The sequence below is a fragment of the Exiguobacterium sp. SL-10 genome (assembly GCF_004337025.1).
Classification (GTDB): domain Bacteria; phylum Bacillota; class Bacilli; order Exiguobacteriales; family Exiguobacteriaceae; genus Exiguobacterium.
In genome coordinates this window covers 170,693-228,363 of sequence record NZ_SJUP01000004.1, presented here as the reverse complement: position 1 = coordinate 228,363, position 57,671 = coordinate 170,693, and the positions used below count along the sequence as shown (strand labels likewise).

General features: G+C 52.0%; 59 protein-coding genes (2 of these 59 running past the window's edge). 44 read left to right on the top strand and 15 right to left on the bottom strand.

The window, feature by feature from the left end:
- The 4 genes in view from EVJ33_RS07040 to EVJ33_RS07025 are tightly spaced (at most 2 nt apart) and all read right to left on the bottom strand, a layout consistent with a single transcriptional unit that may run on beyond the window.
- Positions 1-1,191, bottom strand: partial view of a glycosyltransferase family 2 protein gene (locus tag EVJ33_RS07040; protein ID WP_131435735.1) — the 5' portion only. The gene continues 57 nt to the left of window position 1, outside the view; 1,191 of the gene's 1,248 nt are visible here — the first part of the coding sequence; the start codon lies at positions 1,189-1,191; its stop codon lies beyond the left edge, outside the window.
- A 2-nt stretch (positions 1,192-1,193) separates the two neighbouring features.
- Complete coding sequence (locus tag EVJ33_RS07035; RefSeq protein WP_131435733.1) at positions 1,194-2,885, bottom strand: DUF2334 domain-containing protein; 1,692 nt, start codon at positions 2,883-2,885, stop codon at positions 1,194-1,196.
- Complete coding sequence (locus EVJ33_RS07030) at positions 2,875-3,732, bottom strand: GGDEF domain-containing protein (RefSeq protein ID WP_131435731.1); 858 nt, start codon at positions 3,730-3,732, stop codon at positions 2,875-2,877. The genes EVJ33_RS07035 and EVJ33_RS07030 overlap by 11 nt, the downstream gene beginning before the upstream one ends.
- Positions 3,713-4,654, bottom strand: a complete 942-nt coding sequence (locus EVJ33_RS07025) for a hypothetical protein (RefSeq protein ID WP_131435729.1) — start codon at positions 4,652-4,654, stop codon at positions 3,713-3,715. The genes EVJ33_RS07030 and EVJ33_RS07025 overlap by 20 nt, the downstream gene beginning before the upstream one ends.
- A gap of 374 nt (positions 4,655-5,028) precedes the next feature.
- Between EVJ33_RS07025 and EVJ33_RS07020 the strand changes: the two genes are divergently transcribed.
- The gene (locus EVJ33_RS07020) at positions 5,029-5,484 is read left to right on the top strand and encodes a hypothetical protein (protein WP_131435727.1); all 456 of its coding nucleotides are present in this window, start codon (positions 5,029-5,031) and stop codon (positions 5,482-5,484) included.
- Positions 5,485-5,526: 42 nt separating this feature from the next.
- On the opposite strand, the gene EVJ33_RS07015 is transcribed toward EVJ33_RS07020, so the two are convergent.
- Entirely contained in the window at positions 5,527-6,174 is a 648-nt protein-coding gene (locus EVJ33_RS07015) for an acetyltransferase (RefSeq protein ID WP_131435725.1), read from the bottom strand.
- A gap of 282 nt (positions 6,175-6,456) precedes the next feature.
- Here EVJ33_RS07015 and EVJ33_RS07010 point away from each other — a divergent pair, with 282 nt between their 5' ends.
- The 20 genes from EVJ33_RS07010 (at position 6,457) to EVJ33_RS06915 (ending at position 26,840) form a co-directional block, all read left to right on the top strand.
- Positions 6,457-7,302, top strand: coding sequence for an aldolase/citrate lyase family protein (locus tag EVJ33_RS07010; RefSeq protein ID WP_131435723.1), 846 nt, complete (start codon positions 6,457-6,459; stop codon positions 7,300-7,302).
- Positions 7,299-8,204 carry an NAD(P)-dependent oxidoreductase gene (locus tag EVJ33_RS07005; protein WP_131435721.1) on the top strand — a complete coding sequence of 302 codons (906 nt, stop codon included), beginning with the start codon at positions 7,299-7,301 and terminating at the stop codon, positions 8,202-8,204. Before EVJ33_RS07010 ends, EVJ33_RS07005 begins: the two co-directional genes overlap by 4 nt.
- A 175-nt stretch (positions 8,205-8,379) precedes the next feature.
- Positions 8,380-9,432, top strand: a complete 1,053-nt coding sequence (locus EVJ33_RS07000) for a glycosyltransferase family 2 protein (protein WP_131435719.1) — start codon at positions 8,380-8,382, stop codon at positions 9,430-9,432.
- A gap of 12 nt (positions 9,433-9,444) precedes the next feature.
- Positions 9,445-10,602: a glycosyltransferase family 4 protein gene (locus tag EVJ33_RS06995; RefSeq protein WP_131435718.1), complete on the top strand. Its 1,158-nt coding sequence runs from the start codon at positions 9,445-9,447 to the stop codon at positions 10,600-10,602.
- Between the two features lie 134 nt (positions 10,603-10,736).
- A complete protein-coding gene (locus EVJ33_RS06990) occupies positions 10,737-11,513 on the top strand; it encodes a YveK family protein (protein WP_131435716.1) in 777 nt (258 codons plus the stop codon).
- Entirely contained in the window at positions 11,476-12,180 is a 705-nt protein-coding gene (locus EVJ33_RS06985; RefSeq protein ID WP_201739674.1) for a CpsD/CapB family tyrosine-protein kinase, read from the top strand. Before EVJ33_RS06990 ends, EVJ33_RS06985 begins: the two co-directional genes overlap by 38 nt.
- Before the next feature lie 12 nt (positions 12,181-12,192).
- Positions 12,193-13,464 (top strand): glycosyltransferase, encoded by a 1,272-nt coding sequence (locus tag EVJ33_RS06980; protein WP_131435714.1) that lies wholly within the window; start codon positions 12,193-12,195, stop codon positions 13,462-13,464.
- Positions 13,407-14,342, top strand: coding sequence for a glycosyltransferase family 2 protein (locus EVJ33_RS06975; protein WP_131435712.1), 936 nt, complete (start codon positions 13,407-13,409; stop codon positions 14,340-14,342). The genes EVJ33_RS06980 and EVJ33_RS06975 overlap by 58 nt, the downstream gene beginning before the upstream one ends.
- A gap of 21 nt (positions 14,343-14,363) precedes the next feature.
- On the top strand, positions 14,364-15,428 hold the full coding sequence (locus EVJ33_RS06970; protein WP_131435710.1) for an EpsG family protein: 1,065 nt from the start codon (positions 14,364-14,366) through the stop codon (positions 15,426-15,428).
- Between the two features lie 15 nt (positions 15,429-15,443).
- On the top strand, positions 15,444-16,985 hold the full coding sequence (locus EVJ33_RS06965) for an oligosaccharide flippase family protein (RefSeq protein ID WP_131435708.1): 1,542 nt from the start codon (positions 15,444-15,446) through the stop codon (positions 16,983-16,985).
- Positions 16,986-17,176: 191 nt separating this feature from the next.
- Positions 17,177-18,202 carry a polysaccharide biosynthesis protein gene (locus EVJ33_RS06960; RefSeq protein WP_131435706.1) on the top strand — a complete coding sequence of 342 codons (1,026 nt, stop codon included), beginning with the start codon at positions 17,177-17,179 and terminating at the stop codon, positions 18,200-18,202.
- A complete protein-coding gene (locus EVJ33_RS06955; protein ID WP_131435705.1) occupies positions 18,199-19,398 on the top strand; it encodes a polysaccharide biosynthesis C-terminal domain-containing protein in 1,200 nt (399 codons plus the stop codon). The genes EVJ33_RS06960 and EVJ33_RS06955 overlap by 4 nt, the downstream gene beginning before the upstream one ends.
- Positions 19,310-20,467, top strand: coding sequence for a non-hydrolyzing UDP-N-acetylglucosamine 2-epimerase (gene wecB / locus EVJ33_RS06950; protein ID WP_131435703.1), 1,158 nt, complete (start codon positions 19,310-19,312; stop codon positions 20,465-20,467). The genes EVJ33_RS06955 and wecB overlap by 89 nt, the downstream gene beginning before the upstream one ends.
- A complete protein-coding gene (locus EVJ33_RS06945; protein WP_131435701.1) occupies positions 20,464-21,594 on the top strand; it encodes a glycosyltransferase family 4 protein in 1,131 nt (376 codons plus the stop codon). Before wecB ends, EVJ33_RS06945 begins: the two co-directional genes overlap by 4 nt.
- A 12-nt stretch (positions 21,595-21,606) precedes the next feature.
- A complete protein-coding gene (locus tag EVJ33_RS06940) occupies positions 21,607-22,323 on the top strand; it encodes a WbqC family protein (RefSeq protein WP_131435699.1) in 717 nt (238 codons plus the stop codon).
- A 10-nt stretch (positions 22,324-22,333) separates the two neighbouring features.
- A complete protein-coding gene (locus EVJ33_RS06935) occupies positions 22,334-23,512 on the top strand; it encodes a DegT/DnrJ/EryC1/StrS family aminotransferase (RefSeq protein ID WP_131435697.1) in 1,179 nt (392 codons plus the stop codon).
- Positions 23,509-24,480: a glucose-1-phosphate thymidylyltransferase RfbA gene (gene rfbA, locus EVJ33_RS06930; RefSeq protein WP_131435695.1), complete on the top strand. Its 972-nt coding sequence runs from the start codon at positions 23,509-23,511 to the stop codon at positions 24,478-24,480. The genes EVJ33_RS06935 and rfbA overlap by 4 nt, the downstream gene beginning before the upstream one ends.
- Positions 24,386-25,444, top strand: a complete 1,059-nt coding sequence (rfbB, locus tag EVJ33_RS06925) for a dTDP-glucose 4,6-dehydratase (RefSeq protein WP_131435693.1) — start codon at positions 24,386-24,388, stop codon at positions 25,442-25,444. Before rfbA ends, rfbB begins: the two co-directional genes overlap by 95 nt.
- A gap of 12 nt (positions 25,445-25,456) precedes the next feature.
- A complete protein-coding gene (locus EVJ33_RS06920; RefSeq protein WP_131435692.1) occupies positions 25,457-26,074 on the top strand; it encodes a sugar transferase in 618 nt (205 codons plus the stop codon).
- 121 nt (positions 26,075-26,195) lie between these two features.
- Positions 26,196-26,840, top strand: a complete 645-nt coding sequence (locus tag EVJ33_RS06915) for a DsbA family protein (RefSeq protein ID WP_131435690.1) — start codon at positions 26,196-26,198, stop codon at positions 26,838-26,840.
- Between the two features lie 154 nt (positions 26,841-26,994).
- On the opposite strand, the gene EVJ33_RS06910 is transcribed toward EVJ33_RS06915, so the two are convergent.
- Complete coding sequence (locus EVJ33_RS06910) at positions 26,995-27,240, bottom strand: hypothetical protein (protein ID WP_131435688.1); 246 nt, start codon at positions 27,238-27,240, stop codon at positions 26,995-26,997.
- Positions 27,241-27,366: 126 nt separating this feature from the next.
- Here EVJ33_RS06910 and EVJ33_RS06905 point away from each other — a divergent pair, with 126 nt between their 5' ends.
- Positions 27,367-28,608, top strand: coding sequence for a UDP-glucose dehydrogenase family protein (locus tag EVJ33_RS06905; protein ID WP_131435686.1), 1,242 nt, complete (start codon positions 27,367-27,369; stop codon positions 28,606-28,608).
- A gap of 33 nt (positions 28,609-28,641) precedes the next feature.
- Here EVJ33_RS06905 and EVJ33_RS06900 read toward each other — a convergent pair whose 3' ends face one another.
- A complete protein-coding gene (locus EVJ33_RS06900) occupies positions 28,642-29,115 on the bottom strand; it encodes a DinB family protein (RefSeq protein ID WP_131435684.1) in 474 nt (157 codons plus the stop codon).
- 107 nt (positions 29,116-29,222) lie between these two features.
- Here EVJ33_RS06900 and EVJ33_RS06895 point away from each other — a divergent pair, with 107 nt between their 5' ends.
- Both EVJ33_RS06895 and EVJ33_RS06890 read left to right on the top strand, forming a co-directional pair.
- Positions 29,223-29,957, top strand: a complete 735-nt coding sequence (locus tag EVJ33_RS06895; protein WP_131435683.1) for a DUF3784 domain-containing protein — start codon at positions 29,223-29,225, stop codon at positions 29,955-29,957.
- A complete protein-coding gene (locus EVJ33_RS06890) occupies positions 29,954-30,220 on the top strand; it encodes a hypothetical protein (protein ID WP_131435681.1) in 267 nt (88 codons plus the stop codon). The genes EVJ33_RS06895 and EVJ33_RS06890 overlap by 4 nt, the downstream gene beginning before the upstream one ends.
- Positions 30,221-30,251: 31 nt before the next feature.
- Here the strand turns inward: EVJ33_RS06890 and EVJ33_RS06885 are convergent, their stop codons facing one another.
- Both EVJ33_RS06885 and EVJ33_RS06880 read right to left on the bottom strand, forming a co-directional pair.
- Positions 30,252-32,960 (bottom strand): EAL domain-containing protein, encoded by a 2,709-nt coding sequence (locus tag EVJ33_RS06885; RefSeq protein WP_131435679.1) that lies wholly within the window; start codon positions 32,958-32,960, stop codon positions 30,252-30,254.
- 115 nt (positions 32,961-33,075) lie between these two features.
- On the bottom strand, positions 33,076-34,707 hold the full coding sequence (locus EVJ33_RS06880; protein WP_236634558.1) for a C40 family peptidase: 1,632 nt from the start codon (positions 34,705-34,707) through the stop codon (positions 33,076-33,078).
- Positions 34,708-34,985: 278 nt separating this feature from the next.
- Here EVJ33_RS06880 and EVJ33_RS06875 point away from each other — a divergent pair, with 278 nt between their 5' ends.
- The gene (locus EVJ33_RS06875) at positions 34,986-36,839 is read left to right on the top strand and encodes a sensor domain-containing phosphodiesterase (RefSeq protein WP_131435677.1); all 1,854 of its coding nucleotides are present in this window, start codon (positions 34,986-34,988) and stop codon (positions 36,837-36,839) included.
- 15 nt (positions 36,840-36,854) lie between these two features.
- Here EVJ33_RS06875 and EVJ33_RS06870 read toward each other — a convergent pair whose 3' ends face one another.
- Together EVJ33_RS06870 and EVJ33_RS06865 are read right to left on the bottom strand one after the other, a co-directional pair.
- The gene (locus tag EVJ33_RS06870; RefSeq protein WP_131435676.1) at positions 36,855-38,228 is read right to left on the bottom strand and encodes a sensor histidine kinase; all 1,374 of its coding nucleotides are present in this window, start codon (positions 38,226-38,228) and stop codon (positions 36,855-36,857) included.
- Positions 38,229-38,241: 13 nt separating this feature from the next.
- Positions 38,242-38,934 (bottom strand): response regulator transcription factor, encoded by a 693-nt coding sequence (locus EVJ33_RS06865; protein WP_131435674.1) that lies wholly within the window; start codon positions 38,932-38,934, stop codon positions 38,242-38,244.
- 108 nt (positions 38,935-39,042) lie between these two features.
- Here EVJ33_RS06865 and EVJ33_RS06860 point away from each other — a divergent pair, with 108 nt between their 5' ends.
- The 3 genes from EVJ33_RS06860 to EVJ33_RS06850 are packed head-to-tail and all read left to right on the top strand — an operon-like array spanning position 39,043 to position 41,975.
- Positions 39,043-39,801: an ABC transporter ATP-binding protein gene (locus EVJ33_RS06860; protein ID WP_131435672.1), complete on the top strand. Its 759-nt coding sequence runs from the start codon at positions 39,043-39,045 to the stop codon at positions 39,799-39,801.
- On the top strand, positions 39,788-41,617 hold the full coding sequence (locus EVJ33_RS06855) for an FtsX-like permease family protein (RefSeq protein WP_131435670.1): 1,830 nt from the start codon (positions 39,788-39,790) through the stop codon (positions 41,615-41,617). Before EVJ33_RS06860 ends, EVJ33_RS06855 begins: the two co-directional genes overlap by 14 nt.
- A gap of 13 nt (positions 41,618-41,630) precedes the next feature.
- Positions 41,631-41,975, top strand: a complete 345-nt coding sequence (locus tag EVJ33_RS06850; protein WP_131435668.1) for a YxeA family protein — start codon at positions 41,631-41,633, stop codon at positions 41,973-41,975.
- A 54-nt stretch (positions 41,976-42,029) separates the two neighbouring features.
- On the opposite strand, the gene EVJ33_RS06845 is transcribed toward EVJ33_RS06850, so the two are convergent.
- On the bottom strand, positions 42,030-42,470 hold the full coding sequence (locus EVJ33_RS06845) for a MerR family transcriptional regulator (RefSeq protein ID WP_131435666.1): 441 nt from the start codon (positions 42,468-42,470) through the stop codon (positions 42,030-42,032).
- 320 nt (positions 42,471-42,790) lie between these two features.
- On the opposite strand from EVJ33_RS06845, the gene EVJ33_RS06840 reads away from it, so the two are divergent.
- The 9 genes from EVJ33_RS06840 (at position 42,791) to EVJ33_RS06800 (ending at position 49,160) form a co-directional block, all read left to right on the top strand.
- Positions 42,791-43,003, top strand: coding sequence for a hypothetical protein (locus tag EVJ33_RS06840; protein WP_029594867.1), 213 nt, complete (start codon positions 42,791-42,793; stop codon positions 43,001-43,003).
- Between the two features lie 68 nt (positions 43,004-43,071).
- The gene (locus EVJ33_RS06835; protein WP_016510821.1) at positions 43,072-43,212 is read left to right on the top strand and encodes a YvrJ family protein; all 141 of its coding nucleotides are present in this window, start codon (positions 43,072-43,074) and stop codon (positions 43,210-43,212) included.
- A 26-nt stretch (positions 43,213-43,238) separates the two neighbouring features.
- Positions 43,239-43,451, top strand: coding sequence for a hypothetical protein (locus EVJ33_RS06830; RefSeq protein WP_131435664.1), 213 nt, complete (start codon positions 43,239-43,241; stop codon positions 43,449-43,451).
- Between the two features lie 29 nt (positions 43,452-43,480).
- Positions 43,481-43,693, top strand: coding sequence for a DUF2922 domain-containing protein (locus EVJ33_RS06825; RefSeq protein WP_034778930.1), 213 nt, complete (start codon positions 43,481-43,483; stop codon positions 43,691-43,693).
- 119 nt (positions 43,694-43,812) lie between these two features.
- A complete protein-coding gene (locus EVJ33_RS06820) occupies positions 43,813-45,636 on the top strand; it encodes a methyl-accepting chemotaxis protein (protein ID WP_131435662.1) in 1,824 nt (607 codons plus the stop codon).
- A gap of 194 nt (positions 45,637-45,830) precedes the next feature.
- Positions 45,831-47,534, top strand: coding sequence for a methyl-accepting chemotaxis protein (locus tag EVJ33_RS06815; RefSeq protein WP_131435660.1), 1,704 nt, complete (start codon positions 45,831-45,833; stop codon positions 47,532-47,534).
- A gap of 126 nt (positions 47,535-47,660) precedes the next feature.
- On the top strand, positions 47,661-48,407 hold the full coding sequence (locus EVJ33_RS06810; protein ID WP_131435658.1) for an SDR family NAD(P)-dependent oxidoreductase: 747 nt from the start codon (positions 47,661-47,663) through the stop codon (positions 48,405-48,407).
- Positions 48,408-48,504: 97 nt separating this feature from the next.
- Positions 48,505-48,771 carry an AbrB/MazE/SpoVT family DNA-binding domain-containing protein gene (locus tag EVJ33_RS06805; protein WP_131435656.1) on the top strand — a complete coding sequence of 89 codons (267 nt, stop codon included), beginning with the start codon at positions 48,505-48,507 and terminating at the stop codon, positions 48,769-48,771.
- Positions 48,768-49,160, top strand: coding sequence for a type II toxin-antitoxin system death-on-curing family toxin (locus EVJ33_RS06800; protein WP_236634557.1), 393 nt, complete (start codon positions 48,768-48,770; stop codon positions 49,158-49,160). The genes EVJ33_RS06805 and EVJ33_RS06800 overlap by 4 nt, the downstream gene beginning before the upstream one ends.
- Before the next feature lie 61 nt (positions 49,161-49,221).
- On the opposite strand, the gene EVJ33_RS06795 is transcribed toward EVJ33_RS06800, so the two are convergent.
- Complete coding sequence (locus EVJ33_RS06795) at positions 49,222-50,106, bottom strand: tetratricopeptide repeat protein (protein WP_236634556.1); 885 nt, start codon at positions 50,104-50,106, stop codon at positions 49,222-49,224.
- Positions 50,107-50,230: 124 nt separating this feature from the next.
- On the opposite strand from EVJ33_RS06795, the gene EVJ33_RS06790 reads away from it, so the two are divergent.
- Entirely contained in the window at positions 50,231-50,458 is a 228-nt protein-coding gene (locus EVJ33_RS06790; RefSeq protein ID WP_131435654.1) for a DUF3221 domain-containing protein, read from the top strand.
- A 19-nt stretch (positions 50,459-50,477) separates the two neighbouring features.
- Positions 50,478-50,642, top strand: a complete 165-nt coding sequence (locus tag EVJ33_RS15515) for a hypothetical protein (protein ID WP_201739673.1) — start codon at positions 50,478-50,480, stop codon at positions 50,640-50,642.
- A 12-nt stretch (positions 50,643-50,654) separates the two neighbouring features.
- Here EVJ33_RS15515 and EVJ33_RS06785 read toward each other — a convergent pair whose 3' ends face one another.
- Entirely contained in the window at positions 50,655-51,884 is a 1,230-nt protein-coding gene (locus tag EVJ33_RS06785) for a S1 family peptidase (RefSeq protein ID WP_131435652.1), read from the bottom strand.
- A 162-nt stretch (positions 51,885-52,046) separates the two neighbouring features.
- Between EVJ33_RS06785 and EVJ33_RS06780 the strand changes: the two genes are divergently transcribed.
- From EVJ33_RS06780 to EVJ33_RS06760, 5 genes are read left to right on the top strand one after another with little or no spacing between them, the layout of a single operon-like run.
- Positions 52,047-53,174 (top strand): AI-2E family transporter, encoded by a 1,128-nt coding sequence (locus EVJ33_RS06780; protein WP_131435650.1) that lies wholly within the window; start codon positions 52,047-52,049, stop codon positions 53,172-53,174.
- 1 nt (position 53,175) lies between these two features.
- Positions 53,176-54,294 (top strand): M20/M25/M40 family metallo-hydrolase, encoded by a 1,119-nt coding sequence (locus EVJ33_RS06775; protein WP_131435648.1) that lies wholly within the window; start codon positions 53,176-53,178, stop codon positions 54,292-54,294.
- Between the two features lie 15 nt (positions 54,295-54,309).
- A complete protein-coding gene (locus EVJ33_RS06770; RefSeq protein WP_131435646.1) occupies positions 54,310-55,149 on the top strand; it encodes a YitT family protein in 840 nt (279 codons plus the stop codon).
- Positions 55,150-55,170: 21 nt separating this feature from the next.
- Entirely contained in the window at positions 55,171-56,340 is a 1,170-nt protein-coding gene (locus tag EVJ33_RS06765; protein ID WP_131435644.1) for a hypothetical protein, read from the top strand.
- A gap of 15 nt (positions 56,341-56,355) precedes the next feature.
- Positions 56,356-57,135, top strand: coding sequence for a VLRF1 family aeRF1-type release factor (locus EVJ33_RS06760; RefSeq protein ID WP_131435642.1), 780 nt, complete (start codon positions 56,356-56,358; stop codon positions 57,133-57,135).
- Between the two features lie 31 nt (positions 57,136-57,166).
- Here EVJ33_RS06760 and EVJ33_RS06755 read toward each other — a convergent pair whose 3' ends face one another.
- Positions 57,167-57,671, bottom strand: partial view of a cation diffusion facilitator family transporter gene (locus EVJ33_RS06755; protein ID WP_131435640.1) — the 3' portion only. It continues 407 nt past the right edge of the window; 505 of the gene's 912 nt are visible here — the last part of the coding sequence; its start codon lies off the right edge, out of view; it ends in the stop codon at positions 57,167-57,169.

The window sequence follows — 57,671 nt, the reverse complement described above, 5'->3', positions numbered from 1 at the left end:
TAATTCTAAATACAGAGAGTAAATCACGAGTACAATCCATAATTGGCTGTACGTGAAGTACATAAAGATAACCGTAAAGAAGTTTTGCGTATTGAACTCAGATCGTTCGATGCTGAGCGTCACGAACACTTCGGTGACAAATAACAAAAAGGCGAGGATCCAGAGCACGAGCGTAATATTTCCAACCTCTAACCCGATGTCGACAAAAAGATTGATGACGAACAGACTGTTTGATAGGATGACGCCGAAGAAAAATAAAAAATACGTAAAGAAGAAATAAAAGATATCAAAAATAATCTTTTTTCGTTTCAGTGTAAAGATTTGTTTCATGAACTTTAGCACGACGTATTGATTACCTCGAGCCCACCGCGTGCGTTGCTTCCACCAAACGGATAATGTCTGCGGTTCTTGTTCCCACGTGATAGCAGCAGGGAAGAAACGGATATGCCAACCTAACTCATAGACACGAATCGTCAGCTCGGTGTCCTCGGCTAACGCTTGTTCATCCCATCCACCGAGTTCCTCGATGATGGAGCGTCGAATCGCAAAATTTGTTCCTGGGATTGTGGCGATGTTAAACCACTTCCACCGGCCGGCTTGCGCCATCCACTGAAAACAGATGGTTTCGATATTGATAAGTCGGGTCAATAACGTCTCGTACGCGTTGATGACCCGAAATTTGCCAACAACTGCACCGGCTTTCGGGTCATTCAAGAGTCCCATGACGAGATGATAGACCCCGTCTTTTTCGGGTGTGTTGTCCGCGTCATAGACGACAAGTACATCTCCGGTCGACTTGGATAAACCGAAGTTTAGTGCGGATGACTTGCCTTTACCAGCAAACTCCGGGGTCGTTTTGACGACATGAATGAAGGCATGTTCATCGGCAAAACGTTGAGCGATTTCTCCGGTTCGATCCGAGGAGTTGTCGTTAATCAAGATGACCTCTAGTTTATCTTTTGGATATTCAATCCGGGCCATGGCGCGAAGTGTCGCAGCAACTACAACTTCCTCGTTGTGGGCCGGAATGAGGACAGAAACTTTTGGTAGATCTTGCATGCGTGCCGACCATTCTGGGATGGGATTGCGATACGTCATGAAGTGCCAAAATCCACCTTGCATCAAAAACATATGATAGAGGAGCATGGTCCAAATCATAATGAGCGAAAAGATAAATAAACCGTTCGCCATATTTAATCACGCTCCTTGAACAGTCGTTGCTTACGTTGAGAGCGTAAGTATAAGGTGTACGTCAAAAATGCCATCACAGCGAAAAACGTGATGAGTGCAAGACCCATCAACATCCTCTCAAAAAAGGAGGTGGGTAGGAACGTATGGAATTGTTTCATGAAGAAATTACGTTCATCCTGTAGTATGAATCTCGCATCGTTAGTACGGATGGAGACATCTTCTGTCATGACACGCTCGTTTTGGGCTCGTAAATCGAGCCACTTGAAACCAGGCACCGATTCCATCAAATCGACGACGTCATCGACATATTCCATACCGATATACGGATGATAAAATGCACCAAGCATTGATTCACGAACGAGCAGCGTCTCGTTTAGCGCTCGCCGCATTTCATCGATGGGACGTGGGATATCGGTCCGGATGTAGCCAATCGTTTCCGGATAGAGTGTCATCCCGTCTAACAGAGCAGGTTTTGATACGAACGGGGTAGCCCCCATTACTTCCCAGTTCGTATTGCTCCATTGCACTTGGCCGAAGACGTTCGTGAATTGTTCCGCCGTCACGGCATATCCGGAGTGAGACATCGTATAATGTGGTGCCTCAAAGCCTAGGGGGTGAAGCCCTAGTGATACGAGCTCATGAATCGAACGCGTCAATTTGGTACGAATATAGTTCGCTTCATCTTCAAGTAATGGCTCTAAATAAGTAAGGTAGGCCTCTTCGCTTGGAAAAGCCTCGCGGCCGAGTAATTGAGGCGGATTCTCTGTTGATGGGACGAAAACAGGTTGATTGTTCTCAACATCCCAAAACTCAAACCCTTCACCTGTTTCCGAAGAACGATATTGATGGGTATATCCATGCGCGAGAACGGACGCGCCACGCGCTTCGAGTTGTCGTAAGACGTCGACGAGTTCTTTGCGATCACTTAGTTGAATTCGTTGACCACTTTCCTCATCGGTATAGACTGGAATGACGGCAAGTAAAATAGGTACGCCCCGGTCCAATAAACGATTTCCGACCGCTTCTACAAGTGCGGGGTCAGAGCTCGGATTAATGTCTTCAAGACGCAAGTATCCGGTGTGTCCGTCGTTCGCCTCGACAGAGAAGAAATCGAATAATGTGTCTGCAAGCAAGATTGAAGAAGGGCTGAGCAGGTTGTCAATCCCGGCATAGAAGTGAGGACCAGTCTGAACGATGACCGCCGTGGCCTTACCGTTGCGCATAAGACTCGCGTGAACAAATAATGCGTCACCCTCGACAGTCGTGATGACATCGGCCAGTGGGAACGTCACAGTCTCGTCTGTACGGGATTGATAAAATTGAGATGCGCCAGCGACACGAGACATATCGAGTTGTGCGAACATCGTCAACTGAGTCGCATTGTGACCGATAGCGTAAACCGGCACGTCAGCCGCCTCAATTTCCTCGCGTACTATATCTGGGATAGATGTGGTCGACAGTCCGTAGTAGAGGACGGAGTCGACTTGTGCGAGAGTCTCTGTGTCGACGTCAATATCACGGACCATCATGATTTCGTTTGAGAATCGGGAGACAAGCGCTTCGAGCTTATACACTTCCGGCGGGATTTCTATACTGGTCGAGCTGTAGACGATGGCGACGGTCGGTGTAGCCGCGTGTACCGTGCTGGGGAGTAGAAGCAACAAAAGGCTGAAAAACCAAATTTTATAACGCATAGCTCTTCAACTCGTTTCCAATCAGTCCGAGGATATCATCTGGAGATTCGATGTCCGAGTTCTTCTTGACCGTATAGTAGGCGATATGATTGGTGAACGTCACCGTTTTATTGGAATCTGTTCGATAGTCACCAATCATGTTGCGAAACCGTTCCGTCAAAATCGACATGTGTTCTTCGGACGCATACGGCAAGATGACTGCGAATTCCTCGTTAGACAATCGGAACTTTTTATCGGTTGTTCGTGTCGAGTAGTGTAACTGTTTACTAAAGTGCAACAAGAATCGTTCGTACTCTCGATCACCATATAGCTTTTTGAATTCGGTAAGATAATCAATTTTGTACAAAAATACGGTGAATGCTTCGCCATGGCGCTTTGTACGATCAATTTCTAATTGTAACTCAAGCATAAATCGCTCTTTGTTGTCGAGCCCTGTCTCGGCATCGATGGCGACAAGCTGGCGGACTTGATCTTGTAATTCTTGATTTTTCAGGCTCATTCTGTGTACGTTTTCATAGAGCGTTCCACTCAAGATGACAAGTCCGATGAGACAAACCCCATAATAAAGCAAAGTCACTTCCGAAAAGAGCAAGACTTGATCATTCGGTCGAAAGAACATATTCCAAAAATAGAGGCTGCCGAAACAAAAAAGGATAGCGAGCGACGTCACGAGCCCTGCCCGTATCCCTATGAACAGGCTCACCGTAGCGGCGAACATCATTAACAGCATGCTTTCAAGGTGAACACTCCCCATATTTGGTGCATAAAACGCGAGAAGCGTCACGGCGATTAAAAGTAAGAAAACCTGCATACTGATTAGACTCGCTTTACGGAACGAGGTATCCATCAAGTAGTCCTCCTTCGGCTAATAATGGTAATAAATTATCAAACGCGTGTGTCTCGTTTGTCATTATATCAATTTGTCCTCCAACGTATTTTGAAGATGTGTCTGATACCGCGAGCGTCTGAAGGCGGTCCATCACACGAGTCGCAAACTCCCGTTCCCCTCGCTCGAGTAAATAAAAGACAGCGAGTGCGTAGACTGCCTGAGACTCATATTCGACCGTTTTGGTAGCTGTCTGTCGGTCATAGCGACCGTAGACCGGACCGTCATCAAATTGATTTTGGAAGAATGCGTAAAACGAATCTGTCGGCAGACCGAACTGTTCATAGCGGAGCGCGACATACGCTTGATCGATAAGGTTGATTTCTTCATCAAATGCATATGTACTCGTAGACATGTCATAAGATTTTGCAAAAAATGGACCGCTGAGCGGAGCTTCGGCTAACAGATTACGACTATTCGTGTAGAGCGATGAGGAAGGTCCCATCCATCTTAGGGCAGCTTCATCTAAATAGCTTAACGTGATGACATTGCCCGCTTCGTTTGTGTTCATGTCCACGAAATCGACGGGCAATCCATCTTTAGTGGCGATAGTTGTCAATGGACGGGCAATCGCATCGGCGAGCTCGGCGTAGGCGGGTTCACCAAACGCATCTGACCCTTCGTACAGGGCATGTACGATGCGGGCATCGTCAATCCATGCGTTGACCGTACTCCGTTCCATCTTTCCGTCCTTGTCTTCAATGCGCCAAGCGATTAAATTCGACTTATCGAGAAAATAAGTGGATAACACATTAACTTGTTCAGCAAATTCCTCTTTTCGCTCCTGCTCGACGAGAAACAGAAGATACAGCCCAATCGACTCTGATAAAAACTCGGTTTGACGATCAGTGATGTTCGTCCGAATCAATCCATCTTCTGTCATGAGAAATTCACGGATAAACGATTCAATAGGAAATTCGCTATCGTAAGGTTGAGGCGGGACAATCATTTTTTCTTCTTTTGAGCAAGAAGAAAGAAAGAGGGAAAATACAAGAAATGAAAGAATATAATAGCGCATACGACACTCCTTACTTCGATTCGACTAGAATAAATGATATGCGTTGTTCACCTTGTTTATCGGAAGCAATCGATTGATTATTAGTCAAAGAAATGAAAAGCTTACATTTTTATAGTAAGCCAGCTGTAAGTATATTTCTATAATGGATGTTTAAGTGAATCAAGTAAGTATAAACTCAACAAATATGACGGGACACAAAAGTATTTTATTATAAAAATAAATAGATTGGGGAGAAGTTTATGAGACGTGAACAACATATCCGCCGCCTTGTCGACTATGCGCGGCAAGGGAACACAAGGACCTTTATTATTGGCGCCGCCTCAGCCATCGTGACAGGAACGCTCGTCCAGTACGTCTCTACATACGAGCTCGTCGTTCTCGGCATCGGGTTTCTCGGTGTCATTCCGCTGTCCATTCGTGAATGGAAACTCGGGTCAATCCGGGCCTCGTTCAATGACAATCCGACGTATCAACGGCTCGTCCGGTTGCCATTTTGGCTGACGTTATGCGGATTGGTCATGTTGTATGCGCTCTTCGGCTCGTATGATTCCGGTTCACCGGGACCATCCTTCTTCCTACTGTTCGCGGTACTCTGCCTCGTCATGTTTGGTCTCCAGCGCGCCTTCGACCGAGTCATCTTGAAACTTGAGCCGGACTATATCACCGACCGTGAGCTGCATCGCGAGTTGAAATGAAAAATGAGGTCGCCCATGATCAGGGTGACCTCATTTTTGTGTTCACAAGTATCGTTCGTTCATGACCCGGCCACGCATGGGTTTGGCGGGAGACCCGTAGGCGACGACATGGTTCGGAATGTCTTTCACGACCGTGGCCCCGGCCCCGATGACCGTGTCGTGACCGATGTGAATACCATGGATGACTGTCGCACTCATCCCGATGAACGTGCGGGCACCGATGTGGACGTTGCCACCGAGGTGGGCGCCCGGTGCAATCGATGCGAACGGTTCAAGTACGCAGTCGTGATCGACCGATGCCATCGTGTTGATGATGCTGTGCGGACCGGTGACGGCGTTCGGGTTGATGATGCTCCCTGCCATGACGGCCGTCCCTTCACCGAGCGTCACGTTCTTGCCGATGACGGCGCTTGGGTGGATGGCGTTGATGAATTCAAAGTCTGGATTATGCAGTTTTATATGTTCAGCAATCCGCTCGCGCTGGACATTGTCGCCGATACCAATGATTCCTTTTTTGGTAACTGTCTTCGAATCAACGAATCCCAACACTGGATATCCGGCAATGAACTTTCCTAACAGAGCTGGGCTGTCGTCATAGATTCCAGCAATTCGATAAACACCCATCACTTCGAGAATATCAATCAACACTTGTGCGTGACCGCCTGCACCAAAGACCACAATCCATTCCATGATTGGCCACCCCTTTTGCCGAAAACTGTCGAATTTTTGTCTTGTACGTTAGTTATTTCCGATTCCTCATATTTAAAACAAAACCTGAAAGAAGTTTCGAGCATAGTTTGATATCAAAGCATATTCGAGAAGCGGGTGTATCACTTCGGATCAACATGCATCTTTATATAAATAAGAAGCAGTTGGATTTGGATTGCAAAAGCATTATCCGCATTTCTGTTTTGTTGTTTTTCGGACGGGTTATTTTCCTAACGTAATCTATATACGGAAGGAGTGCTCGCCATGCCTTTAAAACTGATGTATATCACGAACCAGCCGGAGATCGCGCTGCTCGCCGAACAGAACGGGGTCGATTGGGTGTTCGTCGATTTGGAATTGAACGGGAAAGAAGAACGGCAAGGACATCTAGATACGGTCATCTCACGCCACGCCATTCGTGACGTCAGTCGATTGCGCGCGGTCTTGAAGCATGCCGAGCTACTCGTCCGCGTCAATCCGATCTTCCAAGGCTCGCGCTATGAGATCAATGAGGTCATCAACCGCGGCGCGGACGTCGTCATGTTGCCATACTACAAGACGGTCGACGAAGTCACGACGTTCATCGAGCTCGTCGACAAGCGGGCCAAAGTCTGCCTGTTGTGTGAGACTAGAGAAGCTGTCACCTGTATGTCGGACGTGCTCACATTAAAAGGCATCGACTACATCCATATCGGCCTGAACGACCTGCATTTGAGTTACGGACAACGTTTCCTGTTCGAGCCGCTCGCCGACGGGACAATCGAGGCGATTGTTCGACAAATGCAGGCGACGGGCATCCCGTATGGATTCGGTGGCATCGCCCGGATCGGGGAAGGGAAGCTCCCAGCCGAGAAGGTGCTTGGGGAGCATGTCCGTCTCGGTTCGTCACTCGCGATTCTTTCGCGCAGCTTTTGCAATATCGGATCGACCGGAAAATTTGACGCGAGACAGGCACAACTATTCCAAGAAGGGGTATGGAAAATTAGAGCGTACGAGCAACAGCTCGAACACGCGACACCGGAGTGGTTGGAAATGAACCGGTTGAGCCTCGTCTCGACCGTGCATGCCGTCACAACGGAAATCCAGAACCAGAAGGGGATCTTGTCATGAATTTGCTGTCTACAGGAGTTCGCTTGACTCCTGAACAACTCGCAACACTCGAACAACTCGGCTATACGGTGACGACACTCCGCGAAGAGGCGGACGTGACGGACATCGATGTCTCAGAGGTCGAGGGATTGATTTGTAACAACGTGTTCCAATATTGCCACGTCGACGATTTTGAACGACTACGGTTCGTCCAAGCCGTCAGTGCCGGGCTCGATCGACTCCCGCTCGAGGAGCTCGAGGCGCGAGACATCCGTGTGTACAACGCTGGCGATACGTATGCCGTGCCGATGGCCGAATGGGTCGTCTGGCAGTTGCTCGACTTTATGAAACACGGTGCGGCGTTTCGCGAGAAGCAGGCGAATCGACATTGGGAGAAGGAACGTCGTTTACGTGAACTGACCGGCAAGACCGTCGCGTTGCTTGGGCTCGGTCATGTCGGAGAAGCAGTGGCGACTCGGCTCCGGGCGTTCGATATGACGATTATCGGCGTCGGTCATCGTGAGAAACAAGTGCCGTTCGTCGACCGTTACGTGCTGATGGATGAATTGCATGACGTGTTGGCGGAGAGCGACGTCGTCGTGATCGCCTTACCGCTTAAAGACGACACGTATCATGTGATTGACGAAGGGGCGATTGCGTCGATGAAAGAAGATGCCGTCCTATTGAATGTCGCACGCGGTTCAATCATCGATGAAGAGGCGCTGATCGCGGCGCTCGAAGACGGTAAGTTCTTCGGGGTCGCCTTGGACGTCTTTGAGACCGAGCCGCTTCCATCGGATCACGCACTCTATAACTTCGAATGGGTGTCGCTCACCCCGCACAACTCGTACGTGTCGGATCGGGTGAATGCACGTTTGTTTGAAAACATCTTCCGTAACTTGCGGCAAGAACAACTTCAGTGACATGCGAAGCTGACCGAAGGGTCGGCTTTTTTCATTTTTTATACTTCACGAAAAGATTATCCGCGGCTCATTCTGTTTGTGAGTTACCGAAAACAGCTTACGGGAACAACGAGGATAGAATCATCCCCATTTATCACTCACACCATGAAGCGACAACCTAGAAGGAGTGACCTACATGCCAACCCTTACCCCGCTCGTCAGCCTAGTCGTGCCCATTTATAACACAAGCGCCTATTTGCGGCAGTGTCTCGACAGCCTTGTCCATCAAACGTATCCTCATCTCGAAATCATTTGTATCGATGATGGCAGTACGGATCATAGTCTCGAGATTGTCCTGACCTATGACAAAGATCCAAGGGTTCGTGTCATCAGCCAGACAAATCGAGGATGCTCATTTTGCCGAAATCGTGGCCTGCAATTGGCGACGGGCGAATACATCATGTTCATCGACAGCGATGACTGGCTAGATGTCGATGCGATTCGATTATTGGTCGAACATGCGGAGGCTGAACGCGCCGACGCCGTCATGGGGACATATGTCCGTGAATACGATGGACGTTCACTCCCGAAACGGATTTTCGAAGCGGACTTTTTGTCGTATAACGCCGAAGAAACGAGACGTTATGTCCATCGACGTCTGTTCGGACTTGTCGGTGAAGAACTTGCTCACCCGGAAACGGTGGATGCGCTCAATTCAAACTGCATCACGCTCTATCACCGTGACCTCATCAAACATTTGTCATTTGGCGGTCCGTACGGGACGTTCGTCGATTTGTATTTTCAAATCCAAGCGTTGGAGCATTGCCAGCGCTTCATTTACATCGATTATCCGGTCTACCATTACCGAAAAACAAACGCCGAGTCGGAGACGAGTGTATACAACAATAACCTCATCGCCTCACGCTTGCAGTTCTTTCATATTTTAATGCGTTACATCGAGACCCACCAGCTTGGAGAAGAGTATAATCACGCACTCTATAATCGAATCGCCCTCAGCATGATCGGTATCGGCTTGAACGAGATCGGGGCACCGAAGTCACTCTTCGCCCAGGCCGAGTCGTTGAAGCAAGTACTTCGACAAGAAGAGTATAAACGCGCCTACTCGCAGATGGATATGGGTCATTTCGATATGAAATGGCGGACGTTCTTCCAACTGTGCAAACACGAGCAGACCGTTCCGCTCGTATTGATGTTGCGTGGTGTCGACTACTTACGGAAACGCGTGTGAGGAGGAGGAACGATGAAACGAGTGCTCATGGTCGCCTCGGTCGTCTCGATGATCGAGAGCTTCAATCGCGACAATATCCGTATGCTCCAAGAGATGGGGTATCAAGTCGATGTCGCCACAAACTTTGAGTGGGGCAGCATGTATTCGCCGGAGAAAATCGCCCGCATCAAACAGGATTTACAAGACAGTGGCGTCACGTGGTACCAAATCGACTTTGAGCGCGATATTAAGAAGATGAATGGACATGTCCGCGCCTATCAACAGCTGAAGGCTGTCATGACGACGAATCGCTATCACTTCATCCACTGTCACTCGCCGATCGGCGGGGTCGTCGGTCGGCTCGTCGCGCGCCAGACGCACACACCGTGCATGTATACAGCGCACGGCTTTCATTTCTTCAAAGGTAGCCCGTCGCTCAATTGGATGCTGTACTATCCGGTCGAACGGACGCTCGCCCGTCTGACGGACACGATTGTGACGATTAACGAAGAGGATTTCTCACGGGCGCAGACGTTCAAGACGTCGCACACGTTCCGTATCCCCGGCATTGGCGTCGACACGAAACGAATCGAGGCGGTCACGATTGACCGACCGAAGAAACGTCGCGAACTCGGTATTAGCAGTGATAGCGACTTTGTCTTGTTGTCCGTCGGCGAGTTGAACGAGAACAAGAACCACGAGACGATTATCCGCGCCATCGCCTCGCTCAAGGAACCGACGCTACGTTATTTGATTGCCGGGACGGGTGACAATAAGGAAAACCTCGAGCGGCTCATCCGTGAGCTCGGACTCGAGCGACAAGTGATCTTACTCGGCTTCCGGGACGATGTCATCGAAGTGATGAAGGCATCGGATTGCTTCGTATTCCCATCGAAACGGGAAGGGCTCGGCATGGCTGCGCTCGAAGCGATGGCCGCCGGGCTTCCGCTCATCACGTCGAACGTGCACGGCATCAATGACTATTCGATTGATGGGGTGACCGGGTATAAGTGTTCGCCGGAAGACGCTTCAGGGTTCGCTCGAGCGATCCGGACGATGCAACTCGATTTCGATCTTTCCCACCAGATGGGGCTCCATAATAGCGAGTCGGTCAAGGCGTTCGACGTCGACCGCTCGAAGACGGAGATGCGACGCATTTATTCGCAATTCACGCAAGATAAGCCGACATGATAGTTCATGAAAAGATGGTAACCATTTCTTTTCGATTTGCACAGAACGGCGGGTAAGAAGGTAAGACAGAGAACGACCTCATCATCACGTCTAGATTTTTGTATAGGCAACTTTGTCTGAAGGAGGGCTTACGTGTGAAAAGTCAAACGATGCTACTTTCCGAAATATTCGGTGTGTTAAAGAAAAACATTCTAATCCTTTTGTTGATGATGCTCATGGGTGGAGGGGCAGCCTATTATTTAAGCCAATATGTGATCGCACCGACCTATGAGGCGTCGACCCAGGTATTGATCGTCCCGAAAGAAGAGGCTGGTACGAATGTGATCGACAGTGCACAAGTTTCCTCATCACTATCGCTTGTGAACACGTATCGAGTCATCATGCGCAGTCCTGCTATTTTGAATGAAGTACAAGATCGAGTAGGGGAAGCACCGGCGGACATCAGTGAGATTTTGTTGGTGGAAAGCGAAGAGGACTCACAAGTCATCAATATTGTCGTTCAATACGTCGACCCGGTCGTGGCCACTGAAATCGCCAACGTCATCACACGTGTGTTCGCGAGTGAAATTCCAGATTTAATGAATATCGACAACGTTCGGATCCTCTCGGAAGCCGTCGTACCAGGCGAACCGATTGCACCAAATGTCGTTATGAATACCGCGGTTGGTCTACTTGTTGGGTTTGTGGTCGGAGGCGTACTCGCGCTCATCCGTCATACGTTTGATAAACGGATTCATAATGAGCGAGAGGCTGAACAGATTTTGTCCATGCCAGTGATTGGATCCATCCCTGTCATTGAAAAGCGTGATATGAACCCAAAGGTAGTTAAACCAAAAGCTGATGCCGGCAACAAGCCGAAAGGAGACGATCCGCATGTTCCACCTGTCAAAGAAACAAGACAAACATCGTGATTCCGGGCGTAGCCTCATCACGTTAGCCAATCCTAAATCTCCGATCGCCGAACAATATCGAACGATACGGACGAACTTGCAATTCACGGCGCTCGGGGCCACGTTACAGTCGATCGTTGTCACATCAGCATCACCGGGCGAAGGGAAATCGACGACGGCTTCGAATTTGGCCATCGTCTATGCGCAGCTCGGTAAGCGAGTGTTGCTCATGGACTGTGATATGCGTAAGCCGACGGTCCATTTCACGTTTCAACTTGCTGGTCAAATGGGTTTGTCTACGGTCCTCGCCAAACGGTCGACGTTTGAACGATCGGTTCAAATGACGAAAGTTCCGAAACTTCATTTGTTGGCGGCGGGCCCGATCCCGCCGAATCCGTCGGAGCTGCTTGCGTCACCGATGATGAAACAGCTATTGGATGAGGTAAAGGAGAAGTACGATTTGATCATCTTGGATGCGCCGCCGCTCATGCATGTGGCCGACAGCCGACTTCTCGCAAGTGAGACCGATGGGACGATTCTCGTCATAGGGTGTGACAATTCAAATCGAGATCTTGTACTCAAAGCGAAAGAACAGCTCGTCTTGTCTGGTGCCCATATGCTTGGGATCGTCATGAACAAACGAGAACGAGGTGGCAAGGACGCTTATTACGCCTATACGTACGAGTAAGGAGGGAGAACGATGCGGATTTTACACATCAATGCCATTCATGAAGAAAAAAGCACGGGACGGATTTGTAAAGAGATTTCGTCCGTGGCGGTTGCCCATGGCCATGAGAGTGTCGTCGCTTATGCGACAGGTCCAGATACGGGAAGTGGGTTCCGCATCGGTTCATACTTCGATCAAAAACGACATGCGCTCTTGTCTCGCTTGAGTGGGAAACAAGGCTATTTTTCAAAAGGGGCGACGGCTGAACTCATCGATTATATCGAATCGTACAAGCCTGACATCGTTCATTTGCATAACCTTCACGCCAACTACATCCATCTCGGGACATTGTTTAATTGGCTCAGCCAAACCGACACACCGACCGTATTGACGCTACACGATTGTTGGTTTTATACGGGAAAGTGCACGCACTATACGAGAACCGGTTGTGCACGTTGGCGAGATGGCTGCGGGAGCTGTCCTCGACTGGCCCTTGATAACCCAAGTTGGGGTCTTGATCGGACTGCTGACATGTGGACGGACAAAAAGCGATGGTTCGAAAAGATCCAGTGGCTTGCCGTCATCGGTGTCTCGGATTGGATCACGATGGAAGCGCGATTTTCTTTTCTCGGCAATGCGAAGCTGATTCGTCGCATCTATAACTGGGTCGACCTCAATATTTTCTACCCACGGGATACATCCGGATTACGTGCGGCGCTCGGATTAGAACATCGCTTCGTGCTGTTAGGCGTCGCTAGTTCCTGGGACGATTCAAAAGGACTGTCTGATTTCTTACAAGTGGCACAAGCGTTGCCGGAAGATCGCTTTCTGTTAGTCGGTGACCTCCCAGAGCTCACGTTGCCGGTGAATGTGATCCATATTCCATCGACGAATCGTATCGAAGAGTTGGCTGACTATTATGCGCTCGCAGATGTGTTCCTCAACTTATCGGTCGAAGAATCGTTCGGGAAAGTGACGGCGGAAGCGATGGCCTCAGGAACGCCGGTCGTTGTGCTCGATGCGACAGCCAATCCAGAACTTGTCCCCATCACCTGTGGCGAAGTCGTTCAGCCTCATCAGTTAGAGGCTGTCATCGACGCAATCGAAAAAATGAGACGACGCGGTAAGGAGTATTATGAGGACGCCTGTATCGAACACGCGCGCGCCTCGTTTTTGATGGAAGAGCGAGTCATGGATTATCTACACGTTTATGAAAGCCTTGTTCACGATAAAAGGAGGAATCCAGCATGGAACGTCCCCTCGTCTCAATCGTCATCCCCGTCTACAATGGAGCGGACTATTTAAAAGAAACGATCGAGAGCGCCCTTGCTCAAACGTATGAGCGGATCGAGGTGCTAGTGATTAACGACGGGTCGACCGATGGCGGGGCGACCGCTGAAATCGCCCGAAGCTTTGGGAGTCGGATCAGATATTATGAAAAGCCGAACGGTGGAGTATCGACCGCGCTCAATCTCGGTATCGATAAAATGCGAGGCGAGTGGTTCTCATGGCTGAGTCATGATGACCTTTATGAACCGGAAAAAGTGAATGATCAAGTCGAAGAACTCCTAAAGCTTGGTGATCAAGCCGAGCGTTACATCTTGTCTTGTGGGACGACGCTGATTGATGAGGCAGGAGCCCCAATCCACCGTCCGAGAAGACAATTGAAAGGCGTGTATACGAATGAGGCCATGTTTGATTATCTTTTACTGAAAGCGTGTTTGAGCGGTTGTGCGCTGCTCATTCCGAAACGAGCGCTTGAACAGGTGGGTGGATTCCCGACGACGTATCGATACATTCAAGACTGGGTATGTTGGGTCGACTTGGCGCTTTCGGGCTATCAATTCAAAGTGACGACGGCACCGCATTCGAAGACGCGTATCCATGCGAAGCAACAGACGAAAAAAATCGCAGACCTCGCGCCAATCGAGACAGCCCGCTTTTTCGAACAGTTATTCGTTCGACTCGATACAACGAATAGCGTCACCACGCCACAGATTAAAACGGTATTCAAGGCGGTATACCGCTCGACTGATCCAGAAGTGAGGGAGGATTTGCTGCAGCGCTTTGATGGGCCACGTCATTTAAGTCGGATGGAACAGCAACGACTGAATGTGTCAGCCGCCATATATCAACGGCTGTTGACGTTTTACCGCGGAATGATGAACCTTCGCTATCGATAAGTGCGAAAAGGAGGAGTTGAAATGTGGATCTATCTGATTAATATGTTACTCCTGATCGCATGGGCGGCCCTCCTTTTGCGTGATGACGGAATCAAGCACGGGAAGTTGTTGTTTGTGACGATTGCGACGTGCCAATGGATTCTCTTGTCTGGATTTCGTCACTTTAGCGTCGGTGCCGATACGATGCAATACAAATGGATGTTTGATGAGACGAAACGAATCTCCTGGGAACGGCTAGGTGACAATTTTATCAACGTTTTGTTCGGCGGAGAGGACGGACGCGATCCAGGATACTACTTATTACAAAAAACGATTCAACTGGTGACAGACAACTATCAATGGTACTTATTAACGGTCGCACTTCTGTTTTTGATTCCATTTGGTATTTGGATTTACCGAAACTCGACAGAACCGTTGCTCAGCTTCCTGATTTTTTCTACCTTGTTTTACGCGTTCTTTGCCATCACTGGGATTCGTCAGACGATTGCGACGGCAATTGCCGTGTTGATCGGCTACTACTTCATACAAACGAGACGATTTTGGCCATTTCTCGGGGTCGTATTGCTCGCGGCGACGATTCATCAATCCGCTCTCGTCTTTCTTCCGTTTTATTTCTTGGCCACGAAGACGATCACGACACGCTATTTGCTGTTCATGGGGGCATTGATTCCATTCCTGTTCGTCTTTCGAGTCCAACTGTTCGAATTTTTCCGTACCATCAGTGGCTACGACGAATATGATTACTACACTGGGGCCGGGACGCTCAACTTCTCACTGATTTTAGTGCTAATCACCGTCGTGTCGCTCTGGCGGCGTGAACAAATGATTGCGGCCAACCCAAACGTGACTCATTATTTGAACGCCTTGCTGCTCGCCCTTTGCTTTCTTCCGCTCACGTTCATCAACCCTTCGATGATGCGGGTCGTTCAATATTTCTCAGTATTCGTCATGCTATTGATCCCGGAACTGCTCCGTTCCTTCGAGCGTAGGGAGCGCCTGCTCGTCTACTATGTGGCCATCACGATGCTACTGCTCTTGTTCGTCCGGAACGAACCGCTTTATATGTTCTTTTGGCAACAGAAATAAGGGGAGGTGAATCTGATGACGACGAAAGTGGAATTTGATGAACAAAAAAGTTCGCGTCAAATTAAGATTGGCGTCCTCATGTCTTACGCCGCCATCGGATTCAATATTCTCGCCGGTTTGTTTTATACGCCATGGATGATTGCGGAAATCGGGAAGGCGAACTACGGACTCTATATGCTCTCGCTGTCACTCGTCAGTATCTTCGCCATGGATTTTGGCTTAGAGGCGGCGGTGTCACGGTTCTTGTCAAAATATCACGCGCTCGGAGATTCAGAAGGGGCGTCCCGTTTCCTCGGTGTCGCCTTCAAACTGTTTATCGGGATCGCGGTATTGATCGGCCTCGTTCTGATCGGTGTCTATATGATGATCGACACGATTTACGCCAGTCTATCGCCTGCTGAAGTGGAGACGCTCCAAGTGTTGTACATCATGGTCGGCTTTTACATCGTCGTCTTGTTCCCGACGAAACCGTTCAACGGCATTTTTATCGCGAACGAACGGTTCGTCGTCCTCAACTGGTTCAACTTGATGGAAAAAGTGTCGACCGTCATCCTGATGGTCGGGGCACTCTTGTTCGGGTTCGGCTTATATGCACTCGTCTTTGTCAACGCCATCGTCGGGTTATCCATCATCATCGGGAAAGGAATTTATCTGCTTCGAAAAACGGAGACGGCTATCGAATTTTTGCATAACAGTCGTTCGATGTATCGAGACATCTTTACCTTCTCGTCTTGGACGACCGTCATCGCCATCGCTCAACGCTTCATACTCAACATCACCCCGACCATTCTCGGTGCGTTGGCGAGCAGTGCCTCAATTGCTTTGTTCTCAATCGGGATGGTGATTGAAGGGTACGTCTGGACGATCTCATCAGCGATTGGATCGCTGTTCTTACCGAAAGTTACACGCATGACGACCTATAATCGCCAGTCGGAACTGAATCATCTGTTGATTCGTGTCGGACGCATCCAATTGTTCATCGTCGGCTTGATTATCGTCAGTTTTGCGACGATGGGTCGAGAGTTTATCGGACTTTGGGTCGGTCCAGACTTCTTCCCATCCTATACGGTCGCCCTGTTGTTGATCCTCCCGGGAATCATCACGCTGACGCAAGAAATCGCCTATACGACGTTGATTGCGGTCAATCAAATCAAATACCGGGCGTTCGCGTCGCTCATCGTCGCAACGGTCAGTGTGGTGTTGTCACTGCTCTTGTCACCGCATTACGGGGCGATTGGTGCTGCGAGTGCCATATTGGTCGGTAACTTGATTGGTACCGTGATTTTCATGAACGTCGTGTATGTCCGCGTTTTAAAGTTGAGTATGTGGACATTTTTCTATGAATGTCATGTGAAGATTGCGCCGGCTTTGCTTTTTCTTGGAACTCTCGGTTTCTTGCTTCAACGATACCTGCCTGTCGAGTCGCTCGTGCATTTCCTGTTTAAAGCGGTTTTACTCGGTGGCGCCTACTTTCTCTTCTTATGGATCTTCACGTTCCGGGATGATGAAAAAGCGTTGTTGCGTGGGTTTGTCCGTCATGCATCGAAGACATCCTGAACGGGGTGTCTTTTTTCGTGGAGTACAAACATTCGACATGTCATCTTTCAAAAAAATGATAGACATTTCTTTCCTATTCTCATAATGAGACGGGTAACACGATAGTATCAACCTCATTGCAATTGTTTCCAACTCAACTTTCCCATCACCTTTAGAAGCACCTGACATCATGACAAAGGAGAGGATTCGCAATGTTTAAAGATAAAACATTATTGATCACTGGAGGTACCGGCTCATTCGGAAACGCCGTCATGCAGCGATTCCTGAAAACGGATATTAAAGAGATTCGAATCTTTTCACGAGATGAAAAGAAACAGGACGACATGCGCAAACTCTATCATGACGACAAACTCAAATTTTATATCGGCGATGTGCGGGATGTGAACAGTGTGCGCAACGCGATGTATGGAGTCGATTATGTATTCCACGCGGCGGCGTTGAAACAAGTCCCGTCATGTGAATTCTTTCCTTTAGAAGCAGTGAAGACGAACGTACTCGGAACGGATAACGTCTTGAACGCGGCCATCGAGCAAAAAGTCCAAAAGGTCATTTGTCTATCGACCGACAAGGCGGCCTATCCGATCAACGCGATGGGCATCTCCAAGGCGATGATGGAAAAAGTGTTCGTCGCCAAAGCAAAAGCCGTCGGACCAGAGCAAACATTGATTTGTGGCACACGTTATGGAAACGTCATGGCATCACGGGGATCTGTGATTCCACTATTCGTGGATCAAATCAAACGAGGGGAGCCGTTGACCGTGACGGACCCGTTCATGACAAGGTTCTTGATGAGTCTAGAAGATGCGGTCGAACTCGTCGTCTTCGCGTTCAAGCATGCACGTGCAGGAGACATCATGGTTCAAAAATCACCTGCGTCCACAATCGAGGTGTTGGCGCAAGCATTGCTCGAACTGTTCCATGCGAACAACCCGATCAAAATCATCGGCACGCGGCATGGCGAGAAGTCGTACGAGACGCTGTTGACACGCGAAGAAAATGTCGTCGCGGAAGACATGGGCGGCTTCTACCGGGTGCCGGCTGACACGCGCGACTTGAACTACGATAAATATTTTAATGAAGGCAGCAAACGTTTGACGGTCGAGGGCGAATACAACTCGGCCAACACAGAACAGTTGAACGTCGAGCAAGTGAAGCAACTGTTGTTGACCCTACCTTATATCCAACAAGAACTCGCGAGCTGGGTGAAAGTATCATGAAGATTCTCGTCACCGGGGCAGCTGGATTCATCGGCAAGAATTTAGTCGCCGAGTTAACGGCGCGGGGCCATGAGGTTTTCTCGTCCACGCGCGATACGTCGGAAATCGAGTTTCAACGATTTTGCCAACACGCTGAGTTCGTCTATCACTTGGCTGGGGTGAACCGTTCGGAAACGGAAACTGACTTTGTGGAAGGGAACACCGGATCCACCAAACGACTGGTCGCATCATTGGCTGCTCATGCGAATGACGCGCCGATCATGTTCGCCTCTTCGATTCAAGCGACACAGGACAATCCCTACGGACGAAGCAAACTTGAGGCGGAAAATGTCTTGAGACGAGATCATGAGCAAACAGTACGCACCATCCATCTGTTCCGCTTCCCGAACCTGTTTGGAAAGTGGGGTCGACCGAACTATAACAGTGTCGTCGCGACGTTTTGTTATCGTGCGGCGCGCGACTTGCCGTTAGAAATTCATGATCCGGCGCGGCCCGTACAATTGGCGTATATCGATGACGTGCTCGAGACGTTGGTCAACTTGCTCGATACGAGAGGGCGAACGGCGGCCGTGTATGAGGAAGAAGTTACAGTCCATCCGCCAATCGAGCTCGGCTACATCGCCGATTTGTTACAGACGTTCAAAGACAGTCGCCAGAACTTGACCGTTCCGCAACTCGACGATTCGTTTACGAAACAGTTATACAGCACGTATCTCAGTTACTTGCCTGTCGACCGTTTCGCCTATGACTTGAAGCTAAATGAAGATGCGCGCGGTTCGTTCACGGAGTTCATTCGGACGCCGGACAGGGGACAAGTGTCGATCAACGTCGCCAAGCCCGGGATCACGAAAGGGAATCACTGGCACCATACGAAAAATGAGAAGTTCCTCGTGGTAAGCGGCGAGGCGTTGATTCGTTTCCGAAAAGTCGGGGAGAACGAGGTCCATACGTATCACGTCACAGGAGAGATGATGCGTGTGCTCGACATCCCGACCGGCTATACGCACAACATTGAAAACATCGGAACGACCGACTTGGTGACCGTCATGTGGGTGAATGAGGCCTATGACCCGAACAACCCGGACACATACTTTATGGAGGTGCAAGATGAAACGACTCAAAGTGATGACGATCGTCGGGACTCGTCCCGAAATCATACGCCTGTCGGCCGTTATTCAGAAGCTAGAACACGCTGAGGCCATCGAGCACGTCCTCGTGCACACGGGACAAAATTACGACTATGAATTGAACGAAGTGTTCTTCGAGGATTTCGCTTTGCGAAAACCTGATTACTTCCTAAATTCCGCGACGGGAAGCCCGATTGAGACGATTGGCAACATACTCATCCAAGTCGACCCTGTGCTCGAGCTCGAGCGTCCGGACGCGGTATTGATTCTCGGAGATACGAACTCTTGTCTCGCGGCAATCGCAGCCAAACGCCGGAAAATCCCGATTTTCCATATGGAAGCAGGAAACCGTTGCTTCGATCAGCGTGTCCCGGAAGAAATCAATCGGAAAATCGTCGATCATACGGCGGACGTGAATTTGACGTATAGCGATATCGCCCGGGAATACCTTCTCCGCGAAGGAATTCCGGCGGAACGGATCATCAAGACGGGAAGTCCGATGTTTGAGGTGTTGATGTCCAAACGAGAGGCGATTGAACAGTCGGACGTCCTGAGCCGACTCGAGTTGACTAAAGACCACTACTTCATCGTCTCGGCGCATCGCGAAGAGAACGTCAACTCCGACGCACACTTTTTGGCACTCGTTGACAGTTTGAACGCGATCGCGGGGCAATATGAATTACCTGTCATCGTCAGCACGCATCCGCGGACGATGAAGCGAATCCATGAATTGAACGTCTCGTTTCATCCGCTAGTGCGGCTACTCAAGCCGCTCGGATTTGTCGACTATAACCACCTGCAACTGCATGCCAAAGCGGTGCTCAGTGATAGTGGAACGATTAGCGAGGAGTCGTCTATCCTCGGGTTGAGAGGATTGAATATCCGAGAGACGCACGAGCGGCCAGAAGCGATGGAAGAAGGGGCCGTCTTGATGGTCGGACTTGAGAAAGAGCGAATCTTGCAAGGGTTGTCGGTCGTCATGGAGCAGGAGCGGCCTCGCATCGTTAGTGACTACAGCATGCCGAACGTTTCGGACAAAGTGGTCCGAATCTTGATCTCATACACGGATTACGTCCGACGCGAAGTGTGGAAAGGCACGACCGACCCCCGCCAAACCGTAAAGGAGGGTGAACGATGAAACAAAAACTCGTTTTTATCGGGAACATCGCGTCCCCTTACCAAGTGAAATTATGTTACGCGCTAGAAGAATATTTCGATGCTGAGTTTTGGTTTTATGAACATCTCGACCAAAACCGGCCGGACTGGTGGAAAATCCCACTCGGTGACAAATGTCAGGTACTGACGTATTCGAAGTGGTTTCCTAAAATCGGGTATCTCTCACTCGGCCTGATTCCGGAGCTGATTCGGTTCAAACCGGACGTCATCTTACTCGGCGGATTCATGGCCGGCCATGCCGTGATCGTGAGACTGGCAAAACTGTTCGGAATTAAAACCGTCATCATGAGCGAACCGCTTCGCCCGTTGCAAAACGACGACGATCCTTCCGCGCGGCTGACAAATCCTCAGGATAATCCATACAAAACGAGACTGTTGCACTGGATGTTCAAGGATGCCGATTTATTTTTCGGGATGGGTACGGTCGCGGTCGAGCAATTCAAGGAACATCTCGGATTTGATCCTGACAAAGTGGTGCATGCGACGTACGCCCAGGACATCGATGCGTACTTCGATCACGGATTGAGACGGAAACAGCCGGGCGACACGTTCAAACTTCTGTTTGCGAATCGACTCGTCGAACGCTATCAGCCGCTGCTCGTGTTAGAGGCATATCGGAATTTATCAACCCGCTATTCGCTCGAACTTTACTTGAACAATTCAGGGCAACAGCTCGAAGCGTGCAAAGCCTACATCGCTGAGCACGAGGTGAAGAACGTCCACTTCTTAGATGAGATTCGGGCGTGGGACGAGATGCCAAAAGTGTATGAACAAGCGGACATCTTGGTCCTGCCGGCCACGTATTCGAACGGGAATGGGACAATCATCGAGGCGAGAGCGTCAGGGATGGGAGTCGTCATCAGCGATCAAATCAATAATGTCTCTCATCACTCCGTCGACGGGGAAAACTGCTATATGTGTGACGTCACGGTCGAGTCGATTGAACAAGGGATTGAACAGTACCTCGAACATCCGGAGCGACTCATCGAACATGGCATGTTATCGCGGGAACTCGTCAAATTCCATCGAAACGATGTCACGGCCAAAGGATATTATGACACGTTGCGTGCGAAACAAATCATTTCGTAAAGGAGAGACGTCATGAACGTGGCCATCATGCAACCTTATTTTTTCCCTTATATCGGGTACTTCCAGTTGATCCATGCGGTCGATACATTTGTTGTGTATGACGACGTTCATTTTATCAAAAAAGGGTGGATTCACCGAAATCGAATCCTGCTTGACGGAAACCCTCACCCGTTCACGTTATCGATTCAAAAGATGAGCCAAAATCGTTTGATTTGCGACCATGAGCGGGCGCAACCAAATGAGATTGTCGAGCAACAGTTGAAGTTGTTGCGACATGCCTATCACAAAGCCCCTCAGTTTGAACACGTCTTCCCGTTGCTCGAGCGTGTGATTCGTGCCCCTGAACGAAACGTCGGTAAGTATTTGGCATACGGCATCGAGGAAATCGCTCGGTATCTCGGCATTTCGACGACATTCATGCTTTCATCAGAGTTGAGCGCTGGGGTTGAATTGAAGGGCCAAGCGAGAATCCTCAAGATGTGTCAGCAGTTAGGGGCGACGCATTACGTGAATGCGATCAACGGGATGGCCTTGTACGATACCGATGTGTTCGAACAGGCGGGAATCGACTTGTCGTTCGTCGTGACCGAGCCAGTCACGTATCATCAAGGACCATTCCCGTTCCAAGCGAATTTGTCCATCATCGACGTGATGATGTATTGTTCCAAATCGGATATCCAACTCATGCTGAAACGTTACGCACGCGTCTCGAATCGCCAAGTGACCTAGGAGGTGCTTTATGCTACACATCGTCGATATCCAATCCGCCGCATTCCCGTCCCATCCCACATCAAATAAGCCTGAATCTATCCTAAAAGCGATTCCCGTCACCAAATCCGCGCTCCCATCGTTTGAAGAGTATACGGATGAGATTCGTGAATTGTGGACGTCGGGATGGTTGACGAACAACGGCACCAAACATCAACAACTCGAGCACGAGCTGATTGATTATTTAGGAGTCGAGCAACTTTCCCTATTCACGAACGGACACTTGGCGCTCGAGGCAGCAATCGAGGCGCTCGGATTGACAGGTGAAGTCATCACAACCCCGTTCACCTTTGCTTCGACGAGCCACGCCTTAATTCGCAAAGGATTGACACCCGTATACGGAGATATCCGTCCAGACGATTTTACGCTCGATGCCACAAAAATAGAGCGACTGATCACGACAAAAACCTCGGCCATCCTTCCCGTCCATGTGTACGGAAATGTATGTGACGTCGAACTGATCGAGGCGATTGCCAAACGTCACAACCTGAAAGTGATTTATGATGCGGCCCACACGTTCGGCGTCAATGTGAACGGGCGAGGAATCGGTACGTTCGGTGACATCTCGATGTTCAGTTTCCACGCCACGAAAGTGTTTCATACGATTGAAGGAGGCGCCTTGACGTACAATGATCCGGCGTTGAAAGCCCGTTTCGACCAGTTGAAGAACTTTGGCATCACTGGCCCTGAAACGGTGGAAGTACCGGGGGGCAACGCCAAGATGAATGAGTTTCAGGCTGCGATGGGGTTATGTAACTTGCGTCATATCGATGAGACGATCGCACGACGGAAACGCGTACGTGAGCAATATGACGCGTTGCTCAACAACGTCCGAGGGATTCGGATTCTGACACCTCAATCCGGAGTCGAAACAAACCATTCGTATTATCCCGTCATCTTGACAGCTGAAGAGAATCGACGGGATGAGTTGTATGACGCCTTGGCGAAGGAAGGTATCTTCACCCGGAAGTATTTCTATCCGCTCGTGACGGACTATGCGTGGAATCAGAACCGGTTTGCGAGTCGTCGTACTCCCATCGCCCGTGAGATTGCCGAGCGGGTACTGACACTCCCGCTTTATCCAGACCTGGCCTTAGAAGACGTGACACGGATTTGCATGGTGATTCAAGAAAGGATGATGAAACGATGAAAGGCATTATATTAGCAGGTGGAAACGGAACGCGCCTCTATCCGATGACAAAGGCCGTCTCCAAACAACTGTTACCGATTTACGATAAGCCGTTGATTTACTATCCGATGTCCGTCTTGATGCTTGCCGGCATTCGGGAAATCCTACTCATTTCGACCCCGCAAGACATCGGTGGGTACGAGCGACTGTTCGGAGACGGACATCAACTCGGCATCGACATCTCCTATAAAGTGCAGACGAAGCCGGTCGGACTGGCCGATGCCTTTATCCTAGGGGCGGACTTCATCGGTGATGACTCGGTCTGTCTCATCTTAGGGGATAACGTGTTTTATGGACCGGATTTGACGCGTTTCTTGAAGCACGCGCAAGCGAAAAAGCAAGGGGCGACCGTCTTCGGTTATCCGGTAAAAGATCCGCGCGCCTTTGGCGTCGTCGAGTTCGATGGTCAAAATCGGGTCGTCTCGATCGAAGAAAAACCAGCGGTCCCCAAATCGAATTATGCGGTTCCGGGCCTTTACTTCTACGACAATCAGGTCGTCGAATTCGCTAAACGGGTCGAGCCTTCTGCGAGAGGTGAACTTGAAATCACATCAATCAACAACATGTATCTCGAGCGCGGCGAGTTGAACGTTGTCCTGTTCGGCCGAGGGATGGCATGGCTCGATACCGGGACGCCAGAAGGCATGATTAAAGCGTCCGTGTTCGTCCAGACGGTCCAAGAGCGTCAAGGTTATTACATTGCTTGCCTCGAGGAGATTGCTTGGCGACGCGGATTCATCACACGAGACGAGTTGAAAGATATCGGTTTGACGCTCAAGATGACCGATTATGGACAATATCTCTTATCACTCGTCGAGGAAGGAGAGAAAACGGATGCGAACAATCCTAGTGACTGGCGGAGCCGGGTTCATCGGTTCAAATTTCATAAAACACTTTCGGGCAAAACATCCCACATACCGCATTCTTAACGTCGATGCGCTCACGTATGCAGGGAATCTGGAGAACCTGCAGGAGTTCGAATCGGATCCCCTTTACCATTTCGAGAAAGCCGATATTCGTGACCGAGAAGTGATGGAGCGGTTGTTCACGACGTATGAAGTCGACGAAGTCGTTCATTTCGCAGCAGAATCCCACGTGGATCGGAGCATCACCGAACCTGAACTGTTTTTGACGACAAACGTTCTCGGGACACAAGTGCTGCTCGATACGGCGATGCGTCATTGGAAAGTTTCCCCTGACGATAAGTACAGCCGGGTGTATCAGGAAGGTGTCTGTTTCGTGCACGTGTCGACGGACGAAGTATACGGTTCGCTCGGTGCGACCGGGTATTTCACGGAGGACTCGCCGATTGCCCCGAACAGCCCGTATTCGGCCTCGAAAGCAAGCTCCGATCTGCTCGTTCGAGCCTATTATGAGACATACGGGTTGCCGGTCAAGACGACGCGGTGCAGCAACAACTATGGGCCGTACCAGTTCCCGGAAAAGCTCATCCCGCTCATGATTCATAACTGTATGTCGAACTTGCCGTTACCGGTTTACGGGGACGGACAACAGATTCGGGATTGGCTGCATGTGAGCGATCACTGTGAAGCCATCGATGTCGTTCGAGAGAACGGAAGGTTCGGCGACGTTTACAACATCGGGGGGCATAATGAAAAGACGAACTTGGAACTCGTTCACATCATCATTAACGCGTTCGGACAGTCAGAGAAGTTGATTCAATTCGTGAAAGACCGTCCGGGACACGATCGACGTTATGCAATCGATGCGACCAAGATGGCCGACGAACTCGGGTGGATCCCACGATATCGGTTTGAAGATGGAATCGCCGAGACGATTCAGTGGTACGTGGAGCATCCCGAATGGATTGAGCGGGTCGTGTCCGGTGCGTATCAAGCCTACTACGACTCGATGTATTCTTCGTTCCGATAGGAGGGGGTTCCCATGTATGCACGTTTTATAAAACGTCCACAAGACATGTTCCTTGCGACGATCTCACTGCTCGCTTTAAGTCCCGTCCTCGTCACGATTGCCGGACTCATCAAATGGAAACTCGGAGGACCGGTGCTGTTCAAACAAAAACGTCCCGGGAAGGACGGGATCATCTTCGAGATGGTGAAGTTTCGGACGATGACCGATGAGCGGGATGAGCACGGGGAGCTGTTGCCGGACGAGGCGCGTTTGACTTCATTCGGGCAGACGCTTCGGTCGCTCAGTCTCGATGAGTTGCCGAGCCTGCTCAACATCGTCAAAGGGGACATCGCCATCGTCGGACCGCGCCCGCTTCTTGTCGAGTATTTACCGCGCTATAACGACGAGCAGCGCCGACGGCACGATGTCCGTCCCGGATTGACGGGACTTGCCCAAGTGAACGGCCGGAATCGGCTGTCGTGGCCGGACCGTTTTGCGCTCGACGTGACATACGTCGACAACGTCACATTTCTAAATGATTGGAAGATCATCTTGCAGACGGTCGGGAAAGTCGTGAAGAAGGACGGCATCTCGTCGGATACGGCGGCGACGATGGAGGCCTTTATGGGGAATGACACGAGCGGACCTTGAGTCGGCTCGTTTGCTTGTGTGCCGTTTCATCGGGGAAACGTCATCAGAACGTCACTCGAGTCTGTCAGGCAGACATGATATAACTAAATATGTGAATATTTGAACAAACGGAGGTCCATCAATGAAACAATTTTATCTATTACTCGTAGGACTTGTTCTGATCCTTTCTGCCTGCAGTCAAAGTGAGGCTGTCGATTCGAAGAAGTTGCATACATACACGCAGTATGAGCTCCCGCTCGAGGAGAAGGTCGCGCTTGGAAAAGGAGAGCATGAGATTGTGTTCGTCTTCGACTACAGCTGTCCGTGGTGCAAGAAGTGGATGGAGACGGTACTCCCGGAGATCGAGGAACGTTGGATCGACACGGGCGAAGCGACATTCAAAGGGCAACCGCTCGTCCTATTGAATGAACAGTCTCAGTTGCTCGCGAACGTGGACTACAACGTCGAACGACTCATCCCGGACCGTTATTATGAGGTGCAGCGTGCCATTGGGCTCGACTCCGGGACGGACGGGTTCGGGACGGAAGCCTATGCCCGGGAACTCGCGTCCGACTTCAACCTCAATGCGGACGAATTGCTTGAGAACCATGTCGATGTCGGCATCCAAAACTCACGTCTGTTCACGCGGGATTTCGGCGTTCAATACGTGCCGACGGTGTACGTCGACGGCATTCAGCTCATGGACGCGTTCAGCTTAGAAGAAATGGAACAAGTCATGGACGGCACGATTCAAGCAGGCGACGAAGTCGAACTACCGGAAGATTAAAACAACCCCTCGTCGTCGACGAGGGGTTGCGTCATCAATTCTCGGAAAACGGTTGGACGAAGAATCCGAACAGGTCGGTGTGATTGGCATCGGGATCCAGAGGAACGTCTGCTCAATTCCGAGGTCTTGCATTGTTTCGGTAACGACGTCACTGTCACATACTTTGTTGCTTGTCCTGTTTCTTTTCTCTGTCTTTGCGCCACTTCCAAACGAACAGACCGATGAGCGCGAGGACCGGGGCGGCGACCCAGGGGCGAGCTTCGATGATGGCGACGAGCTCGAAAATCGACAGCCATCCGCTAATCATGATCAAGATAAGCAGGAAAGTCTTAAGTCCACCTCGAATAGGAAACCAGTAGAACACGAAAAGCGAAATCAAAAAGAAAGCGAGCAATCCCATGCGGTTATTCCTTTCTAGCCTCATTTTGACTCATTATATCAGAGAATATTCACAGAGTGTTAGAGCCTTCCCTTGATCGGCGCTTTTCGTTACTGTTAGGAGAAGACTATTGAAGGAGGAACTATCGTGAAATTTGGAATTATCGGCCTTGGCTATGTCGGACTTGCCACCCTATGTGGACTAGCGAAGGCGGGGCATGAGGTCATCGGTGTCGAAAAAGATCAACCGAGACTGCTCCGTCTCATGAACGGGGACGTCCCGTTCCATGAACCGGGCATGGCGGACGTGTTACGCGACTATCCCGGGTCAATCACGTTCACAGACTCGATCGCCGACACAGAAACGGTCGACTACCTCGTGCTCGCTGTCGGTACGCCGAGCAAGAGTGACGGCAGTTGCGACTTGACGTTCGTCGACGCAGCTTTGTCTGAGGTGACGTCGAAACAAAAAATCATCATCCGGAGCACCGTTCCACCGGGGACGACCGATATGCTGTCCATCATGTATCCGGCCCACACGTTCGCCGTCGTGCCGGAATTTCTTCAAGAAGGTCGTGCTCTCGCCGACGTATTGAAACCGCACCGTGTCGTCATCGGCAGTGATAACCTCGAGATGAGTGAAGAACTCGCAGGCATCTACGGGCGTCTCGGCGTCCCGCTCGTCTGCACGTCCCCGATTGATGCTGAGTTCATCAAATATGCCTCGAACGCATTTCTCGCCACCAAAATCAGTTTTATTAACGACTTGGCGCGTCTTGCCGACAAGGCAGGAGCGGACATCACCACGATTGCCGATGGAATGGGTCTCGACCCGCGCATCGGGCGCTCCTTCTTGAACGCCGGCCTCGGCTACGGTGGCTCGTGCTTCCCGAAAGATATGCATGCGCTCTTGAACGTCGCCCATGAGAATGAACTCGACTTGCCGGTCATCAGCGCCGCCATGCACTCAAACGACGCGCAGATGGCGTACGTCGCTTCGAAAGTCGAGCACAAGAGCGGACTCAAGGTCGCGTTCCTCGGCCTCGCCTTCAAACCGGGGACGGACGACATGCGCGATGCGCCGTCTGTCACGCTTGCTAGCCACCTGGCGTTGCGTGAAGTCGAGATAATCGGCTACGACCCGCTCGCTAAGTGGGATTATCCGCAGGCGATGACGGTCGAAGCGGCACTCAAAGGAGCGGACGTCGCCATCCTCGTCACGGAATGGGATGAGCTCGTCAACTTGAAACCGGAAGCGTTCGACGGGATGCGGACGAAACGATTGATTGACGCACGTAACGCTTGGAAATACGCACGTGACCCTGGCACCGTCCAGTACGAAGGGGTCGGTCGGATGCAAAACAAGGCGAATACGCCGTCATCGATGTGACGAAAGGAGAGACCCCGCGGGGCCTCTCCTTTTTCACGCCTTCATCTGTTCTTTCGTCGGGCCCATGACGCCCGGCACCGTGAGTCCCGCCTGACGGAGGAGCACCGTCATCTGGCCGCGGTGATGCGTCTGGTGATCGATCATCATGCGCAGGACGGCGCCGCGCGGCTGCTTCGCACCATGGACGTCGACTTCTTCTAATAAATAGTCGTCCGAGAACTGTTCGGCCATCTGCGCGATCTCGTCGGCGTAACGCGCATATTGGTCGGCGATCGTTGTCGCGTCGGTCGGTCGCGTCAAACTTTTCAGTGCCGACAGCCGGAAGCCGAGCAAATTCGTGAAGTATCCGAGCGCGGTCGTCACGTGCCAACCAATCCAGCCGAGCGAGTTATGACCGGGGACGATTTCCTGACCGAGCGCCTCGTCCGTGACGGCGCGAAGCACGTCGAGCGTGCCGGTCGACGACTTGGCCCAATCCTGTAAAAAGTCTGCTTTTGTCCGATACATCGAATTCCTCCTTGAGCGTTCTATCACGAGTATACGACTTCGATTCACGATTATGAAACGTTCTGCGTCGTTTTCCCGTACACTAGGGTAGAAAGGGGGACGACTCCATGTGGGGCTTAGCAACTGCTGCACTCATTTTGTTTCTTCTTGGATTTGCCGTCCATCGGTTGGGCTGGCACTTCCTCATCTCTGGCTATAACACGATGAAGCGCGAGGACAAGGAACGCGTCAACATCGAGGCGGTGGCACGATTGATCGGCTTCATGTGTTATGGGATTGCAGCAATTTTTCTGATTATCGCCGCCATTCAAGGACTCGGGTTTGGACTCGACATTCCGCTCGAGCCGTTCTTCGTCTTGATGCTCGTCCTTGTCGTCGTGACGCTCTGGCGTGCCCAAAAATATGACGGAAACATCTATGACGAAAACGGGAAAGTCCGTCCTGGTGGCAAAAAACGGCTCATTCCGCTCGTCGTCGTGTTGACGCTTCTCGTGACGGTCGTCCCAGGCCTTTGGCTTTGGTTCAGCCAGCCGACCGAGGTGACGCTCACCGAGTCAGCGCTCATCATCGAAGGCAGCTACGGGGAGACGGTGCCCTATGATGAAATCGAGGCCGTGACGTTGACGTATGAGCCGAGTCTAGCCCGTCGCACGAACGGTGCCGCCACTGGATCGCGACTGACCGGACACTTCCGGACGACAGGCGGGGAGGACGTGCTCGTCTTCATCGACCGGGACATCGATGTGGTCGTTCGGATCGACTGGAGCGGTAAACCGATTTACGTGAATGTGGAGTTGCATGAGGCGACGGAACAATTGTATGAGGAGGTGCAGGCTAAATGACAAGACCTTGGTACACGCGGCATATGCCGTTCTTCTTTTTGACGTTTTTATTCGCGCCACTCGCGCTCCTCTTGCTCGTTTGGCGTTGGGAGAAGTTTGAGGGACATGAGCGGGGCATCAAGCTTTTCTTCGCCATCGGGATGACCGTGTTCATCGTGTTCGGTTTATTGCCCCGTGGTTCGCTTCCCATCATCTTGCCGGTCATCGGACTGTTGATCGCGTTGAAACTCGTCTTCAATCTCATCACACGAAAAACCGGCTGACATATGTCAACCGGTCGAACGGGGCCCTCGCCTAGGCGAGACGGCCTCTTTTTTCATCCACCCACGCTTCGAACGCGGTCGCGTCGAGGGCCGGGGCGTAATAATAACCTTGGCCGAGCTCGACGCCTTCGGCGAGGATGCGGTCCAAATCTTGTTTCGTCTCGATGCCTTCGGCGAGCGAGGTCAGTTCTTGTTCACTGGCGAAACGCGAGACAGCGCGGAGGAACGACGTGCTATCTCTTGCTTTCCCGCTGACGTACATGCGGTCGATTTTCACTTCCCGAATCGGTAAATGCCAGATCGCTTCGAACGAGGCGTAGCCGGTACCGAAGTCGTCGATGGAGAGGCAGTAGCCGAGTTCGGCGATCGCTTCGAGCCGTTCGAGTTCGTTCGTATGCGACATGATGTCGGCCGACTCGGTCAATTCGATCTTCAACCGATCCGGAAGCCATGGATACGTCTCAGTCAAGTCACGTAGCTTGGTGACGATCGACGGGTCAACGGAATGAGCGGACAAGTTATACGACAGCGAGATGTCAGCGAACGGGGTGTCGCGCCAGGCGACGAGCTGTTGGACGACCAAATTGAGGATGGAATGCGACAACCAAAGGATTTGATCGGACCGCTCGGCGATGCGGACGAACTCGTTCGGTGGCACGTAGCCGATATCCGGGTGCTCCCAGCGTGCGAGCGCCTCGGCCCCGACGACACGGCCCGTCTTCAACTCGACTTGTGGCTGATAGGCGATCGTGATATGGCCTTGCTCGATTGCATCCGGAAGCGCCTGTTCAATCAAGGCAGCCCATTGGAGCTGAGCGAGGATACTCGCGTCGTACCAAACGAACGGGGTCCGTGTCTCTTTGGCGTGCTGGAGCGCTTTTGTCGCCTCGAACAGACAGTCGTTATAGTTCGGTGTCGTATGCGTCCCACCGATTTGAAGATGGACGGTCTGGCGTTTTTGGTTGATCAACAGTTCGGTCGGGAACAGCTCCAGCAACTCGGTCTCGTCGACGTTACGAAGCCCTTTCACATACAGCATGAGCGTGTCGTCACGATAACGGCCAAACAAATGATGCGCATATTTCTCGAGTCGTTCCTCGACATGACGGGCGAACTCGGTCATGAGCAGGTCGGCGTATGTCGGATCATACCAATCGACGAGATGATGGAAATCATACAATTTGATCAACAAAAACGTGCCGTCGATGTCGTGTTTCTCCCACGCTTGAAGAAAACCGTACTCGTTGTAAAGTTCGGTGGCGAGGTCGAAGCGGACAAGCCGATCGACTTTGCGCTCGCGCTCGACACGCTCGGTCTCGTCTTCGAGAATAAGGTAGTAGGTGAGTGTCTCGCCGCGCTTAAGCGGGATGATTTTAACGTTCAAGAAACGGACGTGTTCGCCTTTTAAGTGGATGATAAATTGGGCACTCGTCCCGTTTTCCGTCACTCCGGTGAGCGCCTCGCGCAACAGGCGGCGTCCCGTGTCGGTGAACAGTTGATTGATTTCGTACAAGTTTCGTTCCCCGAAGAACTGACGGAACACGTCGTTGCGCTCGATGAAATTGTACGTGTCATCCATCAAGGCGATGGCGAGTCCCGTCTCGGAGAAGAGTGACGACCAGCGCTCATGATACCGGAGCAGGTCGTCCGATTGTGTCTCGAGCGTGTGCACCGTCGAGTGGACGCTCGTGGCAATCTCCCGTAATTCGTCCTCGATACTGCGGAAGTCATGGCTCGGAGGGAACGATTCCACGACCGGTTCTGTGCTCGGGTCGATGGCAAGGGCACGCGCTTTCAAATGCGCCAAATCGTGGGCGTACATCTTGCGGGTATAGTAGAGTGCCATTAAAAGCCCGGCCGATAACAAAAGCGTCATGATGAGGACGGCGATGGCGAGCGTGCCGTAACGATCGCGCTCGGTCATGAGCGTATCGTCTGCCGTCGATCGTACGGTTTGAAGGGCGGCGTACGAATCCTCATAAAAGATTGTCCCGTTGACATAACGGGCCTCGAGCGTCGAATTGGTTACTGTCACGCGACTAAGCGCGAGCGCACTCTCAATCAAATCTTCGACGGATTTGGTTTTCAAAGACGGATCGGTCGCGATGATATCCTCGATCAACCGGGCCTCATTCGCAATCGTCGTGACCTCGAAGTCGAGCCGTTCTTGGTTCGGCGTCTCGGCGAGCAGGTTCGTGACGCCCTCGACGAACGCCATCTGCATCCGCATGACAGTGTCAGTCAACTCGTAGGCTGTGTTTTCTTGGGCGGTCCGTTCAAGCCCTTGATAAAGCCAGCGTCGATTGATCGATTCGATGACGTCGAATGGTACTGCCTCGAATCGGCGTGATCCGTCTTCATTCAACGTGTCCTCGAGCTGTTCAGAGAAACGGAGCAGCGCGGCACGTTCGCGCTCATCGACACCGGTCTCGAAGTCATCGAGCAGCTGACTGTTGTATTGGAGCGCCCGCTCGCGGTACGGGGCTGATAACAGGGCCGTCGGTTGCTCAGAGTTTGTTTCGTATAGTTTGGCCGCGTGATGCAAGACGAGGTAGGACTCGACCCCGGCCAAGTCAGAGGCGTGGTTCAAGTCGCGCACCGTCTCGTCCACGGCGACATGTTTTTCATTCCAGTAATAGCTCAGTCCGAGCCCGAACAATAATACGCCGATGAGACAAGCGATGGCGAGTACCATCGTGTAAATCCGGTACGGAATTTTAGCGAATCGATTGCTTCCCATCGGATACCTCCTTTTTTCTCTTCCTATTCTATCTTTGGTGTTCGAGTCTTTCGAGGGAAATCCTGCCCCACGAAAAAAAACCCGACAAAGGTCGGGTCAATGAATGCGTCGAAGGTCACGGTCGCTTATAGCCGATGACGCGTGATTTCCAATATGGCTCTTTGCTGATCGTGTTGTAACCGAGTCCGTACGTCCCGGCGTGGATGAACGTGTCCGAATTGATCATGATGCCCATGTGAGACGGTCCGGCCGTGTACGTGTTCTCGAAGAAGACGAGATCCCCCGGTTGTGGGACAAACGATTTACTGAGCTGTGTTCCGAAATAAGACCCAGCCCAATACGTAGCCACGTTCGTACGTGGGACGCTGTAGCCAGCCTGATTGAAAGCGTAATAGATAAGTCCAGAGCAGTCGAACCCACCGTTGGCCGGGTTCGATGATGCCCAGATGTAAGGCGTGCCGACAAACTTCTTGGCGACGGCGATGGCTGCGAGACTCTTCGCTTGCCCGTCAGACGAGCTTGGCGGTGCCGTCACAGAACCTTTCGGCACAGATTTGACGTATGAAGCCGCGACGAAACCTGTCGTGTTGCCGATATAGATTTGATGCCACCCGTTCGACGTTTGAACGACACGGAGCGTCTGGCCGGCCGTGACGTTGCCGATGACGGCCGAACTCGTCGAGGCTGAGGCGCGGACGTTGAGCGATGGGGTATTGACGACATAGTCGAACGAGGCGTTGCCCGCACCGCCGTCTCCGGCGTTCGGTGTGACCGGCGCGCTCGGTGCCGTCGTCGTCTGTTTCAAATAGCCTGTGCTGACGTAGCCGCTCTTGCCGTTATACGTGACATACACCCACGTGCCACTTTGTTTCGTCGCTTTGACGGTCGTACCGTTCGGGATGTTTGTGACGAGGGCATAACCAATCCCCGGGCCTTTACGGACGTTCAAGTTGGCGGTCGTGACGAACGATTGGCTGATGCTCTCTTCTTTAATGACCGGCTTCGATGGTGCGACCGGAGCCGTCGGTTGACTCGGAGCAGGTGTCGGAGTCGAGGCCGTCTTCATTAAATATGTATTGGCGACAAATCCGGTCTTAGTGCCGTATTTGACGTGAGACCAACTGCCTTCGACGCTCAAAACAGTGACTGATTTACCTTTCGGGATTGTGACGAGCACGCTTGAGTTTGTCGACTTAGAAGCGCGAAGATTCAAGTTGGCGGTCGTCTGTGACGTCGTCGCTGTAGTTGGTGTGCTCGGTGTGGCTGGTTTGCTTGGTGTGGTCGGTTTGACGGAAGCGGTTTTCAAGTAGCCGTTATGAACCCAACCGGTCTTTCCACCGTAGCTCACTTTCGTCCAGGCACCACTCGTTTGAATCGGTTTGAGCGTTTTTCCTTTCGGAATGGTGAGAAGTATTTTGTGTGACGTGCCTGCGGCGAGGCGTAGGTTCAAGGCGGCTGTCGTGACTTGGGTCGAGTTTGACGAGACCTGGGTTGTGGCAGGTTTTACGCCGGTCGGGGTGTTCTCACTCAATTTGAGCGTCTGGCCGATGGCGATTCGGTCTGAGCTTAGTTTGTTGATGGTCTTCAAATCGGCAAGCGACACGTTGTGCTTTTGGCTGATCGACCAAAGCGTGTCACCGGCACGGACGACGTGTGTGCTGGCTGCTGCGACTTCGTCGGCCTGGGCGATGATGCTGACGGCGGCGATGGCGGCGAATGAGTACATGAGGCCGGACTTAGGGGACATGGGGTCACTTCCTTTTCTATTCGTTGAATTGACAATTATCGACAGGTAAAGCGATACAAGTTTATTGTAGGGTTTACATATACAGCAGGCAATGGTGAAAATGGCTCAATCCGTATATTTCATTGAAAATAAGGTCAATAATTTTAGGGCGTAGAAATAGGAAGTACTAAAGAAAGAGGGGAATTGAAAATTGACTTTCTGTTGAATTTTGGAAACCTATTTATATATCTTTTCGTGCTATCATGAATGAAAACGTGTGAACGGGAGTAGGGGAGTTTATGAACGAGGGGAACAATTCATCACAAATTTATCGAAAACATCAAGAGAAACTGTTCGAACTCGTAAGGGTGCCTGACGTGACAGAGGACGGGGTGCGGCGGACGCTTCATTACATGTGTGAAGTCGTCTCCGATATGCTCGACGTCGATACGGTCTCGATTTGGCACTTTGACGAAACGTACGCATCAATCAGTTGCCAAGTCGCTTATTCAAAAGCGAGCGGTCCGAGTGAACCGGCGTTGACGGTCGTGCGGGAAGACGCGCCCATCTATTTTGACGCCCTGCGGACGAACCGGGTATTGCCATTTGAAAACGTCCGGACCCATGAATGGGTGAAGGACTTGTATCAGCAGCATTTCGTGGAAGGGCAACATGTGTACTCGATGCTCGACGCTCCAATCTACGCGAATAGCCGGGCTAAAGGGGTCATCTGTTGCGAGACATACGCGCCGCGTCAATGGACGTTCGTCGAGGAGTTGATTGTCAGCACACTGTCCGACTTTATCGCTATCCTCTATCTTCGGCTCGATCGTCAAGCGATCGATGACCACCTCGCCAAGCTTGCCTACACGGATGAACAGACCGGACTCATGAACTTGAACGGCTTCATCGAACGCGTGGACCCATTACGGGAACAGACGCCACACCAGCTTGGCTCCTTGATTTATTTGCGGGCCGACGAGTTTCGTTCCGTCGAGACGGCGATCGGTATCGAGCGCTCGGACAAGATTGTCATCGAGTTATCGAGGCGGCTCCGACAAGTCGTCGACCCGACGTTACTGGCGCGCATCTCCCAGTCCGGCTTCCTGCTTTGGACGCCTTACGGGGACCGTATCAAAGTCAAAGAGTATGCTGATTATATTTGCGAGTCGGTGACGAGCGAGCCGTTTGCAGTCGGGGAGCTCGACGTCGTCTTGACGATGAGCGCATTTATTTCAATCGAAGACAAAGGTCGTTCGACGCTCGAGATGATGGACACGACACGGATCACAGCCAATGAGCGTCACGTACAACGTGGGGGGATTGCCTTTTACGAAGAAGAGATGAGCGAGAAGGCGACGGCACGCCTGACGCTTGAGATGAACCTCAGAAAAGGGCTCGCTTTGAACGAGTTTACGCTCTACTATCAGCCGAAGATCGAAGCTTCGACCGGTAAACTGAACGGATTTGAAGGACTGATGCGTTGGGTTCATCCGAAACACGGGTTGATCCCACCGCTTGACTTCATCCCGATCGCCGAATCGACCGGTGTCATTATCGAGCTCGAAGAGTGGGCGCTCGCCGAGGCATGCCGTCAGTTGAAAATTTGGCACGCTTCGGGGCGCATGTATCAACTGGCATTGAACTTGTCGGCCCGCCATTTCCTATCGGACGGTGTCGTCGAGAAGTTGGCCCAAATCGTCAAGGAGATGAACGTCTGTCCGAACTATTTGACGTTCGAGATCACAGAGAGTGTCGGCATGGAGAATCAGCAACATGTCATCGATCGCTTCATCGCCTTCCGGGAACAAGGTTTCTCGATCTCAATTGACGACTTCGGTACCGGGTTCTCGGCGTTCGTCTATTTGAAGCATTACCCGATCCATGAAATCAAGATTGACCGTCAGTTCATCCAAGTGACAGACAATGACCCGACCGGAAACGTCATCGTCCAGTCGATTATCGAGCTCGCCCGCGGACTCGAACTGAAGACGGTGTGCGAAGGCATCGAGACGCCTGAACAGCTCGATACGCTCCGTTCGCTCGGTTGTGACGAGATGCAAGGGTATTATTTTGCGCGTCCGCTCCCGATCGACGAACTCGAGATGTGGATTCATGAATATGAAACGACAAAGAAGGATTCGCTCCGTTGAGCGGATCCTTCTTTGTTATGCCGGCAACTCGATACGAATCGTCGTCCCGACACCGCGTTCACTCGTCACGGTGACGGTGCCGCCATGCGCTTTAATGATGTCCCGGGAAATGGCCATACCGAGCCCGCTCCCGAGCGAATCGGTCGTGTTCGTGCCTCGATAGTAACGTTCGAAGATGTACGGCAAATCCTTCGCGTCGATGCCGGTGCCGTCGTCTTGAATCGTGATCGTGTCGTGTTCGACGGTGACGCGGACCGCGACCGTCTCGTCATTATGGAGCAAGGCGTTATACAAGAAGTTGAGCAATGACCGCTTCATGAAGTGCCGGTCGATCGCCCGTGTGGCCGCGTCCTTGCTCGAGAATGAGACGTCCCGCGTAGAAAACCGAGCGTCGTTCAACACGTCGATCACGAGCTCACGGACGAACGCCTCGAGCCCGGTCGCGACGGTCTCGAGCGGGAAGTCACCGTGCTGAAGCCGCATCGTCAAATTGAAGTCGTCGATTAGTTCCTTCATATACATTGCCTGGCGTTCGATGACTTCGGCGTATTGGATTCGTTCCGCTTCCTCGAGGTCACGATCGTCGAGCAACTCCGCATACCCTTGGATCGAGGCGAGCGGCGTCTTCAAGTCGTGCGAGACGTTGCTCATCCACTCTTTTCGGTGTTTTTCGAGCTCTTCCCGTTCCGACTCGTACGTCGTCAACGTCTCGGACACGTCGTTCAAGTTGGCGAAGACAGGTCGATACATGCCGGGTCGTTTCGGTTCGACGGTCGAGAAATCACGTGCCTTCAACTGGGCGATCCGTTCGGTCAATCGATAGACAGGTTTCGTCAAAATCGAGGTGAAGGCGAGTCCGATCAGCGCCGCGACGGCGAGATCGACGATGAGCAAGATGAGCCCGGCCTTCGACAAGTAGGCGAGGACGGACTGGGGGTCGATCATCGTGACGATACGGCCCTCGGTTGCCTCGGGGAAGCCGACGAGATAGCTGTAATCCTCGAATTCGCCAATGAAATAGAGGACGAGGTCGTCGTCTTTGTATTTATAGATATGAATCAATTCAATCGGCGCGTACGCGTCCGGTGCCGTTTCGGGCGCATCGATTTCGCTGACGACACGGCCCGACTCGTCGAGCACTTGCAGGAACGCGTTATTCGTCTCGAGCGCGCGGACACCATCCGGACTGACGACCGGTTCACCGTCCTCGAGCGTCATATATTGGTTGAATGTGCGCGTGAACGTCTCGCCGGAGTTGCTCTCGACGTCGTCAATCCCGGTCCGCTGATTGATCAACAGTGTCACGAGGATGATCACGTTCAAGATGACGACGATCGCGACGATGGCCAAGATTGACACCAAATAGCTGCCGGTCAGTTTCCATTTCACAAGTGACCGCCTCCTATGCCCCGAACTTGTAGCCGAGCCCTTTGACCGTTTTGATGTAGGTCGGTTGGGACGGGTTCGGTTCGATTTTTTCTCGGAGTCGGCGCATGTGTACCATGACCGTGTTGTCGGCGCCATAAAAATCTTCACCCCACACTTGCGTGAACAGCGTTTCTTTACTGAGGATCCGGTTCGGGTTGCGCATGAAGCAGGCGAGCAGGCCGACTTCCTTGGCCGTCAGCTCGAGCCGAACCCCATCGCGATACACCTCGGTGCCGTCCGCATTCAACTGGAACGGGCCGACGACCGTTTCGGCGGGAAGTTCCGGCGCATCATAGAGCGAGACGCGGCGAAGTTGTGCCTTGACGCGGAAGGCGACTTCTTTCGGGCTGAACGGCTTCGTGATATAGTCGTCGCCACCGATAGCGAGGCCGAGGATCTTGTCGACCTCGTCGGACTTGGCCGACAAAAATAAGATCGGGATGTTCGACGTGTTCCGGATTTGCTGGCATAGTTCGTACCCTTCTCCGTCCGGCAACATGACGTCGAGGATGGCGAGATGAGGTGCGAACGCGGTGAACGCCGCGACCCCGTCTCGAATCGTGTGGGCCGTCCGAATCTCACGAAAGCCCTCTTTCTCTAACGCTTTTTGGATGAGCGTACATAAATCTCTCTCGTCGTCGACGATCAAGATGCGTGGTTGTTCCATATTCATCACCTCTCGCTCAAGCATAACACTTAAGGATTTCGTAAGGTACGCGTGATTTTCAGTTAAGGTACGTCCTTTATCGTTGTATTCAGAAAGAGGTGCTGAACAATGAATCCATTACTACAAGTTGATGCCATTAAAAAAACATACGTGACGGGGGGCAACGCTTTCCACGCGCTCGATGGGGTGTCGTTCACGATCGACCACGGCGAGTTCGTCGGAATCATGGGGCCGTCGGGAGCCGGGAAGTCGACGCTATTGAACGTGCTCGCGACGATTGATACGCCGACGGACGGGGACATCCTCGTCGACGGCGAGAATATCGCCAAGCTCGAAGAAGAGGCGCTCTCCGACTTCCGACGCGACCATCTCGGTTTCATCTTCCAAGACTATAACCTACTCGACTCGCTCACGGTCCGGGAGAACATCCTGCTCCCGCTCGCCGTCACGAAGACGCCGATTGATGAGACACGTTCACGCGTCGACGCGCTCGCACATCGGTTCGGGATTACGGCGATCCTCGACCAATACCCGTATCAAATCTCAGGCGGACAGAAACAGCGGACGGCGGTGTGCCGCGCACTCATTTCTAATCCGAAACTCATCTTTGCCGACGAACCGACGGGGGCGCTCGACTCGAAGTCGGCGACGGACCTGCTCCAGACGCTCGCCGGGCTGAACGAGGCCGAGACGACGATTATGATGGTGACGCACGACGCCTACGCGGCGAGTTTCTGTCGCCGGGTCCTCTACATCCAGGACGGCCGGTTATCGAAAGAACTGATTCGTGGCACGACGTCGCGCGATACGTTCTATCAGACGATTCTAGATGAGTTGAAGGGCGGTGCGTCTGATGACGCTGTTTGATTTGGCGAAGAAGAACGTCGCCCGTAACTTGTCGCGCTATGCCCTTTACGTCGGGACGACCATCTTCTCGATCATCATCTATTTCACGTTCGCGACGCTCAAGCATAGTGACGAGATCAGCGGCTTGGCGGAGACGTCGGGACAGATTCGAAGCTTGATGAGCGCCTCGACGTTCATCTTGCTCGTCTTCGTCGCCTTATTCATCGCCTACTCGAACGCCTTCTTTTTGAAAGGGCGTAAACGCGAGGTTGGACTCTATTCACTTCTCGGGGTGCGTAAAAAACAAATCGGGACGCTCCTGTTGTTCGAGAACCTTGTCATCGGGGCGGTGTCGCTCCTCGTCGGTGTCGGACTCGGTCTCCTCGGCTCGAACGCGCTGTTACAGCTGTTGCTCCGGTTGATGAACAGTGACTTGTCGATTGGTTTCACCGTTTCGACGTCGGCGCTGATCGAGACGATGCTCGTCTTCGTAGCGATTTTCTTGTTCACGTCGTTCCAGGGCTACCGGGTCATTTATCGCTTCAAATTGATCGAACTGTTCCATGCCGACAAAAAAGGCGAAGACGTCCCAAAAGCGAGCCCGATCATGGCACTCCTCGGCGTGCTCGTCCTCGGAGTGGCCTACTGGCTTGCGCTGCAAGATTTGGCGACGTCACCGCTTTGGGGATACCTTACGGCGGCGATGCCGCTCCTCATCATCGGTCTCACAATCGTCGGGTCGGGCCTGTTGTTCCATAGCGTCCTCATCTTTATTCTCGGTCGTTTGAAAGCGAACGAACGTTGGGCGTGGCGTCGCCTCAACTTGTTGACGACGTCACAGTTGTTATACCGGATCCGTGGGAACGCGAAGACGCTCACGCTCATCAGCATCATCAGTGCGACGGCAATCACGGCCGGCGGCGCGATTTTCAGCGTCTATTATTACGCGGAACAACAAGTCACATCTTACGCCCCGTATACGTTCGCCTGGCAAGGAGAGACGCGTGACATCGACGCCGACGTGCTCCATCAGGCGACGATTCTCGAGAAGACAGTCCGAGTCGCAGGAGAGATGGGGGAGCGCGAATACGGCGTTATCGACGAGTCGACATTCCGAGACGTCGCGACTGATATGGGCTGGGACACGCCAAAAATGCTAGCCTCTAATCAGGTCTATTTGATTGATCCGTTCTATGATGAGCGGTTCTCAGAACATCTGACCGAGGTCGAGCTTGACGGCGTGACGCATGAAGTCGCCTCTCGCTATGAGCAGACACCACTCAACGTCATGACGTTCGGCGGCTTACTCCTCGTGACGCCGGATGACGTGTTCACGGCACTGCCGGAAGAGGCGGCGACGTATCAGGCCGTCTCGGTCGCCGATTATAAAGAACAGTCAGCCTTGTCCGATTCGTTATCGATTGAGGCGAACTTCTCGAGCGCGACGGCGTTGTATAGCGAGGCGATGGCCGTACATGGTGCGCTGTTGTTCGTCGGTAGTTTCCTCGGACTCGTCTTCCTCGTCGCCACCGGCAGCATCATTTACTTCAAGACGATGACCGAGGCCGAGGAAGACCGGGCCAAATACGAGGTGCTACGGAAAGTCGGTATCTCAAAACGAGATGTGAAGCGGACGATTCGGCAACAGATTGCCGTCGTCTTCCTGGCGCCATTCTCGCTCGGAATCGTGCACGCCTCGGTCGCCCTCGTCGCGTTCTCGCGGTTGTTGGCGATGGATTTCACGGTGCCGGTGCTCGTCTGGATGGGTGTGTACAGCGCGATCTATGCGCTCTATTACGTGTTGACCGTACGACGGTTCACGAAACAAGTGATATAAAGGAGAGAACATCATGAAAAAAGGAATCATCGCGAGCCTCGCGCTCATCGTGGCCGTCATCGGTCTCGTCAATATCGATTGGCAACGGTTGGGGAAGGATCATGTCTATGTACAGGTTGGAGAGGTCACGGAAGTGGAAGAGACAACGCTCGATTCGGGTGACATCGTCCGCCGCTACGTTTATTCGGTGGAGGCGCTGACGAAGGACGGCGACCCGCAAACGGTCACGTTCACAGCTGCGAAAGAACTTCGGAGCGGAGCGTACTTGAAGCTATATGTTAAAAACAAGGACGAGGTCACGTCGTACGACGAAGTGTCGGTCGCGGACGTCCCAGAAGCGGCACGGGAGAAATTGTAAAGCATCCAAAAACAGCCCTTCCTGACGATTCAGGAAGGGCTGTCTCATGTCCGCTCATTCATGCGGCCGTTCGATGTTCAATTCTAGGTGGAGTATGTACGCCAATTCTTTATGGGCCAACTCGGAGAAGTTCGTCTTTTTGACGTGTGTCCGGGGCCGTAGTCCGCATTCCAATGCGATGTCGACGATTGTCCGAATCTGATTTTCCGTATAGAAGCGCTTGCGTCCTATCGTGAACGGGGTCGGTGGCAAGACGCCGTCGGTTTCCCATTTAATCAGCTGTTGCTGGCTACGGGGAATCCCGGCGACATGAAACGCACGGCTCAGTTCTTTTAGTGGATAGACGGTCAATGGGCGTTCGTTGTACAGAAGCGGCTTCGCGTGTTCAGGGCGATAATCATCCCAGTCGGTCGCATAAAACGTCAGGTCGGTATGGTCGAAGTCGAGTTGAGCGGAAGGAATAGAAGTGTCGAGTGCGAGGTCTAAGCTGTTCATCTAGAGTATCTCCTTCTTCAAGTCAAACTGGTCATTTCGAAAATGGCCTCCTCCGTATAGTACCCCATTTTCAAGCAATTAACTGTCAGTTTTTTCAAAGTGGGGAAATGAATTCGTGGGACTTTAGGCGTGTTTTCAAAATTCGGTTGACGCTTATTAAGATACCCTAATTGGTATGGGAATTCAAGAAATAAAGCCAATTTGTAACGATGAATGCGCCTTCATTCATAGTGGGTCTATAGTCGTTACGAAAAAGGGACAAGGAAAAATGAGCAAACATTCACCAACTTCGGTTAATAGGGGCGAAGGAGGTGAGACATATGGCAGTGTATCGAGAATACGCAAGCGTCTTTTATCTCGACACGAAGCGGCTCGTTGACGGCAAGGAGAAGCGTCAGCTCGTCCGGTTCGGTCCACTCGGTGCGCGGATGGAGACCGAGGAGATCAAGCAGTTCGGTGATCTATTGATTCCGCTTCTCGCGGTCGAATCCGCCGCATACGTCGTGTCGCGTGAATTCCACGTGACGTTCTAATTGGAGGAACCCCTGATGCGTGTACCGAAGCGTTCCGCCGGAGCCTTTTACGATGAGCGTGTGGTCACATGAGCTGGCCCGAACTCATCTCGAACCTCGGCTTCCCGATTGTCGTCTCGCTCTATCTGCTCCATCGGATTGAGACACGCCTCGAGCGCATGATCCAACTGCTCGAGCGCCTCGATTCGACCTATCCATCTGAATCGTAATCCATCCCCGAAAGGAGCCATTCCCCATGGCCGTATTGACTGAAAAGAAAGCCACGCTCGTCTTGACGACGCACCACGATTTGAACAGCTTGAAACCGACGAAGAAAACGCAACGCTTCGGTCCGATTCGGGCAACGCTCACGGCTGACAATGCCGAGGCGTTCGGACATCTCATGCTCGACTTGACCGAGCAAGAAGATTTCACCGTGTCGGTCGTTCGCGAATACGATCTCGTCTAATCACACCCACACCCAAGGAGGACTAACCCATGACTGAGACTAAAGTAGAAATCGCATTTTTGGATATGTTCAATAAAGTATCACGCTTCCGTTTGAATAACGTGAAACAGCCGGTCGATCCGTTAAAAGTTCAAGCGCTCGCCGACTTCATGGTCGCCAACGACCCGCTCGGCAAGAGCGTTGTCAAATGGACGGAAATCAAGATGATTGAAGGCACGCAAACCGTGCTGAACGTACAATAATGGCATGGAAGATGACTGATTGTTCAGTCATCTTTTTTTATTTTGGTCAATCTGCTTTACATTCCTCGATGGAAAGACGATATAGGAGGAAACGTTGCATTCGAGAGGGGAATATACATATGTCAGTGAAACAGAAATGGGAAGCGTTACGGGGTCGATTGGACGTCCGGCGCTTTCAATGGAAACCGAAATGGCGAAAGTCGAGCGCTCGTGAAGGGAAACGCGTGACAGGTAAGAACCTGACGATCCGACAAAAGCTTTGGGGTCTCGTCATCCTCGCGCTCCTCATGGTTGCGGGTGTCGGCGGTTACTCGCTCTTGTCGCTCGCCGACGCGAACCGGCAAGGCGATGACATCGTCAACAACTGGAATAAAGGACTCGACTATGCCCACGAACTGAACACGCTCGCTGCGAACTATCGGGCGCTCGAACTCGAACATATCGTGACCGAAGACGCGGCCGCGAAAGAAGAATTGATGACCGAGATGAAAGACATTCGGACGCGCATCAATGAGATCGCCCCGAAATATGAACAAACGGCGACGGGCGAGACGGACAAAGAGTTGTTCGCCAACTTCAGCCGCCAGTGGGAGATGTACCAGCGCGTGTCGGATAACATGCTGATCTTCAGCACGTCTGGCAACAACGGTATGGCTCGCTCGTATTATGACGCCCAGTCCCAATCGACATACGATAACTTCACGCAGCGCCTGACCGAGCTCGTCGACTACAATTCGGAAGGCTCGCAACGTGTCGGCACCGACATGGAACGTGAGTTTCAACAGTCGCTCATTACGCTACTCGCGGTGACGATCGGTGCGGTCGCGCTCTTGTTGTTCCTCGGTTTGAGCTTATTACGCTCAATCATCATACCGATGCGGACGCTTCAAACGAAGTTTGACGAACTGGCTTCGCAAGGCGGTGACTTGACGATGGCCATCCCGGTCACGTCGAACGATGAAATCGCCCAAGTGAGCCGCTCGTTCAACACGTTCCTCGCCACATTGCGCGACATCATGATTGACGTCGACAAAACAGCGAAAATCGTCCTCGTCTCGTCAAAAGAAGTGGCGACGGAAGTGACCGAACTGAGCCGGTACATGGAAGAAACGTCCGGCACGGTCGAGGAATTGACGGCCGGTATGGAAGAGACGGCCGCCTCCTCGCAAGAGATGAGTGCATCGACGACCGAGATGGGTAGTTCCATCGATTCCATCGTCGACTTGTCAAACGACAGTGCGACGACAGCGGGTGACGTCGAACGCCGCGCCCATGCGATGCGTGAACAAGCCGTCGCGTCGAAGACGGAAGCGAACGCCATCATCGAACAGAAACGGATCGAGTTAGACGAAGCAATTAAAGGTGCACAGTCGGTCGAACAGATTCGTGTCTTGACGAGCGCGATCCTCACGATCGCCGACCAGACGAACTTGCTCGCCTTGAACGCATCCATCGAGGCAGCGCGGGCCGGAGATGCCGGCCGCGGCTTCGCCGTCGTCGCTTCAGAGATTCGAAAACTCGCCGAGAACTCACGGCAGACCGTGAACGAGATTCAAGCGGTGTCGCACACGGTCATCGATTCGGTCGCACGACTCAATACGAGCTCGGCCGACATGCTGACGTTCCTCGATACGAAAGTGCTCGCCGACTATGACCGACTCGAGGAGTCGGCCACACAATACGAGTCGGACGCGACCGTATTCGGACAGACGGCCGAGACGTTCGAGGCGAACGCGCTCCAACTGCGTCATATGACCGACAGCATCCTCCACGTGATTCAAGAAGTCGCGACGACCGTGACGGAAGGGGCGGACGGGACACAGTCCATCTCGGAGAAAGTCCAACTGTCTGTCGAACGGTTCAACGACGTTCAAGTCCGGATGCAGGAAACCGAACAGCGCGCGGTCGATCTTTCGAACCGGGTATCGCAGTTCAAAATATGAAACGAGACCGCAACTCATCACACAGTTGCGGTCTTTTTCTGTGACAAAATGATGGAAGGGAAAGTGGGAAATGAGGTCAATGTCTAAAAAATAGGTCCAGAAGATTGGAAAACCGTTTCCGTCATCCGATAAAACCCATGTAGTTCCAAAAAAAGAGAGATAGAGGTGGAAGAGGACACGGTCCTCGAGAGATTATGAAGCGATTCAATCAACTGTCATTGACTCAAAAACTGTTTAGCGGCATCGGATTGATTTTACTGTTCGTCACGCTCGGCATGGGCTATAACCTATGGACGCTGCAAAATATGACGACCCAATATGAAGAGATGATCGGTCATGACGTCATGAAGATGAAGGCGGCCGATGACTTGTCGCTCGGCATGACGCGTCAAGCGTACGGGGTACGCGGATATATTCTCGTCCAAGAAGACGAACGGCGCGAACAAATCGAACGGGGTGGTAAAGAGAAGAAAGAAGCGCTCGAACAATTGCTCGCACTCGCGAAGACGGAAGCCGAGCGGAAAGAATTCGAGAGCATGCTCTCCTACGCGACCGGCTATGACGATTTGGCACAAGAAGTCATCGTCGCGGCCGATAATCAAGATCAGGACAACATCGACCGGCTCACGCTTCGCCTCATGCCTGATGTGACGGCATCCATCACAGCGACGGGCGAACAGCTACAAGCCGAGACGGAAGCAACAATTGTCGAGAAACAACGAGAGCTCGAACAGCTCGGTGGACAGGCGTTCCTTTATTCGACAGGGATTGCTATTCTCATCTTGTTGCTCACACTCGGGGCCGGTTATATGCTCCAGCGCATGGTCACGGTACCCCTCCGACAGTTATCCAATGAAGTCGGGATTGTGGCCGATGGCGATTTGACGCGTGCCGACCTCCAAGCACTCACACGGGACGAAATCGGTGAGCTCATGGTCGGTTTCAACCAGATGAAAGGCAACCTCCGTGAACTCATCGACGAAGTGAGCCGGAACGCCCAAGAGATCACGGCCCAGTCGGAAGAACTATATGCGAGCACGGAAGAGATGTCGTCGCAGACGGAAGAGACGACACGGATGATTGAACAAGTCGTCGGTCAGACCGTCAACCAGGCGGCAGCTGCCTCGAAGAGCGGACAGGCGGTCGCGGCGGCCGATGAAGGCGTCGAGCGGATCGCCACATCAATCGGGACAATCAGTCAAGACGTCCAGACGAGTCTAAAGCTCGCCGAACGCGGTGAACAGACGATTCAACAGGCGAAACAAGAAGTGCTCGCCCTCGAATCCGAGACGGTCGTCACCGGTCAATCGATCACGGCGTTGAAACAACAGTCGGACGAGATCGCCCTCATCACCGAGGTCATCCAGTCGATTACCGATCAGACGAATTTGCTCGCCTTGAACGCGGCCATCGAAGCGGCCCGGGCCGGCGAGCAAGGGAAAGGCTTCGCCGTCGTCGCCGAAGAAGTGCGGAAGCTTGCGGAACAGTCGAAACAATCGGCGTCCCAAATCGCCGGCTTGATCGAGTCGATTCAAACGCAATCGAACGCGGTGCTCGAACGTCACGCCATCAGTGCGCGTCGTGTCGAGACGAATACGGCACTGCTCGAGGAAGCGACGGCGTCGTTCCAACAAATCGTCGGGCAATTGCACGCCTCGGTCGAGAACACGGAACAAATCCGGGTCGCCTCAACGGAAATTGCGATGACGACGAAACAAGTCGCGACAGCAACAATCCATATGGCGAGTGACAGTGAAGGCACGGCCGAGACGATGCGTAGCGTCGGCGAGACGGCCGACGCCCAGCTCGCGATGATCCAAGAGTTGAACGGTGTCGCCGAGTCGCTCGGCAATATGACCGGAGACTTACAGACGCTCATCGGTCGCTTCCAAACATAAGACGGACCGTCCTTTCCTGTTTTAGGAGAGGACGGTTTTTGCGAGTTCCAAGGATTGAGCAGATAGGGTTAGGGGAATTGCCGAAGAGAGACAATATCTCAATACCAGTGAAAAGGGGACAGGTTTATGAAATATACAGTCATCACCGGGGCAAGTTCAGGGATTGGGTATGAGGCGGCGAAACAGTTCGCGAAGCAAGGAAAATCGCTCGTGCTCGTGGCGCGCCGCCACGACGAACTCGAGAAGTTGCGGAGTGAGATCAAATCGATTTCACCAAAGAGCGATGTCATCATCAAGGCGAAAGACTTGTCTTACAGCGAGAACGTTTATGCGTTGTATGAGTCACTCGCCGATCTCGACATCGAGACGTTGGTCAATAACGCCGGGTTCGGGGATTCGAATCTCGTGAAGGACGTCGAGGTCGGGAAGATGGAGAATATGATTCGCTTGAACGTCGAGGCGTTGACGGTACTGTCGAGCCTGTACGTCCGAGACTATCATAACGTTGAAGGGGCGACACTCGTGAACGTCGCGTCTGTTGTCGGGTATCATATCGCCAAAAAAGGTGTCACGTACAGCGCGTCGAAGTTCTTCGTCAGTGCGTATACGGAAGGACTCGCTCGCGAACTCATGAACGACGGGGACAAACTGCGGGCGAAAGTGCTCGCCCCGGCCGCGACGGAGACGGGCTTTGCGAACCGGGCCCGTGAAGAGGACGACTTCGACTATAGTCAAAACGTCGAGAAGTATCATACTGCTGAAGAGATGGCTGAGTTTTTAATGCAATTGCTTGAGAGTGATCAAGTCGTCGGAATCGTCAACCACGAGGACTACTCGTTCGAGTTGCGCGGACCGATTCATCCGTATATGTAATAAATGATTGGTTAGGTTTGAGTGCAAAAACGAGTTAAATCTGTTACATTAAATACATACAGTATGTATTGTAAGTATTTAATGTGGAGGTGTTTTTGTGCAAAAACTAAAAAGTAGTGAAAGAAAGTTAGTGAAACACGGAAATTCTGTTCATGTCTCAATTCCTATAAGTGAATTGCGGCATCTGAATTTAGAAGTAGGCGATACAGTTTCCGTAACTACGACAGATGAGGGCATTTTAATCAAACCGACTAATAAGATTGAAATTCCGTCCAACATGGATATCGCTCCGAACTTCTTTAAAGAAATGGAACAAATTATGAGTCAGCACGATGAGACATTTAAAGGATTAGTAGATCGTTGATTCAGTATGTAACGGAAACAGAAGTGATTGCAATCAATCGTTTAATGATTCTGAGGTATTCACCTGAAGAACCAATTGGTATAAAAGACAGAGGTTTATTAAGTTCGTCCGTTCAAAGAATGAACCACTCTGCGTTTGGTGAAGATGCTTATATTACTGTATTTGAAAAGGCGGCTGCCTTATTTCACTCATTGATTAACAACCATTGTTTTATTAATGCCAACAAACGCACTGTTTATGGAGCACTTCAATTGTTTTTAGCCCGTAACGGATTTGCGCTCGAATTAGAGTCGTCTCTTGCAATCGAATTATGTGTTCGAGTAGCGACAGAGCAAATGGATATTCAGCAGTTGGCCAATGATATAGAAATTAACTCATCACCACTTTGATTCATTTAACGACAACAGACAGCCCGAACTCTTTCAAAGAGTTCGGGCTGTCTGTTTACGTTTACGATGAACGCATCGAATCTCCGTAGCCCCCGGTCAAGCGGTGCGTGAGCCGGTGATACCAATAGCGGAGACGTAAGCGGTATACATACAGTCTGGACGTGTTCGGCAAGACAACGTTGTCGATATAATCCGCGAACATGGCACGGAACATACGGTCCTCGCTGTCGTCATACGTCGCGCTCCACATGCCGTGCTCTTCGACCTCGAGTAACATCGCAATCGTCTCGTCATCGAGTTGATGGTTGTCTTCTGGCAAGCGCTTGACGAGCATCTCGACCCGGTGGCTACAGATCGACGCGTAGAGCGAGTGGGCGCGCGGGTTGCGCGGGTTCGCGTTCAAGTACCCGATGGCCGCCTTGAGTAATTCGTCGTTCATCTCGAGCGGAATCTCATCGAACACTTGGAAGAATTCGAGCAGCATCGGCACGGTTTCTTCATTGAATCCGGCGAGTCGGATGTAATGCATCAGATGGAGGCCGGCCTCCCCATAAAACTTGCGGTTGAAGTAATGGACAGCAATGGCACGCTGGACCATCGGCACGTCCGGATAGCGTTCGACGGCGCGAAGGAAATGTTGCTCGGCCTCGAACATGAAATTCGTATCGTCGCTCAAAATGCCATGGAGGCAGTGAATCATGTAATGGTCGCCTTTTTCGCTCGCGGCTTCGAGTACGGCACGAGCCCGACCGAACTCGCCTTCACGAATGAGCGGATAAGCCCGCAGCGCCGGGAAGAACGGGTCCTCGGGGAAGTTCGTCTCACCGCGGACGATGAGCGACTCGATCGATTCAGCGTTATAATCGTCAATCAGTTCTTCAAGGAGCATCATCTCGAGGAAGGTGCGCTGAAAGTCGGGATGGTGTAAATCGATGGTGTGTTTCACAGAAGTCCCTCCCAAGTTCGTGAGTGTGGCTTCATTATACCGAGCATTCGGGCGAACGAGTAGATTTTTTTCAAGAAATGGGAAAAGAAAAGGGAAGGATTTGCGAAGAAATGGAGGAATGGAAATGGTCACGTTCACGGGCTATATCGTCGAGCTTGAGCCGACGCGGCTTCGGGTCGCACCGAACTTGGATGCTGAGCCGTTCGATGGGATCGTGTTTCACTGGGAAGGAGTACTTCGAGAGGAAGAGGTACCGCTCGCCGTCGGGCAACAGGTGCGCGTCGAACACGATGAGAAGATGACCCGCTCGCTACCGCCCCAGGCGACGGCGTATCGAATCGATGTGCTATGATGAGGCTGAGGTGAGACAAATGGGACAGTCGAATTTTTTGTGGATGGGCGTCGTCATCGCCATCAGTGCGCTGATCGTCTGGTTGTTGCAGGATGTAATGCCGTTTTGGATGTTGTCGATCATCCTGCTGTTGTTCGGGGCCGCGGTCGGCAACGTGCAGCGGCGCGCTCGAAAAGACACATGAAAAAGCACGTCATCATTCAGATGGCGTGCTTTCTTCGTCTTCCACCGGCTCGTCCGGGATATCCTCGGTTGCGTCAGTCACGTCCGACTTCTCCTCGGTGACGGGCGGTGGCGCCGGTTTGTCGTTCTTGTCTTGTTTCGGCTTTGTGTTCGGACTCGGTTTGTCTTGCTTATTGACCGGTGCCGGTGCTTCCGCTTCTTTATCCTGAGCGGCTGGTTTCTCTGGCTCGACGGGTTCCGCCGGTTCGGTCACAGGGACGTCGGGCTCGGTCGGTTGCTCCGTGACGGGAGGCGTCTCAGGTTCTTCGGCCGGTTGTTCCGGTTCGGCTGGTGTTTCCTCTTCGACCGGTGCCGGCTCTTCTGCGGGCTCTTCGGTTTCTGGTGGAGCTTCGGGAGCGGCTTCCGGTTCCGGTGTCGATTCAGGTTCTGGAGCCGGAGCTGGTTCGACCGGGTCTTCTCGTTTCGGGACCGGTGTGATCGGCGCGACCGGTGCGAGTTCAGCGGCCGGCGTACTGCGTTTTTTCGTCGGTGGTGGTGCTGGCGTGTCCGACTCGAGGAACGACAGTACGTCTTGTTCGAACAAGGCGACCGGGAGCGTCTTCGTCACCAAGTGCAGTCCAAGAACCCGTCCATTGGCCGTGACGATCGGGCTGCCGACGGCACGATTCGGTAAATCGAATTCCCGCTTATAGCTGTCTTCTTCGAACGTGAGCGTTCCTTCGATTTGTTCATCCGGCGCGAGTGTCAACACTGGTTCGTCCGGTCCGACAATCGCATGGCTGAACGAGAACGGTGTCGCTTTCACTTTTTCGATGCGGATGACGGCGATCGCGTCGGTCCGACCGATGACGGTCCCGTTTACTGCCTTGTCACCATGTTTCATCGTGACGCGAGTGATGCCGGCGACGTTATGTGCCGCCGTCAACACGTCTTGCGGACTAATTAAAAAACCGGTGCCTGTTCCAATCGTATATAAGCTATCTTGCAACGTCTCGAGGTCGACGGTGGTAGCCCCGTCGGCCGAGACCGTATCTTCGGTGATGTTCAAGTCGACTTTGTCGGCGAGCGATTCACTCGAGCGCGGAGTTTCGGTGAGATAAGCGTTCGTCAAAAAAGAGACGAAGGCGATGAGTGCGATCGCAATCGGGGCAGCAATCCATTTCAAACGACGAGTGCGATGGCCGCACGTCGGACAAACAGTGGTTTTCGAGCGGGATTTCGCTCCGCAGCGTGGACAAGTCACGGGATGACACCTTCCTTCATAAACATAGATGATATGCCTATTCCTCATATGAAGGAGGGGTAAACAAATATTTAACCGGGGCACATACAGGAAAGGTGAGTGGAATGAACTTTTTCAAAACGGGAAAGAACTAATGTAACGTTTCAGAAAGGGGAAACCGACATGCAGCCTTTTTGGACGACTCGTGCCTTTCGTAATGGGATTTGGGTGTTGCTCATCTTGACGATCGTGTTCATGGCCAAACAAGTCGAGTTCTTGTTTTATCCGATCGGTATCTTTTTCGCCACTGTCCTGACCCCGTTTTTATTCGCTGGCATCTTATTCTATTTGACGGTCGGTCTCGTCGATTGGTTGGAAGTGAAGTTCAAGCGCCGATCGCTCGCGATTTTGACGATGTTGCTCTCGTTGCTCCTATTGACTGTCGCTTTTGTCCTGACACTAGGTCCGCTCATCACACGACAATTGCTCGCACTGCTCGACACGTTCCCGCGCTTTGCCGAAGAGAGTTACCGTCAATTCCTGTTATTGTACGCTCGCCTCGAAGAGTACAGCTGGTTCCGTGAGTACGCCGAACAAAACGCGACGTCCGTCGAGACGTGGGTGCGCCAATTGGCCGATGCGCTTGGCGTCGTCATCGGTTCGGTCGCCGGGTCGCTCGGACGTTTGCTTGCTCTCGTGATTTCCGGGCTGTTCACGTTGTTCATCGCCTTGTTCTTGTACGTCTTTATGTTGATTGACGGCGGCAAGCTCGCAAGTGCGATCGTTCGCTGGATTCCACCGACGTATGAACAGGATGCCCGTCACATTCTGAATGACATGCACGAGACAATCAAACGCTACGTCCGGGCCCAGCTCATCGTCTGTACGTTCGTCGGTTTCTTCGCCACCATCGCCCTATGGCTGCTCGACGTGCCATTCTTTCTGCCGCTCGGGCTGTTCATCTTCGCAACGAATATCATCCCGTATTTCGGTCCGTTCCTCGGGGCCGCACCCGCCGTCTTAATCGCGTTCATCGATGAACCGGTCAAAGCCATCTACGTCATCATCGCCATCACCATCGTCCAACAACTTGACGCCAACGTCATCTCACCGCTCGTCCAAGGCAAGTCACTTCGGGTCCATCCCATCACCATCACGCTCGTCCTGCTTGTGGCGGGACGTCTCGCCGGGATTGTCGGCATGCTGCTCGCCGTCCCATTCTACGCTGTCCTAAAAGTCACGTTCCTCAATTTACAAAAATTATATGCGTTACGCAAACAGTCGAAGCTTCCCATCGAAAGGGGCGACTAATATGTCCTCGCGTCTTGCTGATACGTTCATGGAACTCGTACAAATCGACTCGGAATCTTATGCCGAAGGTCCGTTTTTAGAGGATTTGAAACAACGGTTCAATGCACTCGGCCTCGAACTCGACGAAGACGACTCGAAAGCACAGACCCGTCTCGGTTCAAACAATTTGATTGCCCGTCTCGACGGGGATCCGTCTATCGAACCGTTATTTTTATCAGCCCATATCGATACCGTCGCACCAGGGAAAGGCATCGTACCCGTGGTCCGGGACGGTGTCATCTACTCGCAAGGAGAGACGATTCTCGCAGCCGATGATAAGGCCGGAATTGCCATCATGCTCGAGGTCATCGAACGTTTGAACGAGACGAGAGTGCGGCACGGGCCGATTGAACTCGTGTTGACGCCGGGCGAGGAAGTGGGCTTGCTCGGAGCGAAAGCGCTCGACATGTCCGCACTTAAGGCGAAACATGGGCTCATCCTCGACAACGGTGGATCGGTCGGCGGCATCATCTTAAGTTCACCGAGTATGTTCAGCCTTCAGATTGAGATTCATGGAAAGGCGGCCCACGCTGGACTCGAACCGGAGAAAGGAATCTCGGCGCTCGTCATCGCGGCCGAGGCGATTCATCATATGAAGCTCGGACGTATCACCGATCAGACGACTGCGAACATCGGAACAATCTCGGGCGGTACCGGTAGCAATGTCGTCATGGAACACGTGACGCTCGTCGGTGAGGCGCGGTCACTCGATCACGATGCCTGCGTCGAGCAAGTTGCGCACATGGTCGAAACATTCGAACAAACGGCACAAAAATATGGCGGGACGCTCGACATCAAGCAAAAACAGATGATTCGGAGTTATCGGTTCGAGGAAGACGAACCGTTCGTCCTTCATGTGGCGGATGCGCTTCAGCGTGAGTCATTCCCCGTCCGCTTTGAGCATAGCGGCGGTGGGAGTGACGCAAATGTATTCAACGAGTTCGGGAAGGTTGCGCTGAATGTGTCGATTGGTTACGAAGCGATTCATACAATCGATGAGTCCATCCCCCTATCGGAACTAGAGGATAGTGTCACGTTCGTGCTCCGAGTCATCGAGACGATGCAGACGTTCCAATCGTGAGAGGAAGGGGTTGTGATGCGAAAAAGAATAAGTGATGTGGCAGTGATTCTCGCTGCCATTATCGTCATCGGGTTAGCCATCAATCTGTTTTTGGGACCTCACGATATCGCCGCAGGCGGCGTAACCGGGATTGGTATTCTCTTAGAAGAAGTACTCGACATCGATCGTTCGATTGTCGTATCCGTCCTGAACGGGGTCCTGCTCATCTTGGCGTTCATCTTTCTTGGCAAGAAAGTATTTTATAACACGTTGCTCGGCAGTCTGTTTTTACCGATTGTGCTCGCCGTCATCCCGAAATATATGGTCACGTCAGACCGATTCTTTTCGGTCGTGTTCGGCAGTATCTTATTTGCCGTCGCTGTCGCCATGCTGTATCGAATCGGCGCCTCGAGTGGTGGGACGACCATTCCGCCGCTCATCTTTCACAAATACACCGGGTTGAACACGGCAATCGGCTTCTTTTTGACCGATGCGCTCATCGTCTTCTCGAGCCTGTTTGTCTTCGGAATCGAGTCGTTTCTGTACGCCATCGCGTCAATTATTTTGACGTCGGCGGTCATGGCATATATCGAGCTCGGACTTGACCGGAAGAAAGCGATTTTCATTATGAGCGAGTCGCATCTCGATGACATCAAACAGGCGTTGTATCGTGACGTCGACCGAGGCATTACCGTGTTTGACGTGAGAGGAGGTTTTCAAGGAGAGAATCGGGAGATGTTGATGATTGTATTGACCCGGAATGAATACCAGACGGCACTCAAAACCATTAACGCCATCGATCAACATTCGTTCATGATCGTCTATAACGTCGCTGATGTTCACGGTCTCGGCTTCAGCTACCAACCGCGTGTCTAACTTTGGAAAGGGGAGCCCCTCATGAACTCCTTACTCGCCTTCACGATCGTCATGCTCATCTGGACGATTAGCGACTACGTCTCTAAGAAGACGAAAGCGCTCCTGTCGTCTCTATTCGTCGCCTCGGTCATTTTTCTCATCGGATTCAAATCCGGACTATTCCCGGAAGATTTATTGCCTTCATCATCGTTACTTGCACTCGGTCAGACGGTCGTCGGTCTCGTCATCGTCCACCTTGGGACGCTGATCAGTCTCGATGAGTTCAAACGACAATGGAAGACGTTCGTCATCGGGGTGTCCGCCGTCCTTGGGATTGCTGCTTTCCTGTATGGGATCGGCCAGTTTTTCCTTGATACGAATTATGTGTTGAGTGCCATCGCGGCCATCAGTGGCGGGACGATCTCCATCATTCTCGTCCAAGACGCCGCCGTCAACGCCGGGCTCGTCTCGGTCGCCGTCTTTCCGGTTTTGATTGCGGCGACGCAAGGGTTGATCGGTTTTCCACTTACGTCGATTATCTTACGGAAAGAGGCGCGGCGCATTCGGACGGCGCATCGGGATGGGACACTCGTCACACCTGAGGAACATGCGGTCGTCCATGACGAAACCGACGATTCGATTTTACCGGCACCGTTCCACACGACGGCTGGAACGCTGTTCGTCATGGGGGTTGTCGTCCTTATCTCGACCGTCTTGAGCGGGTGGACGAACGGTTACTTGAATACGTTCGTCATCGCCTTGATTCTCGGAATCGTGTTGCGTCGCTTCAAGATTTTGAAAGCGAACGCGTTGAACGGCATCGATGCCTATGGTCTCATCATGATTGCGATTCTTCTCATCATCTTCGGTCCGCTCGCGACGCTGTCACCGAGCGCCTTGTTCGATTTGATTGTGCCGATCACCATCTCGTTCATCCTCGGTGTGTCCGGACTACTATTGTTCGCACTCATCGTCGGACGCTTCCTCGGCTATTCGAAAGAGATGTCGATGGCGATTGGGTTGACGGCACTTTATGGATTCCCGGGGACGCTCATCTTGAGCGAGGAGGCGGCGAAGAGTATCGGGGAGACGGAAGAGGAGGTGCACATCATCGAGGATGAGATTTTACCGAAAATGATTGTCGCCGGGTTCTCGACGGTGACGATTACATCCGTGTTTATCACGGGGATACTTGCTGCTTTCATTTATTAAGAAGGAGGAGACGACATGGCATTATCAACCGAACTAGGCAAAATCAAGCAGCTTCATAATGCGGAGGCGGGGGTGCTCAGTCTTTACTTGAGCACCAAACCGAGTGAGCGTGACAAATGGGAGATTAACTTGAAAAACGAGTTGCGCCGGCTCGAGCAAGAAGTCGAAGCGAGCGGGGACGAATCGAAACGGAAAGCGTTCAAACAGCTCCGTGACCGGGCCGAGCGAGAAATTTTAGGGAACGAACATAAGTTGTTGCGCAGCATCGTCTTATTTGCGGAAGGGAATGACGGATTGTTCGAACTACACTTTCTACAGCTCGATGTCGACAACGATTTTCATTACGGGGACAAGCCGAAATTAGATCAAATCGAGAAGCTCGACGCTGAGTTCCCGAACACGGGCATCTTGCTTGCTCAGCTCGATAGCATTACGGTGTACGATACGAGACTCGGTGAAGTCGAGGACGTCGTCGTGTTCGATCTTGATTTAGACACTGACCAATGGAGACGATACCAAGGACGCGGTGCCGGCGGGAGAGCGTCGTCAAGCAGTCAAATTGATTCATTTGACAGCCGGAAAGAGAACCAAATCCATCAATTCTATCGGGACGTCGGCGGAGAGATTCGCTCGCTTCATAAGCATCACAAGTGGAGTGAAGTCGTCATCATCGGGCAAGATCGAAGCGCCAACTTGTTAAAAAATGAACTCGGGCTAGACGTCGAGCGGGTCGTGAACCGGAACTTAGGACATGCCGAGGAGGAAGAAGTATTGCGACGAGCGTTTGAAGCATGAACGAAGCGAGCGACTGCGTGTCGCTCGTTTTTCATTCGGCCCAACGGTTGTCTTGCGTGAAGGAGATTGTCAGCCATTTCTCATACGGTAAGAACGTGAGCGCATCTTCGATCTTTTGACGGATGCGGTCCTGTTCGGCGATTTTGTCATACTGATAATCTTTCGGGACAACGAGGTCAATCTCGATGAATAGCATGTTACCAGACTTGGTCGTTCGCACGTACGTTTTCAACACGTCATAGTGATGGGCGACTTGTAGGATGGTCAGTGTGATTTGTTTACTGTACGGCGTCTCCGTGTTCATCCCAATCAACTCTTTGATTGCAGTCCACATCTCGATGAGCGGCGTCTTGACGAGCCAGAGTGTGATGATAATCAGCATGACCGGGTCGACATACGGAGAAATCGCATCGAACGACAGCCAGACGAGCACTTGTGCGATCAAGTAGCCGACGAGAGCCCCACCGGTCAAGATGAAGCTGAGCCGCCATTGAACAATTTCAGCACTAACGAGACCAGAGCTCGCCTTCATCTGA

Bases quoted from the DNA above. Each gene is read 5' to 3' on its own strand.
- EVJ33_RS07015 (WP_131435725.1), bottom strand. From the start codon at position 6,174: ATGGAATGGATTGTGGTCTTTGGTGCAGGCGGTCACGCACAAGTGTTG.
- EVJ33_RS06770 (WP_131435646.1), top strand. From the start codon at position 54,310: ATGCGAAAAAGAATAAGTGATGTGGCAGTGATTCTCGCTGCCATTATC.
- EVJ33_RS07000 (WP_131435719.1), top strand. From the start codon at position 8,380: ATGCCAACCCTTACCCCGCTCGTCAGCCTAGTCGTGCCCATTTATAAC.
- EVJ33_RS06835 (WP_016510821.1), top strand. From the start codon at position 43,072: ATGAGCTGGCCCGAACTCATCTCGAACCTCGGCTTCCCGATTGTCGTC.
- EVJ33_RS06845 (WP_131435666.1), bottom strand. From the start codon at position 42,470: ATGAACAGCTTAGACCTCGCACTCGACACTTCTATTCCTTCCGCTCAA.
- EVJ33_RS06975 (WP_131435712.1), top strand. From the start codon at position 13,407: ATGGAACGTCCCCTCGTCTCAATCGTCATCCCCGTCTACAATGGAGCG.
- EVJ33_RS07020 (WP_131435727.1), top strand. From the start codon at position 5,029: ATGAGACGTGAACAACATATCCGCCGCCTTGTCGACTATGCGCGGCAA.
- EVJ33_RS06810 (WP_131435658.1), top strand. From the start codon at position 47,661: ATGAAATATACAGTCATCACCGGGGCAAGTTCAGGGATTGGGTATGAG.
- EVJ33_RS07005 (WP_131435721.1), top strand. From the start codon at position 7,299: ATGAATTTGCTGTCTACAGGAGTTCGCTTGACTCCTGAACAACTCGCA.
- EVJ33_RS06920 (WP_131435692.1), top strand. From the start codon at position 25,457: ATGTATGCACGTTTTATAAAACGTCCACAAGACATGTTCCTTGCGACG.
- wecB (WP_131435703.1), top strand. From the start codon at position 19,310: ATGAAACGACTCAAAGTGATGACGATCGTCGGGACTCGTCCCGAAATC.
- EVJ33_RS06790 (WP_131435654.1), top strand. From the start codon at position 50,231: ATGGTCACGTTCACGGGCTATATCGTCGAGCTTGAGCCGACGCGGCTT.
- EVJ33_RS15515 (WP_201739673.1), top strand. From the start codon at position 50,478: ATGGGACAGTCGAATTTTTTGTGGATGGGCGTCGTCATCGCCATCAGT.
- EVJ33_RS07025 (WP_131435729.1), bottom strand. From the start codon at position 4,654: ATGACAGAAGATGGATTGATTCGGACGAACATCACTGATCGTCAAACC.
- EVJ33_RS06985 (WP_201739674.1), top strand. From the start codon at position 11,476: ATGTTCCACCTGTCAAAGAAACAAGACAAACATCGTGATTCCGGGCGT.
- EVJ33_RS07030 (WP_131435731.1), bottom strand. From the start codon at position 3,732: ATGGATACCTCGTTCCGTAAAGCGAGTCTAATCAGTATGCAGGTTTTC.
- EVJ33_RS07035 (WP_131435733.1), bottom strand. From the start codon at position 2,885: ATGCGTTATAAAATTTGGTTTTTCAGCCTTTTGTTGCTTCTACTCCCC.
- EVJ33_RS06895 (WP_131435683.1), top strand. From the start codon at position 29,223: ATGTGGGGCTTAGCAACTGCTGCACTCATTTTGTTTCTTCTTGGATTT.
- EVJ33_RS06935 (WP_131435697.1), top strand. From the start codon at position 22,334: ATGCTACACATCGTCGATATCCAATCCGCCGCATTCCCGTCCCATCCC.
- EVJ33_RS06825 (WP_034778930.1), top strand. From the start codon at position 43,481: ATGACTGAGACTAAAGTAGAAATCGCATTTTTGGATATGTTCAATAAA.
- EVJ33_RS06980 (WP_131435714.1), top strand. From the start codon at position 12,193: ATGCGGATTTTACACATCAATGCCATTCATGAAGAAAAAAGCACGGGA.
- EVJ33_RS06915 (WP_131435690.1), top strand. From the start codon at position 26,196: ATGAAACAATTTTATCTATTACTCGTAGGACTTGTTCTGATCCTTTCT.
- EVJ33_RS06945 (WP_131435701.1), top strand. From the start codon at position 20,464: ATGAAACAAAAACTCGTTTTTATCGGGAACATCGCGTCCCCTTACCAA.
- EVJ33_RS06830 (WP_131435664.1), top strand. From the start codon at position 43,239: ATGGCCGTATTGACTGAAAAGAAAGCCACGCTCGTCTTGACGACGCAC.
- EVJ33_RS06760 (WP_131435642.1), top strand. From the start codon at position 56,356: ATGGCATTATCAACCGAACTAGGCAAAATCAAGCAGCTTCATAATGCG.
- EVJ33_RS06970 (WP_131435710.1), top strand. From the start codon at position 14,364: ATGTGGATCTATCTGATTAATATGTTACTCCTGATCGCATGGGCGGCC.
- EVJ33_RS06850 (WP_131435668.1), top strand. From the start codon at position 41,631: ATGAAAAAAGGAATCATCGCGAGCCTCGCGCTCATCGTGGCCGTCATC.
- EVJ33_RS06775 (WP_131435648.1), top strand. From the start codon at position 53,176: ATGTCCTCGCGTCTTGCTGATACGTTCATGGAACTCGTACAAATCGAC.
- EVJ33_RS06840 (WP_029594867.1), top strand. From the start codon at position 42,791: ATGGCAGTGTATCGAGAATACGCAAGCGTCTTTTATCTCGACACGAAG.
- EVJ33_RS06885 (WP_131435679.1), bottom strand. From the start codon at position 32,960: ATGGGAAGCAATCGATTCGCTAAAATTCCGTACCGGATTTACACGATG.
- EVJ33_RS06765 (WP_131435644.1), top strand. From the start codon at position 55,171: ATGAACTCCTTACTCGCCTTCACGATCGTCATGCTCATCTGGACGATT.
- rfbA (WP_131435695.1), top strand. From the start codon at position 23,509: ATGAAAGGCATTATATTAGCAGGTGGAAACGGAACGCGCCTCTATCCG.
- EVJ33_RS07010 (WP_131435723.1), top strand. From the start codon at position 6,457: ATGCCTTTAAAACTGATGTATATCACGAACCAGCCGGAGATCGCGCTG.
- EVJ33_RS06955 (WP_131435705.1), top strand. From the start codon at position 18,199: ATGAAGATTCTCGTCACCGGGGCAGCTGGATTCATCGGCAAGAATTTA.
- rfbB (WP_131435693.1), top strand. From the start codon at position 24,386: ATGCGAACAATCCTAGTGACTGGCGGAGCCGGGTTCATCGGTTCAAAT.
- EVJ33_RS06910 (WP_131435688.1), bottom strand. From the start codon at position 27,240: ATGGGATTGCTCGCTTTCTTTTTGATTTCGCTTTTCGTGTTCTACTGG.
- EVJ33_RS06865 (WP_131435674.1), bottom strand. From the start codon at position 38,934: ATGGAACAACCACGCATCTTGATCGTCGACGACGAGAGAGATTTATGT.
- EVJ33_RS06780 (WP_131435650.1), top strand. From the start codon at position 52,047: ATGCAGCCTTTTTGGACGACTCGTGCCTTTCGTAATGGGATTTGGGTG.
- EVJ33_RS06875 (WP_131435677.1), top strand. From the start codon at position 34,986: ATGAACGAGGGGAACAATTCATCACAAATTTATCGAAAACATCAAGAG.
- EVJ33_RS06880 (WP_236634558.1), bottom strand. From the start codon at position 34,707: ATGTCCCCTAAGTCCGGCCTCATGTACTCATTCGCCGCCATCGCCGCC.
- EVJ33_RS06965 (WP_131435708.1), top strand. From the start codon at position 15,444: ATGACGACGAAAGTGGAATTTGATGAACAAAAAAGTTCGCGTCAAATT.
- EVJ33_RS06900 (WP_131435684.1), bottom strand. From the start codon at position 29,115: ATGTATCGGACAAAAGCAGACTTTTTACAGGATTGGGCCAAGTCGTCG.
- EVJ33_RS06815 (WP_131435660.1), top strand. From the start codon at position 45,831: ATGAAGCGATTCAATCAACTGTCATTGACTCAAAAACTGTTTAGCGGC.
- EVJ33_RS06860 (WP_131435672.1), top strand. From the start codon at position 39,043: ATGAATCCATTACTACAAGTTGATGCCATTAAAAAAACATACGTGACG.
- EVJ33_RS06940 (WP_131435699.1), top strand. From the start codon at position 21,607: ATGAACGTGGCCATCATGCAACCTTATTTTTTCCCTTATATCGGGTAC.
- EVJ33_RS06995 (WP_131435718.1), top strand. From the start codon at position 9,445: ATGAAACGAGTGCTCATGGTCGCCTCGGTCGTCTCGATGATCGAGAGC.
- EVJ33_RS06890 (WP_131435681.1), top strand. From the start codon at position 29,954: ATGACAAGACCTTGGTACACGCGGCATATGCCGTTCTTCTTTTTGACG.
- EVJ33_RS06960 (WP_131435706.1), top strand. From the start codon at position 17,177: ATGTTTAAAGATAAAACATTATTGATCACTGGAGGTACCGGCTCATTC.
- EVJ33_RS06820 (WP_131435662.1), top strand. From the start codon at position 43,813: ATGTCAGTGAAACAGAAATGGGAAGCGTTACGGGGTCGATTGGACGTC.
- EVJ33_RS06855 (WP_131435670.1), top strand. From the start codon at position 39,788: ATGACGCTGTTTGATTTGGCGAAGAAGAACGTCGCCCGTAACTTGTCG.